This window comes from Inquilinus sp. CAU 1745 (assembly GCF_039839375.1).
In the GTDB taxonomy this organism is placed as follows: domain Bacteria; phylum Pseudomonadota; class Alphaproteobacteria; order DSM-16000; family Inquilinaceae; genus JBDOQU01.
Map to the genome: position 1 here is coordinate 57,310 of NZ_JBDOQU010000004.1, position 55,184 is coordinate 112,493.

Consider the following 55,184-nt stretch of genomic DNA (forward strand, 5'->3'; position numbering starts at 1 on the left):
GCGCCCAATTGCCGCCGATCGCCATTCGCTGTTTCATTCCTGAAGGTCGTCCCGCCAGCAGGCCTTGAAATGCCCGGGAGCGACCTCCTCCAACGGAGGCACGCCTTCCGCGCAGCGGAGCAGCGCGTGAGGGCATCGGGTGCGGAAGACGCATCCTGACGGCGGGTTGGCCGGGCTCGGTATGTCGCCGGCCAGAATCTCGCGATGGCGCGGCGCATCGGGATCGGGCGACGGAATGGCCGAAAGAAGCGCCCGCGTATAGGGGTGACGGGGCTCGGCGTAGAGCTGCTCGCTCGGCGCGATCTCCATGATGCGGCCGAGATAGAGCACGATCACCCGGTCGCACATGAATTCCACGACCGCCAGATCGTGGGAAATGAACAGCATGGTGAGACCCATGCGCGCCTGAAGGTCGCGCAGCAGGTTGACGATCTGCGCCTGGACGGAGACGTCGAGCGCGGAAACCGGCTCGTCCGCCACCAGAAAGTCGGGCTCCAGCATCAAGGCCCGCGCGATGCCGATCCGCTGGCGCTGGCCGCCGGAGAATTCATGGGCGTAGCGGTCCAGCGCATCGGCCGGAAGTTCGACGGCCTCCAGCATCCTCGCGGCCTGGGCGAGACGGTCCTGGCGGGTTCCGATCTTCTGGATTCTCAAGCCCTCCGTCAGGATCTCCCCGATGGTCATGCGTGGCGACAGGCTGGCGAACGGGTCCTGGAAGATGTACTGCATGCGCCGGCGTTGGCGTCGCATCTCGCGGCCGCTCAGGCTCGTCACGTCGGCGCCCTCGAAACGCACCTCGCCCGAGGTCGGTTCGACAAGGCGCAGGACGGAACGGCCGATCGTCGTCTTGCCGCTGCCGGATTCCCCGACCAGCCCGACAACCTCCCCATGGGCGATGTCGAAGGAGATGTCGTCTAGCGCGCGAACCACGGGGCCTCGTCGGAAGGCGCCCGCGCCGAAATGCTTCGCGAGGCTCCGGACGGAGAGGAGGGGGGTGTCGGTCACAGTTCGCTCCAGCGGATGCAGCGGCTGAGATGTCCGCCATCGGTATCGGCCAACGGCGGCATAGCGGTCCGACAGGCGTCGGTGACGTAGGGGCAGCGCCCGGCGAAGGCGCAGCCGGCCGGACGGTCCACGATGCTCGGCACCGTTCCCGGAATGGCGGCCAATCGTCCGCCCGAGCGTTTCAGCGCCGTCGCCCGGCCGAGCACGGGGACGGAGGCGAGCAGGCCGATCGTATAGGGATGGCGGGGATGGCGGAACACCTCCCTGACGGTCCCCGTCTCCACGATCCGGCCGGCATACATGACCGCGACGCGGTCGGCGATCTCCGCGACAACGCCCAGATTGTGCGTCACGAACAGCATGCCCATCCCTTCATCGTCCTGAAGCCGCTTCAGCAGGTCGAGGATCTGGGCCTGGATGGTGACGTCCAGCGCCGTCGTCGGCTCGTCGGCAATGAGCAGCGTCGGACCGCAGGCAAGCGCCATGGCGATGGTGACCCGCTGGCGCATGCCTCCCGATAGTTCATGGGGATACTGGCGGACACGGCGCGCCGGATCGGGGATACCGACGCGGGCGAGCAGGTCGACGGCCTGACGCATGGCTTCGCCTCGCCCCGCGCCGCGATGGATGCGGATCGGTTCGGCGATCTGATCCCCCACCGTGTAGACGGGGTTCAGGCTCGTCATCGGTTCCTGGAACACCATCGCGACGTCATTGCCGCGCACCCTGCGCAACGCCTCGTCGTCCAGCGTTGCCAGGTCACGGATCGCTCCGTCCTTGCCGCGAAAGGCGATGCTGCCGGACGAAACGCGGCCGCTGCGCCGCGGCAGCAGACGCATGATCGACAGGCTGGTCACCGATTTGCCGGATCCGGATTCTCCGACCAGCGCCAGCGTCCGGCCGGTATCGATCGAAAGATCGACACCCTCGATCGCGGCTATCTCGCCATGAGGAACCCGGAAGGCGGTGCTGAGGCCGCGGACGTCGAGGATGTTGGTCGCCGGCTGGGTCATCGCGTCCTTCAGTCGATCATTCCGGTGTCGCGCAGGATCGCCTCGACCTTCAGGGCTTCAACGTCGTTCAGCGTCCGCTGCGGGCGGGCCATGACATTGGTGTCGATGATTCCAAGACGCCGCATCGCGGTCTTGAAACCGCCGACCCCGGCCGCGCCGGCGCTGGCGCGCGGCAACCCGCACCGGACGATCTCGAACAGGCGGCAGAGGCGTTCCTGTTCCCGCCGCGCGGCGTCCTGGTCGCCACGTTGCGCCGCGTCGTAGAGACGGACATAGCCATGCGGGTCGACGTTGCCGAGACCCGGCACGACGCCATGGGCGCCCATGGCAAGCGCGGAATCGGCCACGATCTCCGAACCCGTCATCAGGAAGAAATCCTGCCGGTCGGCGAGGTCCATGAGCGCGAAGCGGAAGGCGCCGTCGTCGCCGCTGGAATCCTTGAGGCCGACAATGGCGCCTTCCCGCGCCAGGGTGACGACCGTCGACCGGTCCAGCTTCGAATTAACGCAGACCGGAATGTCATAGGCTATGACCGGCAGGTCGATCCCGTCGCGAACATAGCGGAAATGGTCGACAATCTCGGCCTGGCTGGTGCGGGTGTAGAAGGGCGCCGTGACGACGATTGCGTCGGCGCCGGCCTCCTTCGCGGCGCGGGCGTGGCCGATCACCCGGTCCGTCGTCGGATCTATGACGCCGGCCAGGATGGGTGCGCGGCCGTCGACGGTCCTGACGGCATGTTCGATGATCCGCCGCCGCGTCGCCTCGTCGAAGAACACCACCTCGCTGGTGGAGCCGAGGACGAACAGCCCGTGGACCCCGCCATCGATCAGATGTTCTATCGTCCGTGAGAAGGACGGGTAGTCAACCTCGAATCCCTCGGTCAACGGGGTCACCACGGGAGGAACGATGCCGCGGAAGGTGGAGGGGTCGAATGCCATGATGTCCTGTCTTGCGCTATGAATGTGGCTAGTTGAGATCGGAACGGGGGTCGAAGGCGTCGCGAAGCCCGTCGCCGACGAAATTGATGGCGAGGACCGTGACGACCAGCGCCGCGCCGGGAAACAGCCACTGCCAGGGATATCGCTCCAGCACCACGGTGCTGCGCGCGGCGTTGAGCATGTTGCCCCAACTCGCTTCCGGCGGCGGCACGCCAAGCCCCAGAAAGGAGAGTCCCGCCTCCAGAAGAATCGCGTTGGCGACCTGAAGCGTGGCGTAGACCACCAGGATGTCGACCGTGTTGGGCAGCCCGTGGCGCCATAGCAGGTGCCAGAGGCTGGCGCCCATCCCGCGCGAGGCCACGACGAAGTCCCGCTCCCTGAGTTCCAGCAGGCGGGCGCGGATCATGCGCGCCAGCACGGGCCAGGAGAGGAGGGAGATGACGAGGATCGTCGAGCCGATGCCGGCACCGGTTATGGAGGCGAGGACGAGCAGAAGGATGACCGGCGGCAGCGTCATCGCGAGATCCACCAACCGCATGATGCCGGTATCGACATAGCGGTTGGACAATCCCGCCACGGCGCCCACCGCGAAACCGATGACGATCGAAATGGCGACGGAGACGGACGCCACCAGCAGCGATATCCGGCCCCCTTGAAGAAGCCGGGCCAGAATGTCCCGGCCGACGCCGTCGGTGCCGAACCAGTGGGCGGTGCTGGGTCCCTGGTTCAGTGCCAGGAGATCGATCTCATTCGGCTGGTGCGGCACGATCCATGGGTAAAGGACGACCAGGAGCAGCATCGGAGCCAGGATCGCCAGACCGGCGATGGCGGCGTTGTTGCCGGCGAAGCGGCGCAGCGCGCGCGCCAGCGGTCCCTGGGCGGGGCGGGCGACGGCGGCGGTCATCCCGACACCTGGATGCGCGGATCGATCGTCGCGTAGGTGAGATCGGTCAGAAGATTGACCAGAATGACGCACGCGCCGATGAACAGCGTCGCGCCCATGATGACCGGATAATCGCGGGCATCCACGGCGTTGACCATCAGCAGCCCCATTCCGGGCCAGTTGAAGACGCTTTCGGTGAAGATCGCGCCGCCGATGGCGATGCCCATGGTCGACCCGATCAGCGTGACCACCGGCAGAAGCGCGTTGCGGAGCGCATGCTTGACGATGACCCAGCGTTCGCGAACGCCCTTGGCGCGCGCCGTGCGTACGTAATCCTGATGCAGCACCTCAAGAAGCGATGCGCGCATATAGCGCATGATGAGCGCCGTATGGCCGATGGAAAGCAGCAAGGCCGGCAGTATGAGGTGGTGGAGAAGGTCGAGCACGCTGAAGGGTTCGCCCGGCGTCAGCATGCCGCCCGAAGGAGCCCAGCGCAGCAATACGGAGAAGAGGTAGAGCCCGACCAGCGCGGACAGGAAAGCCGGGCTGGATATGCCGATGAAGGCGGTGACGGAAAGGGCGAAATCCGACGGGGAATTGCGCTTCACCGCGCTCAGGACGCCGGTCGGGATGCCGATGGCGATGGCGATCGCAATGCCCGTGCCCATCAGCAGGATCGTTGGCCCGATCCGCTGCAGGATCAGGTCCAGAACCTCCGCCCCGTTATACTGGATGGAGTAGCCGAGATCGCCGTGGAGCGCGGCCTTCGCCCAGGCGAGGTACTGGATCGGCCAGGGCTGATCCAGGCCCAGCCGGCTTCGGATCGCCGCCATCTGTTCCTGCGAAATCGCGACCGACGGGTTGATGTAGGCGTCCACCGGATCGCCGGGGGCGAGACGCAGCAGGATGAAGATCAGGATGCTGAGCGCGACCAGCATGACCAGACCCAGTGCAAGGCGTCGAAGGCAGTAGGAAATCATGTATCCGTCCGGAAGGAGACGGGCCGGCCCTCGTGGCCGGCCCGACAAGTTCGGGAGGTCTTATTCCGCGATCGCCCAATCTTCGGCGTTCGCGTCGTACGGGCCGCCGGCGGGGGCGGGCAGCCAGACGAAATTCTCCAGATCCTTGGAGGCGACGCCATAACGGCTGGCGACCCACATCGTCCCCCAAGGCAGGTTCTCGTTCATGGCCTGGCAGACATCCTGATACCGGGCGTCCAATTGGGATGTGTCGGTCTCATTCAAGGCCGCGTTCAGCGCATCGGTGACTTCCGGCATTCGGACGCGCAGGAAGTTGGCTCCGGCCGGCGGGATCTGGGCCTCGTTCAGGCCGATATTGATGGCGCTGGGGTCCGGGCCGTTCTGCAGGCCGGCATAGACCATCGGAAACTGCGACCAGTCCGGCTCCTGGGCGTAGATGGTGGCGTTGTAGGTCGGGACATCGACGGCCTTGGGCACGACATTGATGCCGACCTGCGCCAGCATCGCCTGCATGGCGGCCAGCACGTTGGTCGCCAGCGGGTTGGTGTAGTAGGTCAGAAGCGTGATCGGCTCGTCGCCGTTGATCTCCTCCCACCCGGCTTCCTCCAGCAATTGCTGCGCCTTTTCCGGATCGTAGGCATAGGGATCGATATCCGACGGAACCAGATGATCGGCGACGTAACCGCAATTGGCCGCTTCCGCCGCGCCGCCATAAAGGCTCTCGATGATCGCCTCACGGTTGATCGCGTGCATCACCGCCCGACGGACGCGCGTATCCTCCCAGAGCGGGACTTCATTGTTGAAGCCCAGATAGTTGACGACATAGGACTGGCCCGCGATGACGTTGAACGCCTCCTCGTCGAAGGTCGCCGCGTCGTCGGCCTCCACATAGCTGATCGAGATTTCGCCCGCCTTCAGCGCGGCGACTGCGGCGGCCGTATTCTCGAAGTACCGGTTGATGATCCGGTCCAGCTTGGGCGTGCCTTCCCGGTAGTCCGGATTGGCGACAAGTTCGACATACTGGTCGGTGACATATTCGGAGAAGGCGAAGGGGCCGGTGCCGATGGGCGACGTCGACCACCATTCGTTGCGGGCCAGATTGTCGGCGGGAATCTCCGACAACGCGTGCTGGGGCAGCATCATAAGCTGCGTCAGCGTATTCAGCAGGCCGGCATTGGGTTCCGACAGCGTCAGGATCGCGGTCCGGTCGTCCGGCGTCTCCACCGTTTCGATCGCGCCCAGGCGGGCGGCGAAGACGGTCCCCGTCTCTCCCTGCTGTGCCAGATCGATCGTGAACTTCACGTCTTCTGAGGTGAAGGCTTCGCCGTCATGCCATGTCGCGTCGGCGAGATGGAATGTATAGGTCAGCTTGTCCTCGCTGACCTCGTAGCTTTCAGCCAGCGCGCCCTGGATCGCGGCCAGGTCCTGGTCCCAGATCACCAGCGGTTCGAAATAGAGGCTGAGCCAGGTGAAGCCGGCCGTCGCCATCAGCGGATTGAAGTTCCCCTGGAATCCTCCGGGGCCCACGTCGAAGGCTCCGGTGAGGGTGCCGCCATCGGCTGCGAGTGATTCACCCGGCTGTGCGGCCATTCCGGCGACGATTGCGGTGGCCAGGGCCAGCGTTGACGCCATTGTCGTGAATTTCATGCAGAACTCCTCCCTTTACTGGTTAGGACCGCGTTGCTCCTACGGGTTCTTCTTTGCGGCCAGGACTGAGGCGATGCCGTCATAGTGCCGGTCGAGCCGGGCGCGTGCTTCGGCAGGATCACGCGCGGCGATGGCGTCGATGATCTGCTGGTGATCGCGCCAGGTCGCCATGGGGTTCGGGTTGTTCAGGTTGACGAAATCGGACGTCTTGTAGAAGGCGAGCCAGAACACCTCGATCAGCCGCGTCAGCATCCGGTTGTCCAGGCACCTGAACAGAAGGTGGTGGAACCGCTGATCTTCCTCGGCGAAGCTCTCATTGGACTCGGCTTTGACCTTCATCTGGTCGACCGTCTCCTGAAGCGCCGCCAGATCGGCCTCGCCGATTCGCTCGATCGTCTGTTCGACCAGCGCGACCTCGAGCACGCGGCGGATATCCAGCACCTCCTCCACATCCCGCAGCGTCCCGCCCAGCCCGAAGGCGAGATTGTCCAGCAGGGGTTCGAAGGAGAACTCCTTCACGAAGACGCCGACGCCGCGCCGGGTTTCCAGGATGCCAAGGGATTCCAGGCCTTTGATCGCCTCGCGCACGGAATTCCGGCTGACGCCCAGGCGCTGGGCCAGGAACCCTTCCGGGGGCAGCGGGTCGCCGGCCTTCAGGCGGTTCTCGGCGATATGGCTGCGAACGCTTTCCTGCACCGAAACGTGCAGGAGCGGCGGCCTCGACACCGGCTTGATCGATTTCAGCTCATCCATCGCGCGTTCCGCCATTCGCTCGAAACTTGGCCCTTGTTGTATGTCGACTTGTAGGATATCCGTCAAGTCGATATTGAGGGTGCTGGGAGATCGGCATGAGAATAGCGCTGGCGGGAGTGGCGCACTGGCATGCGGAAATGCATGCAAAAGCCGTGGCTGCGGCGGGCTCCACGCTCGGCTGCGTCTGGGATCCCGATATCGCCATGGCGCGGCGGTTCGCGGCCATGCACGGCGCGGCGGTCGCCGAAGAACTTGACGCGCTGGTCACGGCGCGGCCCGACCTTGTGGTGGCGATGGGCCAGGCCGACCGGATGCCGGAACTCACCGATCTGCTGATGGATGCCGGCCTGCCGATCGTCATGGAGAAGCCGGCCGCGCTTTCGGCCGCCCATCTGGCGCCGGTCGAGGAGCGGGCGCGGAAGGAGGGGCATTTCATCGCCGTCCCGCTGCCCAACCGGCTGAGCCCGATCTGGGCCGAGATGGCGGCGTTGCGCGCCGATGGGCGGCTGGGCGATCTCTCCCACGCCCAGTTCAGGATCATCAACGGGCCGCCGGAACGCTATCGTCGCGACGGCGCCGGCTGGGTGCTGGACCCGGCCCGGCATGGCGGCGGGGCCCTGCGGAATCTGGGCATTCACGGAATCGATGCGGCGCTTTCGCTCGCCGACGCAGCCGCCGATCAGGACATCGAGATCGTGGGCGTCTCGCTCGACGACCGGCTGTACGGCGAGGCTGTCGAGGAATATGCGGTCGTTATCCTGAGAATGCCCGGCGGCATGACCGTGTCGGTGGAAGCCGGCTACACCTACGCCTCGATGGAGGCGGGCGGCGACTTCGAATGGCGAATCTCGACACGGAACGCCTATCTCACCGACCGGGGAGCCGCCTGCGCGGTCGCCACATTGGATGATTGCGCGGAACGGACGCTTACGCCGCTCCTCCCGGCGGATCGGTACGACGCCTTCATGATCGATACGCTCGGCCGCATCGCCCGTGGCGAACCGCCGGCGGTCGGGATAGGAGACTATGCGCGGGCGATGAGGCTGATAGACCGGATTTACCAGAAAGAGGGCTGCCGATGATCGGAGTCGGGATACTGGGCGCGGGGCATTTCGGCGCCGTCCACGCCCGCGCCATAGCGGTGACGAAGGGCGTCCGCGTCACGGCTGTCTGCCGCGAAAACGGCCCGGCGGCTGCTGCCTTCGCCGCCGAGCATGGCGGCGTTCCCTATACCGACTGGCGTCGGATGCTGGAGGATGCCAGCGTGGACGTGGTGGTGATCGCGACGCCCCACCATCTGCACCGGGAGATGGCGGTCGCGGCCGCGGAGGCCGGAAAGCATATCCTGCTGGAAAAGCCGATGGCTCCCACGACGGCGGATTGCGACGTTATCAATGCGGCGGTCGCGAAGGCGGGCGTGGTCCTGATGATCGGCCACATAATGCATTTCGCCCTGCCATGCCTGAAAGCCCGCGATATCCTTGAGGCAGGCGATCTCGGCCGTCCGCTCGTGGGGTCGAGCTGGCTGATCAAGCTGTGGATGGAGGAAAACCGCCGGCCCTGGCACCTTTCTCCGGACACCGGAGGCGGCATGCTGATGACAGCCGGCATTCATGCGCTGGACAGGCTGATCTGGCTCATGGGGTCGATGCCGGAAGCCGTCTCCGCCGTCTCTGGCTCCTTGTTCCATGAGCAGGCCGCCGATGACACCGCCTTGATGATGTTGCGCTTCGCCGATGGCGGGCTGGGCCAGGTCGCCAGCATCGGCTATCGCAACGGCGCGCCGTCCTTCGCCATGGATCTGGTGTGCGAGGGCGGCGTGATCCGCGTCGATTTCGACAGCGGCGTCCATATCGGCCGGGGAACGAGCTGGACTCCCGTCCCGGAATCCATCGAGCCGGACTGGATGGATCGGGCCGTGGCCCGTGAATGGGTGACGATGGCCGCCGCGATAAGAGGGGAAGCCCCGGTAGCGGTCACGGGCGCTTATGGAAGGGGGGTCATCGCCTGCATCGAAGCCGCCCGTCGCGCGGCGGAAGAGCGATATGAAATTCCTCTGGGCGATGGAACGCCTGAGACGTGATCGATATGGCGAAACCGTCCCATGCCCTTCCGGAAACGCTCCGGCGTGCGCTTGTCGTCTCCTGCCAGCCGGTGCCCGGAGGGCCGTTCGACAACATTGAAGGCGTCGTCGCCTTCGCTCGGGCCGCAGAGACGGCGGGAGCGAAGGGCCTGCGCATCGAAGGGGAGAGGAATGTTGCGGCGGTCGTAAAGGTCAGCGCCCTTCCGGTGGTCGGTCTTGTGAAGCGCGACCTTGAGAAGAGTCCGGTGCGGATCACCCCGTTTCCGGAGGATGTGGAAGCGCTCGCGGACGCTGGAGCCGCGATCATCGCGGTGGACGCCACCGTTCGGTCTCGACCGGCGCCGGTTGCGGCGTTGATTGCGGCGATCCATCGTCGCGGGCTGCTGGCGATGGCCGACATCTCGACGGTGGAGGAGGCTTCGGCCGCCATCGCCGCCGGCGCGGACATCGTCGCGACCACCATGTCCGGATATACCGGCGATAATCTCCCTCCCGTCAGCCCGGACATCGATCTTGTCCGCGACTGCGTGCGTCTGGGACATCCGGTTTTCGCGGAAGGGAGATACAATTCCCCGGCCCTCGCCAGGGCGGCGATCGATGCCGGCGCGGCGGCGGTCGTGGTGGGATCGGCGATTACCCGACCGGAACACATTACCGGCTGGTTCCGTGACGCGGTCGATGCCGCGTCGGCCGCCGGCCGGACGGCGCTGGCCTTCGATATCGGCGGCACCAAGACTCTTGCCGCCCTGGTGCGCGGGCCCGAAATCCTCGACCGGCGGATGATCGCGACCCCGCGGAATCCGGCCGATCCGCAATGGCTGGATGAGATCGCGGGTCTGGCCGGCGACTGGGCAGGCGGCTTTGATGCCGCCATGGCCGTGGTCACCGGCCTGGCCATGGACGGGTGCTGGTCCGCGCTCAATCCCGACATTCTGGCTGTGCCCGACAACTACCCGCTCGCGCGGCTTCTCTCTGAGAGACTAGGCGTGGCGACCGACATGGTGAACGACGCCCAGGCGGCGGCCTGGGGCGAATACCGCTATGGGGCGGGCAGGGGGCGCGACATCGTCTTCATCACGGTGTCCAGCGGGGTCGGAGGCGGCGTCGTCGCCAATGGAACGCTGATGCGCGGCAGTCGCGGGCTGGCCGGCAGCCTTGGCCAGATCCGCCGGCTGGCCGGCGACGACGCGGTCAGGTTCGAGGCCTCGGCGTCGGGTTTCGGCATGGCCACCGCTGCGCGCGCCCTCGGACGGGAAATGGACGCCAGGGAGATATTCCAGGTGGCCCGCCACGGCGGGGAATGGGCGGAACGGATCATCGCCGACGCGGCGGATGAAATGGCGTCAGGGCTCGCGACGATCCAGGCGCTCATAGATCCGGATCTGATCGTCATCGGTGGAGGCGTCGGGTTGGTCGACGATTTCCGCGACCGGCTGCGCCGGGCCTTCGATGCTTACCCGCCGGTCCTCGTGCCCGAGATCGTCAAGGCCGAACTCGGACCCGACGCGGGCATCATCGGCGGCGCGGATCTGGCGACAGGGGATCGGATTGTCGATCAACCCGTTATCCTGATCAGGCCATAATCAGGAGGACCGCCATGACAGGCGCCAGCCGGATCAAAGAGCATATGGAGGTGATCGGTGCCGACGGGGTTCATGTCGGCACGGTCGACCGCGTCGAAAGTCACCGCATCAAACTGACCCGGCAGGACAGCGGGGAAGGGTCGCATAAGGGCCATCACCATTACGTCTCGCTGGGCCTGGTCGCCGACGTCGAGGGCGACAAGGTGCGCTTGGCCGCCAATGGCGATGTCGCGGTGACAATGGAGGAAGAGCGGTAAGGAACCCGCTGCTCTCAGGGAACGTCCGTCAGCGGAACAGGTTGGTGCGGGCCAGATCGACCACCGTGTCGCCACGCCCGCTCATCACCGCCTTCAGGACGTAGAGGCTGAAGCCCCTGGCTTGCTCCAGTGTGATCTTCGGCGGGATGGAAAGTTCCTGCCTGGCGACGACGACGTCGATCAACGCCGGGCCGGGATGGTGGAGGATCTCGCGTAAGCCGGCTTCCAGATCGCCGGGGTCCTCGATCCGCACGGCATGGATTCCGGCGGCGCGCGCCATGCCGGCGAAATCGGGGTTTTTCAGCGCCACGCCGGTCTCGACCAGACCGGCGGCCTTCATCTCCATCTCGACGAACCCCAGAGTGCCATTGGTGAAGACGACGGTCTTCACCGGCAGGGCAAGCTGCGCCAGCGTCAGGAAATCGCCCATGAGCATGGCAAAGCCGCCGTCACCCGAAAGGGAAACGACCTGCCGGCGGGGATAGGCGCTCTGTGCGCCGATGGCCTGCGGCAGGGCGTTCGCCATCGAACCATGGGCGAACGAGCCGATCAGTCGCCGCCGGCCGTTCATCTTCAGATAGCGCGCCGCCCAGATGGTCGGCGTGCCGACATCGACGGTGAAGATGGCGTCGTCGGCCGCGATTTCGCTCACCAGTCGCGCGACGTGCTGAGGGTGGATCGGCGGCTTGCCCGGCTTCCCCTGGGCCAGATCGTCCAGGTCCTTGCGGGTTGTCCGGTAATGGTCAAGCGCCTTGTCGAGCCACGTCCTGTCCGTCTTGACGTCAATTCTGGGAAGAAGGCCTTCGATCGTGTGGGCCACGTCGCCGACCAACCCCAATTCGATCCGCGTGCGACGGCCGAGATTCTCGGGCCGCAGGTCCACCTGAGCGACCTTCGCCGTCTCGGGATAGAACTGGCGATAGGGAAAATCGGTGCCGAGCATCAGCAGGGCATCGCATCCCATCAACGCGTGGTAGCCCGACGAGAAGCCAATCAGTCCGGTCATGCCGACATCGTAAGGATTGTCGTACTCGACGAACTCCTTGCCGCCGAGAGCATGCACGATCGGCGCTTTCAGCGCTTCAGCGAGCGCAAGCAGGGGTTGGTGAGCCCCCTGGCAGCCGCGGCCGCACAGCAGGGTCACCTTGCCTGCCCGGTTCAGGAGGTCGGCCAGGGCGTCGAGCTCTCGATCCGCCGGGCGGATAATCGCCGGCGCCGGCAAGAGACCCGCGGTGGGTGAAACGACGTCGGACGTCGCGGCCTGGGTCGCCACGTTGCCGGGAATGACGATGACGGCCACTCCCCGATGGCCGACCGCCGCCCGGATGGCCGTTTCGAGCGTGCGGGGCATCTGAGCGGGATCGGACACGGTCTCGCAATAGACGCTGCACTCGCGGAAGAGCGCTTCAGGGCGAGTCTCCTGGAAGTAGTTCGAGCCGATCTCGGCGCTCGGGATGTGAGCCGCGATGGCAAGAACTGGCGTGCGGCTCCGGTTGCAATCGTAAAGCCCGTTGATCAGGTGGAGATTCCCCGGGCCACAGGAGCCGGCGCAAACCGCGAGCTTGCCCGTCAACTGCGCTTCCGCGCCGGCGGCGAAGGCGGCGCTCTCTTCATGACGCACATGGGCCCAGTCGATCTTGCCGCGCTTTCTGAGCGCTTCGGTGATCGCGTTCAGGCTGTCGCCGACGATGCCGTAGATTCGCTCGACCCCCGCCGCTTGCAGCGTTTCGGCCATCAGGTCCGCCACAGTGTCGATCGGCATGTCCGTCTCCCTCGCTGATGCCCGACCCAAATTTCCAGTCGCAGGTTACCCTACAGCAGGATGCGGGGCATTGGCGCTCCGGAGCGGGATCAAATCCGCATGCTCGCCGGCGGCGTTCTCTCAGGAGTCGTTCAGGTGACAGGCTGACTGGTGGCCGCGCGCGATCTCGATCTTCTTCGGAACCTCGATGCGGCAACGATCCATCGCAAACGGGCAGCGCGGATGGAAATGACATCCCTTGGGCGGGTCGATCGGGCTCGGCAGTTCGCCCTGCACAGGTTTGAACCTGCGCTTGCTGCGCTCGATCCGCGGAATCTCCGACAGGAGCGCCTGCGTATAGGGATGGTTCGGCCGCCGAAAGATTTCATCTACCGGCGCTTCCTCGACGATTCGGCCGAGATACATGATCGCGACCCGGTCCGAGATATGCTCGACGACGCCCAGATCGTGGCTCACGAACAGATAGGTGAGGTCCAGTTGCTCGCGCAAATCCATGAAGAGATTTATGACCTGCGCCTGGATCGATACGTCGAGAGCGGCCACGCTCTCATCGCAGACGAGAAAGCGCGGTTGCACCGCCAATGCTCGCGCAATGTTCACACGCTGCCGCTGCCCGCCCGAGAATTGATGCGGGTAGCGCCGCTTCATCGTTGTGTCGAAACCGACCATCGTCAGATACCGGTCGACATAGGCGTCGTTCTCGCCCTTTGAGAGTCCATGTGTTCGCGGCGCTTCCGCGACGATTTTCTCGACCGTCATCCGGGGGTTGAGCGCCGCCATCGGATTCTGGAATATCATCTGGATCGCGAGATCCGCCGCCTTGCGTTCGGGGACTGGCAGCGCATTCATCGGCGCGCCTCGCCAGCGAACCTCGCCCTCCGATGGCGGGATGATCCCCGCGATCACCCGGCCCAACGTCGACTTCCCGCAACCGCTCTCGCCGACGAGGCCCACCACCTCGCCCTGCCGGACCTTCAGGCTGACCCGATCGAGTGCATGGACGACGGGCGCAGGTTTGGCCAGGCCCAGCCGAAGCGCAAGCTTCGCGGCAAGGTCGGGCTTCGATCCGAAGCGACGGGTCACGTCCCTCGCTTCGATCAGGGCATCCGTTTGAAGCTGCATCAGGACACTCCTTCCAGCACGGGATGGATGCAGCGGAATGCCCGTCCATTCTCCTCGATCAGAGGCGGCATCGCTTCGCAATCAGCGGTGGCGCGTGGACAGCGGGTGCGGAAGCTGCAACCTTGCGGAAGCCTCGCCAGGCTTGGCGTCATGCCGGGAATCTGAACCAGCCGGGTTCCGCGCCTGTTCTCGCTGGGGACAGAGGCGATGAGACCCTTGGTGTAGGGATGGCGCGGGTCCGACAGAACCTCGCCCACCGCACCCGTCTCGACCAGACGGCCCGCATACATGACAGCGATATCGTCCGCCAGCCTCGATACGATCGCGAGATCGTGGGTGATCCATATGACGGCCGTGTTGTTCATTTCCACGAGCCGCTGAAACTCGGCGATGATCTGCGACTGAATGGTCACGTCGAGAGCCGTCGTCGGCTCGTCCGCGATGATGATGTCGGGTTGGTGCAGAAGGGCGATCGCGATCGCCACGCGCTGCCGCATCCCGCCCGAGAATTGATGCGGATAGGCAGCGAGCCGCTCGTCCGCGCTCGGGATGCCGACGAGAGCCAGCGCGTCGCGCGACCTCTGACGGGCCGTTTCTTTCGACACCGGGTCGTGAGCCCGCACGGCCTCGATCATCTGCGTGCCGATCGTCAGCACCGGATCGAGGGTCATCATCGGGTCTTGAAAGACCATCGCGATCCTGCGGCCGCGGAGACGGCGCATCTCTTCGCCCGAGAGCCTTGCGAGATCGTCGCCGTCGAACAGGATCTGGCCGCTCGTGATGCGTCCGGGACGGTCCAGGAGGCCGATGATCGAGAAGCCCGTCACCGATTTGCCGGACCCGCTCTCCCCCACCAGGCCGAGGATCCTGCCGCGCTCGAGAGAGAAGGAGACGTCGTTGACCGCGCGCACTCGTGGCCCGTTCGGCGGGCCGAATTCGGTGACGAGATTCTTTACCTGCAGGATCGGCGACACTATGCGTTCCTCGGATTGAGGACATCGCGCAGCCGGTCGCCAACGAGGTTGATGGCGACGATCGTCACGAGCAGCGCGATGCCGGGATAGAAGCTGATCCAGTAAAGGCCGGTCAGCATGTACTGATATCCGTTCGCGATGAGCATTCCGAGCGAGGGCTCCGTCACCGACGCGCCGAGGCCGAGGAAGGACAGCGTCGCCTCAAGTCCGATCGCGCGTGCAACCTGCATCGTGGCGATCACGATAATCGGCGCCAGGCAGTTCGGCAGGAGGTGCCGGAACAGGATGCGCCAGCCGGGCACCCTCAAGGATCGGGCGGCCTCGATGTACTCCTTCTCGCGCTCCACCAACGCCGTGCCGCGTACCGTCCGGGCGTAGGTCGCCCACTCGGCGATGATGAGCGCGATCACGACATTCATGACGCCCTTGCCCAGCACGGCCAGCATCATCAAAGCCATCAGGATGGTCGGAAAAGAGAGCTGAAGGTCCACGAGTCGCATCGTCAGCGCCTCGATACGCCCGCCCATATAGGCGGCGAACAATCCGATCGACGTACCGATAAGCGATGCCGCGATGGCCGAAAGAACGCCTACGAGAAGCGATGTTCGCAGGCCGTAGAGAATGCCCGACAGGATGTCGCGCCCCTGACTGTCCGTGCCGAGATGGTAGGTCATTCCGTCGAAGGATTCGGACCCCGGCGGCAGCCGGCTGTCCAGGATGCTGAGTTGCCTCAGATCGTAAGGGTTCTGCGGGGATATCAGAGGCGCGAACACCGCAAGCAGGATCACGATAAGCAGCACAACCAGGCCCAGAACCGCGCCGGGCGACCGCAGGAACATCCGCATCTGCCTGCGGAACCCGCTTTCCTCTTCGAGGGGTATCGGCGGATCAGTGATTTCCGGGACCGCTGTCATGGCTCAAGCCTTCGAATCCAGCCGGACGCGCGGGTCCAGCAGCGTGTAGCAGATGTCGATGACGAAGTTCAGCGTCACGAACAGAAGCACCATCATCATCAGGTATGCGACGATGACCGGACGATCGAGAAGGTTGATCGAATCGATGATGAGCTTGCCCATTCCAGGCCAGGCGAAGATGCTTTCCGTCACCACCGAAAACGCGATCAGCGATCCGAATTCCAGCCCGATGATCGTGACGACCGGGATCATCAGGTTCTTCAATGCGTGGACGAAGATGACGCGCTGCTCGCGCACGCCCTTGGCGCGGGCGAACTTGATGAAATCCTGCGGCAACACTTCCTGCATCCCGGCCCGTGTAAGCCGCAGGACGAGCGATGTCTTGAAGAGGGCGAGATTGAATGCGGGGAGCAACAGATGCGACAGCCCGTCCATCGTTAGGAACGACCAGTGCACACCCAGAAACTCCACCGTCTCGCCACGCCCGTTCGTCGGTAGCCAGCCGAGTTCCACGGCGAAGACCATGATGAGCATCAGCCCGACCCAGAAAGTCGGCAGTGAGAAGCCGAGGATCGAACCGGACATGATGACCCGGGACGGCAGGCGCTCCGGATAGATCCCCGCGTAAAGCCCGAGCGGCAGACCGATGACCAGCGCGATCAGAAGGGCGCTGATCGCCAGTTCCAGCGTCGCGGGCAGCCGATCGAGGATAAGACCCAGAGCGGGGCGGTTGTAGACGAAGCTGTCGCCGAATTCCCCATGTATGAGCCCGCTCAGGAAGGCCAGATACTGTCGCCACAATGGCTGGTCGAGGCCGTAATGGGCGATCACCCGCGCGCGCTCGGCCTGGTTGGCGTCCGGGTTGATGAGGATGTCCACCGGATTGCCGATGACGTTCACGCCGACGAAGACGATGACCGTCATCGCGAAAATCACCAACAGCGCCTGCATCATGCGCCGGATAAGGGATGTGGCCACCCTTTACCTCCACCTACGTCACTGAAAGAGACAGCCCGTCGCGCTGCGGGTCTGCCGCGCCCTTTGAATAGCCGTCCTCCACCTGAATGGCGTGGAGCGCGGCGAAAGCGTATGTCAGGGGCGACCGTGCGACCTCATAGCCGGATCGCAGAAGATCGGCTTCAACCGATCGCCGGATGCGGTTGCAGATATCGATCTTGTTCGACACGCCGACCATGCGCGGGGCTGAAACCGCTTCGGTCACGCCCATGCCGAAGTCGATCATGTTCATGATGCCGTGGGCAACCGTCGGCGCGATATAGCTGCCTCCCGGGGCGCCGATGACGATGTACGGATCATCGCCGCGAAAGACGATCGTCGGCGCCGCGGAGCTCGACCGGCGCTTGCCCGGCGCGATCGAGCCGGGACGCCCGGGGAAGGGGCTGAAGCGGCTCATCGTGCCGTTGTACATGAAGCCAAGCCCTTCGGTGATCGCGCCCGACGGGCTGCCGAGCGTGTGCGTCATCGCGACCGCATTCCCGTCCCTGTCGATCACCGAGATATGCGTCGTGTCCCTCTGGCTATTGTCGGTCATCCGGTCGACGCAGGCCCGCTCGCCCGCGCGGATCGAAGCGGCGTGGCGCGCCGCGCGCTCCTTCGACACCAGATCGGCGACCGGCACGTCGACATAGAGAGGATCGCCCATATGCGCATCCTTATCGATCGTCATGCGCTTCATCGCCTCGAACAGAAGCGTGACATGCTCCGATCCGGCATGCTGCATCGCGCCGAGGTCAAAGTTCTCGAGGATGTGCAGCAATTCGAGCATGGCGAAGCCCGAGCCCGGCGGCGGAGAGGTGGCGATGCGATGACCACGATAATCGCCCCAGATGGGCTCAACCTTCGAGAGTTCGTAGGCGGCAAGATCCTCGGCGCTGAGCAGGCCTCCGTGCGTCGCGAAATCTTCCGCAATCTGCTGCGCGATCTCGCCGCTGTAGAAGATGTCGGATCCGCCGCTCCGGCCGATCCGTTCCAGCGTGTTGCCCATGTCGGGGTTCTTGAGGAGTTCCCCCACATCGCGCAGGCGTCCATCGGGATGGAAGTAGATGCGCCTGCCGGTTTCGGAGAATCCCAGCTTGTCGACCGTATTGGCGAATCCGTCCGCGCTCTGATCCTTGGTCCAGTACCAGTGCATATGATTGCGGATCATGAAGCCATTGCGGGCATACTCGACCGCGGGCGAGATCACATCGGTCCAGTCGAGGGTGCCGTAATCACGCAGCGCCGTCTCGTAGCCCTTCAATGATCCCGGCGTGCAGACCGCCAGGTAGCCGATGTCCGAGAGGTTCCCCTCCAGGATGAAGCCGAAACCGTCCCGGCTCTCGCCCACGATCTTGTCGGCCCACATGTCGGGGGTCGCCGCGAGGGGCGCGCGCGCGTAAAACTCCAGGATCTCATGCACGCCCTTGCGGGGCATGTAGACGTGCATGGACCCGAAGCCGCCGATCCCGGCCATCTGCGGATCGACGACGCCCTGAACGAAGGCGCAGGCCAGAGCCGCGTCGACCGCGTTGCCGCCACGCTCCAGAACGGCCGCGCCCGCCTCGACCGCTTCGGGCTGCGGCGCGACGATCGTCGCGTTCTTCATGCGGAGCGCCTGTCGGCCAGCGCCTGCGCCAGGAACGCCTTCACGTTGCCGAGGACCTTGATACGGTCGTGGGAGATACCGGGCACGATCTCCAGGGTCACATCGACGCCTGCTTTCCGGAATGAATCCGCCAGGGCGCGTAGACGGGCAGGGCGGGTTTCGCCAGCGTCGTTTGCGCCTTCCATGTAATATCGGCCGCCTGGCTTATGGGTGATCTCCCAGGTTTCGAGATCCGCGTCGCCGACCACCATGTGCACCGGCACCTTCGCCAGGGCTTCCGCATCGAACGGGCGGTCGAACCGCTCCGCCACATCCCGAATGCCGACCCACCAGTCGCGGCCGGGGTCGAGCAACGTCACCGAACCCGGCGCGCCGATAGAGGCCGCCCAGAGTTTCTCTGGATGCAGGAGGGCGAAACGGTGGGTGAAATGCCCGCCGCCGGAGAAGCCGAACATCGCGAAGGTCGACCAGTCCTGCCCGTACTTCTCGGCCATCTCGGCGACCATCGAGAGGACGACCTTATCGTAGCGGATGTCGCCTTCTTCCATGTATTTATAGCCCGACCGGGCCCCATCGCCGAGGACGTTCATCGGAAAGATCGGGCAGAGGATGGCGCAGTCGTGATAGAGGCCGAACTCGGCAAACCCGTCACGGAAGTCGATGGCTGACGTGCGACCGGTCCCGTGAACGGCCACCAACAGGTCCATCTTACGGCCTTCCGCGGCCGTCGGAGGCACATAGAGCAGCATGTGCAGCCGCGGGTCGGCCGTAGAGGCGAAAATCGCCGTGTGACCATAGTCGTAGATCGCCCGGGCGCGGGCGGCGGCGCTCGTACCGAGTTCCTGCACCTTCGTGTGCTCCTTGAGAGAAGGGGTGGGATGCGCGGGTGCATATCCCGCGCATCCGGGAGGCCGGCTCAGTCGGCCGAAGTGACTTCGTAGGCCAGCGTGTACTTGTCGCCGCGCGGCTCGTAGTTGATCGAGCTTTGCGCTCCCAGCACGACGTTCTCATAGTGCATAGGGAGGACCCAGAGCCGGTCGAAGGTCAGTTCGGAGACCTCTTGAAGAAGTTCGGCGCGCTTCTTCTCGTCGAGTGTCGAGGTCGCCTCGGCCAGAAGCGCGTCGATCTCCGGATCACTGATCTCGCCGCCATTGTAGCGGCCGGTGCCCCGCTCTTCGTTACGCGACGCGACGAATGCAACTGCGGGGTTTGAGACCTCGCCCGTGTTCACGCCCCAGGAAGCAAAATACATGCTGTAGGCGCCGCTCGAATATTTGTCGGAGTACATCGACCATGGCATCACCTCGACGCTGGCGTCGATGCCGATCCGAGCGAACATCTGCCCCACCGCCTGCAGGATCTCGCTATCCTTCACATAGCGCCCCGAGGGGCCGTGCAGTGTGAGTCTGAAGCCGTCGGGATAACCTGCCTCGGCCAGGAGTTGCATGGCTTGCTCGGGGTCGTACTCGACACGCTCGACCTGATCGGAATGACCGAAATAGCCTTCGGCGACGAACTGGTCGGCGACCGTGCCATTCTGCTGCATGACGCGATCGACGATTGCAGGGCGGTTGATCGCCATCAGGAGCGCGCGACGCACCCGCTCGTCCCTGAGCGGGTTCTCGGCCAGTTCCGACCCATCCTTGGCGGTCACATAAGGGGATGGCCCCTCCGACACGTCCATGCCGAGATAGACGAGGCGCGTCGACTGTCCGCGGATCACCTTCAGTTCGGGATCTTCCTCAACGCGAGGCAGGCCGTCGGCCGGCAGCGTCTCGATGATGTCCATCTCCTTCGACAGGAGTGCCGCAAGCCGTGCGCCGTGGTCCGGCAGGAAACGCAACGTCACGTCGGACCATTCCGAGGCGCCCTCGAAATACTCGTCGTTCCGAGTGAGTTCCAGCCGGCCGCCCGGCATGTAGGAGACATATTCGAACGGGCCGGTTCCGACCGCGCACTCGCCATTGTCGAATTGTTCGACAGAGGCATCAGCGCAATCGGCGCTGATGATCATGATCCGGCTCAAGGAATTGAGGATTAGCGGGTCCGGAACGGTGGTTTCGACCACGATCGTCAGCGGGTCGGGCGCCGTGATGCTCGCGATGTTGCGGGTATACGCGGCGAAACCCTGACTCGGTTTGTCCCGCGCCCGGAGCAGTGAGGCGATCACGTCCTCGGCATTGAATTCCGAGCCGTCATGGAAAGTGACGCCTTCGCGCAGTTTGAATTCCCAATGCGTCGGATCGATTGCCCGCCATTCGGTCGCCAGTTGCGGGAAGTTTTCAGCGGAACCGCCCCGGTTGATCAGGGCGTCCCAGATGTGCCGGGTAGTGGCGTTGTTCGGCGCCGAACTGTCCTCGTGCGGATCGAGCGTCGTCGGTGTCGTGGACATGCCGATCGAGAGATGCGTGTCTTGCGCCAGGGCGGCCGCAGGCATCGCCGCGCCGATCAAGAGCGCGAGCAACGTTTTCCGAATGCCTGGGCGAGTAGAAATCAGTACCACCTCGGTCTCCTTCCCTAGTTGATTTTCTGTGGAGCGGACGGCGCGCTGAGGCCGCGCTTCTTATGGCGTCTGACAGGCGCCGATTGCCCGTACAGTCCGCGAACGGTATCAAAACTGTCAAACACTATTGCTGCATGTTACGATGAGCGTACCAAAAAATTTTAGGCATTTTGATGGCCTGGACGCGTAATGATCTGGTGTTGAGGAGCAATCTAGATGCCCGAAAGATCCGATATAGTTCAATCGGTTGACCTCGCTATTGTAGTGCTGATGGAGGTCGCGAAGTTCGCCGACGTGAGGCTGAGTGAGATTGCCCGGAACCTTGGAGAAACGAAGCCAAGAATCTTGAGAATGTTACGTACACTGGAACGCCGCGCGTTGATCCAGAAGACGTCGGCGGGCGGTTATCGCCTCGGAAATGCAGTGCTGGTGCTGGGGACGGCGGCCACGACGCAGATTGACCTCGTGAAACTGGCCGATCCGATCATGGAATCACTGGGCTCAAAAGTGAACGAAACCATCCAGCTTCGGATCCGCGACAATGCCGAGTCCCTGTGCATAGCCAAGTTCGAGCCGTCACGCGATCTGCGGGTGCATACGGTGGTGGGACGGCGGCGGCCGCTTTATGCGGGATCCAGCAAGGTGCTTCTGGCCTTCCTGCCCTCAAGGCTCCAGGCCGAACTCATACCGGACGATTTGCTGCCGATAACCAAGCGCACCATCACCAACCGCAGCAGGTTGATGCGTGAACTGGATCTGATACGGAGACAAGGATACTGCATCAGTCGTGGGGAGGTCGGCGAACAGCTTTGTTCCGTTTCGGTCCCTGTGATGGCGGTCGGAGGCTCGGTAGTTGCGGCGCTGAACGTCGCTGCTCCGGCCTTTCGCACGCAAAAGCCGGATCTCGACCGTTTCGTGAACCTTCTCGGCGAAGCCGCTCTCAGGATATCCAAGGGCCTTGGCTGGAACGGCTGAGCCGGCCACCCGCGGATCGCCTAGCGAGGTATTCGGATGCCGGCGGTTGCACGCAACGCATCTCGATAAATTTCGGAGGCGATCGCGAGGTCGGCCGTGGCGTGGCCTCGAAAGATGAACATTCGGCGATCCTGTTGCCGGAGGTTTTCCGCAGCTTCCGACGCGACATCGCCAAGATCGGCATCGAAGCCGCGAAGGCGGGAAATCGTCGGGCTTTCCTGTTCCTGAACGTGATCGTCGGTTACCAGATATTCGATTTCGCTCAGCGTCTCGGGACACCATGAGCGGGCGAGATCGACGGCGGATACGAATGCTCCCGGCGCGACCCATTCCGGCTGGAGAAACGGCTCCAGCCCAGCGCTCATCGGCACGGTCGTAACAAGGATGGAGCTTTGTCGGACGAGATCTTCGGCGCTTTCCGGAATTTGGGTCCGGAGGCCATGGCCGTCTTGAGCCCAATTCGCGAAACGCTCCGATGATGCCTGCGTCCGGCTGAGGACCATGGCAAGTTCGAGCGATGGGAAGAGCGACAGGAACGCCGTCAGATGCGACCGCGCCTGGTAGCCGCTTCCTATGAAGCCGATCGATCGCGGTTCGGAAGTCACGATCATTTCGGCCATCGCCGCCGACATCGCGGCGGTACGCAATTCCGTGAGTACGTTCCCGTCCATGATGCATAGGGGCGCACCCGAGCCATAGTCGTTCAGCGTGACCAGGGCTTGTACGCTCCTGCCCGATACACTGGCCTCCAAGGGGGCGACGCCCAGCCATTTGTTCACGGCGAGACCGCTTTGGGCGGAGGCTGCGCAGAGCGACTGGAATTTATGGCCGGGCCCGAGGTCGAGGGAAAGCTTCGGCTTGGATGCTATGCGCCCGGCATGATGTTCGCGGAACGCGGACAGAATGGCGTTCCGGGATTTGGCCGGATCGATTTCCAGATCGCCGACATCGGCTTCGCTCAGATAGAGAATATCGTCCGTCATTGCGCAAACCGCCTCGCCGAATAAGGCTCAGGGTCGATGCTCGGACGGATATCCGAAGCGAGTTCCGCCAGAAGGCGGGCCGAAGCCGGGGCCATGCCGATGCCACTGTGACCATGGCCGAACCCGTAGATGATATTGCGCGAACGCGAGGAGAAACCCAGGCAGGGCAGCCCGTCCGGCGTCGATGGGCGATGCCCGATCCAGCGATCGAGTCGTCCAGGATCCGGTCTTCGCGGGATGGACGGGAATAGCCGATGGAGATGGTCGAGCAGGATATCGGCGCGCCGCCAATCCGGCGCCGCCCCGGCATTCGCGAGTTCCACCTGCCCGGCGACCCGCAGGCCGGCGCGCGTCATCGTAACGGCCATCTTGCCGTCGCTCGGCATGACGGGGTGCAGGGGCACGTATTCCGGGTCTTTCAGGACGATGTGATACCCGCGCTCGCTTTCGAGCGGTATTCGGTCGCCGGCTTTGGAAGCAAGCTCGCGGGACGCGATACCCGCGCAAACCAGCGCGCAGTCGCTTTCAACCTCCCCCATGTCGGTCATGACGGCGCGTAACCTGTCCCCCTCGAAGCGCCATGCGGTCGCTTGCGCTTTAACCAGCCTCGCGCCGGCGCTTTGCGCGAATGAAACCAATCCCCTAACCAGGCCTCCAGGATCGTTCAAATTGCGCCCGGCCGACATGAAAGCGGCGTGCCGGTAATCGCTTCCGAGACCGGGCTCCAGCCGGCGAAGATCCTCCGATTTCACCTCTTCCCAACTGTGACCGTACCGGCCGCGGAATTGCCAGGTAAGGCGGTCGTCGCGCCATGCTCCTTCGTCGGGGTAGACGAACAGATGCCCTGCCGCTTCGATATAGTCCGAAAGTCCCGCCTGCTCGCAGATTGTCTCGTATCTGGAAACAGCCTCTCGCAGGAGTTCGTGGCGAGCCCTGGCAGTCGCTTCGACCCGCTTCAGCGTCGCACCGGACAGCATGAAGCGCGCCAGCCAGGGCGCGAGCTCGGGCAGATTCCGCCATCGGATCGTCAGAGGGCCGCCGCGGTCCAGCAGCAGGCGCGGAACCTGCAACCACAGGCCGGGCATCGCGACAGGCAGCACGCTGGCTTCCATGATCCAGGCGCCATTGCCGTAGCTCGCGGCTTGCCGTCCGCCTGGGTCACCCGGATCGACGATGGTTACTTCATGACCCAGGCGAAGGCATTCGATAGCCGTCCACGCGCCGACAATTCCGGCCCCAATGATTGTCACTCTAGACATTGCGCATCTCTTGAGGCTTGGTTCGCGGCTTCAGCGTCCGACGGCCTCGGCATCGAACTCGCTATGGAACTTCTCACTGACGACGGTTGAGCCGGAGAATCGGGAAATGGCGAAAGGTTCGAGCGGTACCGGCGTTTCCCCATCCGCGATCATCTCACTGACGCAGAGACCGACACCAGGGCCGATCTGGAAACCGTGTCCGCAGAACCCGAAGGCGTGGATAAGCCCCGGCATCCTGGCGCTTTCGCCGATGACCGGGATCATGTCCGGGATGTATCCCTCGATTCCCGACCACACGCGGATGACGTGGGCGTGAGCCATGGCAGGGATGATTTGTTCAAGTCCCGCCATCGCCGACAAGGTCTTGTGAAGCGGTACCGGCGCCCGATTGTTGACCGGATCGGAGGCGGTGCGCGGATAGCCGGTCAGGATCAGGTTGCCGCGCGGTATCTGACGCGCGATGACCGAACCGTCTACCGTCTGGACGGTGGGGCGAACGATATAGGGTACCGGCTCGGTCACGAATTGCGGCGGTCCGGCCGGGAAAAGCGGGACTGTCTCGCCGAAGATCTCGGCGATCTTCACGCCCCATGCGCCGGCGCTGTTGACGACGTAGCCGCTTTCGACGCAGCCATAGCCGTCGGCCGTGACCTGGAAAGTCCCATCCCGGACACCGATGCCCGTGACGGAACTGTTTTCCACGATTTCGACGCCCTCGGCTTTCGCCGCCCGCGCCACCGCAGGGGTAACCAGTCTCGGATTGGCCGTCGCGTCGCGCGCCGAGTAGGTGGCGTGCACGATCCGGTCGCCGAGCCACGGGAACCGCCGCCGCAGGTCGGACCTGCCCAAATCCTCTATTTCCAGACCGTAGGAGCGCGAAACAGCGGCGTAATCCTGAAGTTTCGCCGATTCTTCACCGTCATGGGCGCAATAAAGGTGCCCCGCACGATCGTATTCGCAATTGTCTCCGATGAGGTCTTCCAGCCGCTCCCAAAGCTCCTGCGCACGGAGCGACAGCGGATATTGAGCCGGATAGCGTCCCTGAAGCCGAAGGCTGCCGAAGTTCGTGCCACTGGACTGAGCGCCGACCACGCCCTTTTCGATCAGCGTGACCTTCTTTCCGCGCCGCGCCAGGAAGAAGGCGCACCATGCGCCGATGAGTCCGCCTCCGACGATCGTCACATCTGCCGTGTGGCGCTTCATGACTGACGCCTCGCCGCGCTGACGGGAATCGGTTTGACAGGAGCCTGCCCCCTGAGACGTCCGACCTCGACGATCGGCAAGCCCGCATGAGCGGCAATCAACTCCTGCAGGGCCGGTCCGCAGACCCGGCCCTGACAACGCCCCATCCCGCACCGGGTGATCGCCTTCACGCGATTTATCTCGACCGGCCCGAGGTCCGTATCCATCGCCGATCGGATCTCGCCCGCCTTGACGTTCTCGCATCGGCAGATCGTGACATCGTCCCCAAGGCGACCGGCAAACCTCACGGGCCATGAAAAGGCTTTCGACAGCCCGTTCTGAAAGCGGCGGAGCCTTTTGACGCGCCCACGAAGACGCCGGTTCTCGCCTCTGTCGGAGGTTATCCCTAGATCATCGAGCAAGGCATGGGCGGCGAGACGGCCGCTGTCCTCCGCCGCGTCCGCGCCGCCGATCCTGGCGCCGTCGCCGGCGAGATAGAGGCCGGGAGCGGCGCGTCCATCCTCATCGGCCTTCGGGAGCCAGAGCCGAAATGAGGGATCGAATGCGAACGTCGCCCCAAGCAGTTCCGCAAGTTGGGTTTCCGGCTTCAACCCGTAGCCGAGGGCGACCGCATCGCAGGAAAACCGACGCTCCCGGCCCTGACGATCGCTGACCACCAGAGCCTCGACGGACTCTTCGCCGACGATTCGGACCGGGTCCGCGCCGAACAGGGTTTCAATGCCTTCGGCGCGTAGCTGCCTCAGATATGTCAGGCCTCTCACGAATGTTTTCGGCGAGGCGAGGAGCTTGGGCCCGGCGGAGATTTTGTCTCTCATCGAAGTCGTGTCGCAGATGGCCACCACCTCGGCCCCCAGCATCTTGTATTGCAACGCTGCGAGCGGGAGCAGGGGGGACGAGCCGCAAAAGACCACTCGCTTGCCGATGAGGCAGCCCTGGTCCTTCATCGCGACCTGGGCGCCTCCCAGCGTGAACACGCCCGGCAGGGTCCATCCCGGCAGGGGCATGATCCTGTCCATGGCCCCGGTCGCGACGATCACGGCATCGTAATCGATCAATTCGGCAACGCCGTCGCGAAGCGTGTGCAGCGTTCCCTTTCCCGCGCCCCAGACCAGCGTTTCCGGCCGATAATCGATCGAGGGGACCATTTGCGCGAAATCCTCATGCAGACGCCGGTATTTCCGCGCCTCGCTTCCCATGAGCTTCGCGATGTCGAGATCCAGCCCTTCCGACGGCTGTCGGTATCCCTGACCTCCGCTGCCGCGGCCTTCCTCAAGCAGTATGGGCCGAAGGCCGTTTCTCCAGAGCGTTTCGGCCGCCCGTATGCCGGCGGGGCCGGCCCCGACAACCACGATTCTATGCATTGTGGTCCACCAGCGCGGGAGTGGACGGCGGCTCTGTCAGCAGGGCCATCCTTTCCTCGACCAATGTGGAGCAGGCGCGCAGGCGTGAACCGTCCGCGGCCCATACCCAGCAATCCTGACAAGCGCCCATCAGGCAGAATCCGGCTCGCATCTCGCCGCCGAATTCGAGCCGCCGGACGAAATGTGAGGAAAGGAGTATCGCCGCCAGCACTGAATCGCCTTGCATGGCCGTGACCGGATGACCATCGACGGTCAGGCTGATCGGCTTCCCTCTTCGCTGTGCAACCCTTCGGAATTGCGGCATGAGAAACCCGTTCCCCGGCTAGCGCATAACAGTTATCAGTATGCAATAATCATTATTGAAACGTTCCACCCGCATATCGGTCATGTCAAGGTCCGTCTGAATCCGGCAGGTGGATGATCGCCGTCAGCGGCGTGAAATGGATCGGGCGGCGGCGACGATCAGTGCGGAGAAGCGGGAAGGGATTTCGTCCGGCCGATAGCGGGAACATGAGACGGCGACGTTCACCGCACCTTCCGGCCTGCCATGGCCATCGAGAACCGCCGCGGCTATCGACCCGTCGCCCCGGTAATATTCCTCGAAAGCCGTCGCATATCCCTGTTGCCGGGATATCCTCATCTTCTCGATCAGGGCTTCGCGTTTCCATGTGGTGAACTCGGTAAACGCCTTCAGATCCGATCGGTCGATGATGGCGATCGCCTCGTTTTCGGGTAGGCACGACAGCATTGCGATGCCTGGAGCCGTGCAGAAAGCGGGCATCCGCGAACCCACGACGACATCGATGTTCAACATATGACGGCTCATGAACCGTGAGACGAACAGGATGTCGGTGCCGTCCAGGATGGTCAGGTTGACCGTCTCCTCCGTCTCCTTGCTCAGATGCATGAGATAGGGCATCGCCCCGTCTATGAGGCGATTGCCGTGGAGAAAGTTGTACCCCAGATCGAGCACCTTCGCGGTCAACTCGTAACGGCGCGTCTCAACGTCCCTGCCCAGATACCCGAGCAACTTCAGCGTGTGCGTGAAGCGCTGGGCCGCACTGACGTCCATGCCCGTCTCCTCGGCGATCTGCGACAGGCTCATCGTGCGGCGTTGACTTGTGAAGGCCTCGAGGACTCGAAACGCCTTTTCCACGGATTGGACGGCGAGGGGGTCTCGCTTGCGTGCAGATCCGGGAAGCTCGGTCGCTACCATTCATGACTCCTAAAATTTCTAAATCTCATGACGGCTGATTTCCTTGTTGACAAGCGGCGCGGTCTGCCGGACCATTTTAATAAGAGTTATTATAATGCAATAACTGGAGCTAGGCGCAATGGGTGGTTTCATTCTCCGAGACGTTCGCGGCGCAGTCGGGGTGATCACATTGAACCGCCCCGAGGTGCTGAACGCCTGGAATTCGGAGATGCGCGAGCAGCTTGTCGCCGCGCTCGACGAGATGGAGGCCGACGGCAATGTCCGGGCCGTCATCCTCACCGGCGCCGGCGACCGTGCTTTTGGCGCGGGCCAGGACCTCAACGAAACGAAAAGCTTCGACGCGGCAAGGGCGGAGCTGTGGGTTGGCGAATGGGAGCGCCTCTATGACCGCCTGCGCTCGCTCTCCAAGCCGATCATCGCCGCATTGAACGGCGTCGCCGCGGGGTCGGCATTCCAGGTCGCCCTTCTCTGCGATATCCGGATCGGCCATGAGGGCGTGACCATGGGCCAGCCCGAAATCAATTCGGGTATCGCCAGCACGACCGGACCCTGGATCATGCGGGAGATCCTGGGTCTCGGACGAACCATCGATCTGACGTTGACCGGGCGGATGATGGATGCGGAGGAATGCTTCCGCGTGGGGGCCATGAGCCGGCTGGTCCCGCGCGAGGAGGTGATGGAAGCCGCCATGGAGCTTGCCCGCGAGTTGGCGGACAAGCCGCCCACCGCCATGCGCCTCGACCGGCAGCGGTTCCGTGAGGTGACCGAAGCCGGCTTGCGGGATGCCCTGGCCGCCGGAGTGCGAATTCAGAAGGAAGCCTACGCTTCGGGTGAGCCCGCTCGCATGATGGAGAAATTCCTGGCGGAGCGCGCGGCCCGGAAACACGCGCGCGCAAACGCCAATACATAATGAAGAAGAAGGCAAGAGAAGCCGTACAACAGGAGAGGAACGACCATGGAATTGCTACGCCCCACACGCCGTCACGTCCTGCAATTGACTGCCGGAGCCGCCGCCTCCGCCCTTGCGGCGCCCTACATCATCGGCCGCGCTTCAGCCGCGACGCAGCTGACCGTCGCTGATCCGGGCGGGCCGTTCGGTCCGGCCTTCCGGACTGCTTTCTACGATCCTTTCCAGGAAGCCACGGGCAATACGATCGTGAACGTGGCCCGCGACGCGGAGCCGACCGCCCAGTTCAAGGCGATCGTGGAAACGGAAAGCTATACCTGGGATGTCTGCACGCTCACCGTGTCCGCCCGCGACATTCTCGCCAAGGAGGACCTTCTGGAGCCGATCGGCTTCTCGCACGCGGATGTGCCGAGCCTGCTTCCCGAAGCGGTTTCAGAGCATTGGATGGGGACGGACGTCTATGCGACCGTGATGGCGTACCGAACCGACTGGTTCGATACCGGGCCGTCGAGCTGGGCCGACTTCTTCGATGTGGAGAAATTCCCGGGCCGGCGTTCGCTCCGCCGCAATCCGATCGACACGCTGGAACAGGCCCTCATGGCCGATGGCGTGCCGCTCAAGGAGCTCTACCCGCTTGATGTCGATCGCGCCTTCGCCAAGCTCGATCAGATAAAGCCGGAGATCGCCGTCTGGTGGACCAGCGGCGCCCAGAGCACCCAGCTTCTGCAGAGCGGCGAGGTCGACCTGATCAGCGGCTGGAACGCTCGTTTCCAGGCGGCCATCGATGGCGGCGCCCCGGCGGCGCTGTCCTGGAACCAGGGCCTGTATTCGATCGAAGGCTGGGGAATACCGAAGGGCTGCCCGCGGGCCGACGTCGCTCGCGAATTCATCCGCTTCTGCGCTGATCCCCAACGGCAGGCCGCCTTCACCGACGTGCTGGCCTATGGCCCCACAAATCTCGACGCCTACGAGACGATTCCGGCCGAGCGGGCGAGCATCCTGCCGACCTCACCGGAGAATATCGAGAAAATGGCCATGGCGGATGAAGATTGGTGGAGCGAGAACCGGGAGAGTGCGACCGAACGGTTCAACGCCTGGCTTCTGTCTTAAGGAAAAATAGTGGTGGCAGCGTCGAAGAGCGTGACTGAAGTTCAGCCAAAGCTTCTCATCGAAGGCTTGTCCAAGAAGTTCGGCAAGCTGACGGCGCTTGAGGCGAGCGACCTGAGCGTGGCCGGCAGTGAATTCCTGACCTTGCTGGGGCCCTCGGGTTCGGGGAAGTCGACGCTGTTGCAGCTCATCTGCGGTCTTCTCGAGCCAAGCAGCGGGCATGTCTACATTGATGGAAAAGAGCAGTCCGATATCCCGGTGCACCGCCGCGATATCGGGCTGGTCTTCCAGAACTACGCTCTTTTTCCTCATCTGACCGTCGCCGAGAATGTAGCCTTTCCCTTGAAGATGCGCGGACGCGCCTCCGCTGAGATCAAGTCCCGTGTAAAGGAGACGTTGGACCTGGTGCAGCTCGGACATCTTTCGGGGCGTCTGCCGAAGGAATTGTCCGGCGGACAACAGCAGCGTGTCGCGCTGGCGCGCTGCTTCGTCTACCAGCCATCCATCATTCTGATGGATGAGCCGCTTGGCGCGCTCGACAAGAAACTCCGCGACAACATGCAGATCGAGATCAAGAGGCTGCATCGCGAAAGCCGGGCCACGATCATCTATGTCACCCACGATCAGGAAGAGGCCCTGGCGCTTTCCGATCGGATCTGCCTCATGAACCACGCGCGGATCGAGCAGATCGACACGCCGCATAATATCTATATGCGCCCGCGCACCGCCTTCGCGGCCGATTTCATCGGTATATCCAACATCCTGCGTGGGGAGGTGACACGCAACGGAACGGCGCACCGTCTCAAGACGCCCTATGGCGAGTTCGTTCTGCCTGAAGGTTGCCAGGATGGGGCCGGCGCTCTGGTCATTCGTCCGGAGAATCTGACCCTTGGCGAGGGCGCGGCGAACCGTGTGTCCGGCACGGTCAAAGAGGTGGTGTATGCCGGTTCTGAAACACGGGTCATCGCCTCACTGTCGGACGACACGGATTTCATCATCCGGGTTCCGCCGGGTTTGAACATTCCGTCGCTAGGGGAAACGGTGACCGCGAGTTGGGATCCCAATACCGTGGCGGTCGTTCCGTGAGCATCGCCACCGCCAATACGCCCCCGGTGACTACCCGGGCGCGCCTGTTCCGTCGTCCATCGACGCTTTGGCTCGCCGTGCCGGGTATCCTCTTCCTGGCGTTCTTCTTCGCCTTTCCGGTCGCCAGGCTCCTGTTCCTCGCTTTCGAGGATCAGGAGACGGGCACGTGGACCCTTGCCGCGTTCAATCGCATTGTCGAATCAGACGTGTACCTTCACGTCCTCGGCATCACCTTCAAGATCGCCGGCTACACGGCTCTCGTTTCACTCCTGCTCGGATATCCGCTGGCCTACTGGTTGGCCACGAAGCCGGCATTCCTGCGTGGACGCCTGCTGCTGTTCGTCATGGTGCCGTTCTGGACGAGCTACCTCGTCAAGACCTTCGCCTGGATGATCATGCTCGGCCGAACGGGTGTGGTTAACAGTCTGCTCCTGGGCTCCCAGGTCACCGATCGCCCATTCTCACTTATGTACAACGAGTTCGGCGTGATGGTCGGCATGGTTCACGCCATGGTCCCGCTGGCCGCGATTACGATGTTGCCGGTGATGCTGAACATCGACCGACGTCTGGTGCAGGCCGCACAGACGCTGGGGGCGACCCCAATCCATGCCTTCTGGCTTGTCTATTTCAAGCTGTCGCTCCCCGGCGTTACTGCTGCGGGGCTTCTCGTCTTCATCTCGTCTCTCGGGTTTTTCATCGTCCCCGCGTTCCTGGGCGGACCACAGGAAACGATGCTCGCCCAGCTGATCATCGTCCAGATCCAGCAACTCCTGAACTGGTCGTTCGCCGGCGCGCTCGCGATGCTGATGCTGGTGACGGCTCTCGTCGCCTGCTGGCTCTATGATCTCCTCTTCGGCATCTCCACCGTGACCGGCGGAAGCGGAAAGGAATCGAGCGGCACGACGCGCCTCATCGGTCTCTTTGTCCTTGAGCGCGTGGCCTGGGCCACCGCCTGGATCGGCGCGGCGGCGCGCCGGCTGGTCGGGCCGAAGGTCACCGCCAGGACCCTCCCGTTCGTCACCTGGACGATCATCGCCTTCCTTGTCCTGCCGACGCTGCTGATCATTCCGCTCAGCTTCACAAGCTCGCAATTTCTGGAGTTCCCGCCTCCGGGCTGGTCGTTGCAATGGTATGAAACCTATCTGAATTCCCCGGTATGGATCGCCGCGACGGTGCGTTCGTTCGGAGTCGGCTTCGCGACGGCGATCTTCGCGACAATCATCGGCGGCTTCGCGGCGCTCGCCCTGTCGCGCAGCCGGTCGAAATGGGGAACGGCGATCTTCGCTTTCTTCCTGGCGCCGATGATCGTGCCGCGGATCGTGATCGCTGTCGGGATCTTCTATCTCTTCGCTCAGCTGGGCCTTGTGGCGACCAATACCGGTCTGGTGATCGGCCATACGGTGCTGGCCGTTCCGTTCGCCATGATCGCGGTTTCGGCGATTCTGAAAACCTATGATGTCCAGCTCGATCACGCGGCCGCCACGCTTGGGGCGAACCGGGTGAAGACGCTGTTCTTTGTCACCATCCCCCTTATCCGGGGCGGATTGGTTGCGGCGTTCCTCTTTGCGTTCATCACATCGTTCGACGAACTGACCATCGCGATCTTCGTCAGCGGCGGGATCAACACGACGCTTCCGAAGAAGATGTGGGACGACATGATCCTCCAGCTCAATCCGACTCTGGCCGCGGTTTCGGTCGTGGTGTTCCTCCTGGTCACGGCGATTCTCCTTCTAGCCGAACGGTTCCGCCGTTCCGACTAATCACGAGTTCTTCCATGACAATAGCGAACGACGGTCTCGTCGATCTCCTGCATATGCGGGCGGAAACTGATCCAGGCGGCCTCTATGCGCGGTTCGATGGAACGCCGCTGACCTTCGGGGAGCTGGACTTTAAATCTTCGGCCTTCGCCGCCTACCTTCGGGAACAAGGCATCGGACCCGGCGATCGCGTCGCCGTGATGATGCGGAACAGCATCCGGACGATCTGCGTCATTTTCGGGCTCGCGAAGGCCGGAATCGTATGGGTGCCCATCAACGCGCAACAGCGCGGCGACGGGCTGAGATATCTTCTCTCGGATGCCCGGCCACGCCTTCTGATCCATGATTCCGACCTTCGGCCGGTTATCGACGAGGCGACGGAGACGCTGGAACTTCCTCGTCTGGTGAATGATCCCGAACGCAACGACGGGCTCGCCGAGGCGATCGCTTTTGACGGGCTTGTTGGAACGGTCTCACTCGGACCCGACTGGCCTTTCGCGATCATGTACACATCGGGCACGACAGGCCGCCCGAAGGGCGTCGTCGTCACCCACCGCATGCTGAAACTGGCAAGCGAAGCCGCCGCGACCACGACGGAAGCCGGGCCCGATGATGTCCTGTTCGTCTGGGAACCTCTCTACCATGTAGGAGGGGCCCAACTCCTGTCATTGCCCCTGATGCGCGGTGTCGTCCTGGGGATGGTGGATCGTTTCAGCGCAAGCCGGTTCTGGGACCAGGTGCGCCGTGAGCATGCCACGCATATCCACTATCTCGGCGGCATATTGCAGATACTCCTCAAGCAGCCGCCGGACGGGCGGGATCGGGATCATGGGGTGCGGATAGCCTGGGGGGGAGGCTGTCCTCCCAATACATGGCGCGCCTTTCAGGAGCGCTTCGGCGTCGAGATCCGCGAATGCTATGGGATGACCGAGTCGTCCAGCATCACCACTGTCAATATCGGCGGTCCCGTCGGTTCGGTTGGGCGTCCTCTGCCTTGGTTCGACGTGAAAATCCTCGATGAGCACGGCCGTACCGTCGCGGCAGGCGAGAGGGGCGAGATCGTCGTATCGACCGATCTGGCCGGCGCCCTTTTCCCGGGCTATTTCGACAATCCCGAAGCCACGGCCGCCGTCCTTCGCGGCCAGACACTGCACACGGGCGATTGCGGATCGATCGACCAGGAAGGGAACGTGTTCTTCCACGGCCGAACGACGGACAGCGTGCGGGTCAGGGGAGAAAACGTTTCCGCCTACGAGGTCGAGCAGGTGGTCGGGACGTATCCCGACGTGGAGGATTGCGCCATCATCGGCGTCCCCGCCGAAATCGGCGAGCAGGACATCAAGCTGTTCGTCAGCCCGAAAAAGGGACGCTCGATAAGCGCCGCCTTGCTCTGCGACTGGCTTCAGCAGCGCCTGCCCCCTTATCAGATCCCGCGCTACATCGCCGTCGTCGATGACTTCGAGCGCACGGCAAGTCATCGCATCGTAAAGCATCGATTGCTGTCCAGGCGCGATGATTGCTGGGATCGCTTTGAACTGAAGGATCGTTCCGCATGACCGATTACCGCGATATCCTCGTAACCGGCACAGGCAGCTTCGCCGCACGGATTGTTTTCGACATCGCCGCGACGGCGTCCGATCCGGTCCGGGTCGTGGTGGCGGGCCGCAATCAGGACCGGCTGAGATGGCTCGTCACGGCCGGGAACGCCCGTGCATCGCTGTTCGGCAAGCCTGCCTCCTTTGCCCCCTACGAAGTCGATCTTCTGGCTCCGGACGCCGCGGGGCGGATGATCGCGGATAACGAACCGGGGATCATCGCCCAGGCCGCCTCGGTTCAGACCTCCCAGGTCATAGCGAACCGCAACAGCCGGTGGGCCAGGCTTGTCGCGGAAGGCGGCCTGAGCGTGACAGCCGTCTCTCAGGCCCTGCTGTCGGTTCGGGTGGCGGAGGCCATCACGAAAAGCGGCCGCGACATCGCGTTCTTCAACTGCGGGTTCCCCGATGTCGTCAACGGCATCATCAAGGCGCTCGGCCATCGGATCGTTTCGGGCTTCGGCAATATAGCGATCCTCTCCACGGCCTTCAGCGGCGCGAAGCATTTTGAAGACCCGTCGCGGCTGAAGATGCTGGCTCATTACCAGAACCTGGCGGCCTTCAGGATGCCACCGGCCGAGCGGACGGAGACGCCGCCTCGCGTCTGGATAGACGGACATGAGGTTCCAGACGTCTATCGGCATTTCGAAGACGTTCGGTTGACCCGGGAACCCGCGATCGAAATCTCAGGCGCCAGCGGGGTCCCGCTGCTGCTCGCCCTGGCGGCAGGGCGGGAATGGAAGGGACACGTGCCCGGACCCGATGGTCGGCCGGGCGGTTATCCGGTGGAATTGCGAGATGGCAAGCTCGCCCTCGACCTCCCGCCCGGCATGGACGAAGCCGAAGCCATCCGGTGGAACCGCGCCTTTGAAGAACGGGGCGGGATGGTCGTCGAGGAAGGCGGGAACGTTCTGTTCACGGGATGCCTGAGCGACTCACTCGAAGAATACAATTCCTCGCTGGCCAAGGGCTTCAACGTCCGCGACATCGAGCAGGTCTTCCAGTCGTTCGAGGATCTCAGGAGACATCTTGAAGCGAGCTGAATGCGAAGCCTGGCCTATGCGTCACCCCATAAACCCGTTTTCCCTGTCGCCGGAAGTTTCCTGAAGCATCAGGTTCAGCGTTCGCCAATCCTCCGCCGTCTGAACGGCGTAGGTTTCGGCCGCCGCGATCAACTCATCCCCGCATTCCTTCAGCGTCTTCGCGATCGACGTCTCGAAACGGACGGAGCGGCGGTCGCCCCGCGAATGCACCAGGGCCAGGACCTCGCCGCAGGCCTGGGCGTATTGCTTCAGCCTCCGCCCGCTCTTGCCGTCGGACAGGCAGATTTCCTCCGGGTCCATGTCGACGCGGGCATGATGCCGCGACCGGACGATCCAGTGGGCGCCCTTCCAGTCGACCTCGTCGAGGAGGAGGTCGGGCTCGCGCTGGACGAGCCGCTGTATGTCGATCGTCAGATGGGCCGGGTTGAGCGTGTTCTGCGGATCGATATCGGGGAAGGCGTGCAGGGGCGCGGCCTCGCGCTGCTGCTTGACCTCGACCAGATGGCAGAGCGCCAGATCATCGACGGTCGCCGAATCCTCCGGGCCGACCAGCAGATAGTACCGGTTGATGTTGACCGAACCGGTGCCGGCCCCCAGCCGCGCGACGATATCCAGGATGGCGTCGTCCACATAAGGGCGGAAGGCGGACTTGATGCTCCGGACGGTGGCCGCGTTGAGACGTTTGAACCGATCCGGCCGTCTCCGGAACCGGGGACCCTTCGGCCCGATCTCCACGGCCTTGCCCAGCGTGCTCTTCTCCTCGAAATCCTTGCCGCCGATCGATCGCCGCCTTGCCTTCTTCAGCGCCCCGTAAAGGACATGCCCCTTGCGGAAGTCCCCCACCACCTTCGTCCTGTTGAGCGGATCCTTGACGATCGACTCGCAGGCTTTCCGGTATCGCTTGAGGAATGCCCGCGCCGCCTCCCGGGCCTCTTCGTCGGTGGGGGCGGACAGGCCCGCCGGATCGTCGATCTCGTCGCTCCGATAGCGGCCTTCCAGAATTCCGCGCGAGAAATCGGCGGCGAGGAAGATGCTGGTCGCGAAGCGGGTCAGGTCCCAGGCGGCGTGGCCGATGCAGGCATCGTCGAAATCGTTCGGCGTGAAGATGATGTTGCCGCCATGGGAACCCTTCTCGGTCACGAAGCCGAAATTCGCCATGTGGCAGTCGCCCAGTATGGCGGTCGTCCTGACGGATTCGCACAGGCCGGCAGGCAGGCTGAGCACCCCGCTCTTCAGGTCCGCGTAGTAGATCTGCGCCGCACCGCGCAGGAAGCGGAACGGGTTCGCCGCCATCTTGCGGTGCTTGGATAGCGGTTTCCCTTGTCCGGGACATGCACCATCGACCCTGGAAAGTTCCCGTTCGATGAGCGTCCTGCGCGGCGAAGCGATCTGATCCATGGTTTTGTCCGGCGATGTCGTGATCTCGGCCGGATATCCTTAACCCGTCGCCGCCTTGCGAACTACCGGCGAATCAACCGGGATGGCGTCGGCGTCCCCGCCTGAGGTGCACTGGACGCCGGGAGCGCGTCAATGACGTCTGGCCTGGTCTTCCTCTTTCATCCGCCGGCGAATTCCGCCCCCGACGCCACTGCCTTCCTGCATGGGTTCGTAGATGCTGCCGGTCGTCGGCGGCAGCGAGCCTGCCTTCTTCACCTCCCTGTCGGCGATAGTCGCGGACATGCGCTCGGTGAGATCAGGGAAAACATGGTGCGATATATTGGAGGAGTGGGCTTTCGCGCCCACCGGCATTTCCTCCTTCGGGTCCGTGCATGCCTTCACGATGGCGTCGACCACGATTTCCGGATCGTCCATGGCCGCCATGCGGGGCTGATGGCCGGTATAGTTCGCGGCATGGCTCCACCATGGAGTATCGACTGCCCAGGGCATGATCGTCGCGACCTTGATGGAATCGTTCTCGCCGCCAAGCCGCAACTCCTCGTTCAGGGAACGGCTCATGCTCAGAACGGCTGCCTTCGTCGCGGCATAGGTCGTCTGGTAAGCGAGCGGTACCTCGCTATCGATCGAGCCGGTGTTTACAAGAACGCCATGGCCCTGCTTGCGGAACTGAAGAAGCGCCGCATGCGCGCCGAACATCAGTCCCTTGAAATTGACGTCGATCACGCGGGCCTGATCCTCCACCGGAATGTCCCAGAAGAGCCCAAGCGCGCCGACGCCGACATTGTTGATCCAGACATCGATGCGGCCGTACCTTTCAACCGCCGTCCGGGCGACGGCATTCACCTCTTTCGCATCGCTGATATCGCAGTGAGCGGCCACCGCTTCGCCGCCCGCGGCCCTGATGTCATTCTCGATCTCCGACAACAGATTGTCCCTGCGGGCGGCCAGGACGACCTTCGCGCCCGCTCGCCCCAGCTTCAATGCGGCGCCGCGACCGAAGCCACTCGATGCGCCCAGCACGACGATGACGGAGTCTTTCAGGTCTTCGCGGAATTTCGTCATGCCGCTCCAATGCCCGCCCGGAAGCAAAAGTTCCGATCCGCGCGCGGCTGCATTCCACGCTCTTGCGCGTGCCCCTCGCGCTGACCTGGCGCGCATCGGGTAAGGCAGAGGTAGGGCTGACGCATAAGCTAAGGCTGGCGGTCGCCGACCTTGAAAGGTCGGCCGCGACATCATCTCCAAGGATAATCTTCCAGGGCGCGTGCCGCTAGGGATCATGCGCTTCAGTGACGGCACGGGCGAAGTCCTTCAGACCCTCTAGCCATCTCGCTACCGACAGACCTTTCGGTTGAGAAAATTGACAGCATTTCGTGCAGTGGTTACAGTTCATGATATGTTCTTACGGCCATCAAACATATAGAAGATTGTCCACAGGAAACCGCACGATGTTGCGGGTCGATCGTTGAGAACTTAGAGCCGATTTGGAAAGATGGCCTCGGCCAGCGGGGGAGCGTCCGAATGCGAAGCGTTGAATTGTTCACTGGTTGCGGAGGCCTCGCATTGGGGCTTTCCAGAGCCGGGTTCAGACATGAGGCCCTGATCGAGAGAGACGGGAATTCGGTCCGGAATATCACGCATAACAAGGTATGCGGGCTCCAGCATGTGGCGCACTGGCCGATTCTGCGGGAGGATGTCCGATATGTTGATTGGAGGCCACTCGCGCGAGTTGACGTTGTCGCTGGCGGTCCTCCTTGTCAGCCTTTCAGCATAGGCGGCAAACACAGGGGGCATGAAGACAAGCGGGACATGTGGCCGGAAGCGGTTCGCGCGGTGCGGGAAATTGGCCCGCGGGCCTTCCTGTTCGAGAACGTGCGCGGCCTCGCGCGTCCCGCGTTCGCGGATTATCTCCGTTGGATCGAACTGTCGCTCGCCGCGCCCCAGATCAGGATCGATGAGAACGAGAGCCGCGACGCGCATCTGAGGCGATTAGAGCACCGCCGTCGCGAGGCGCTCTATGACATTCGGATTCTCAAGGTCAACGCCGCCGACTATGGAGCGCCGCAAAAGCGGCATCGGATCGTGTTTCTTGGCGTGCGAAAAGATCTGGATATCGAAATTGAAACGCCCATTCCGACACATTCCCACGAACGGTTGCTTTGGGACCAATGGATCACCGGCCGGTACTGGGAGAGGCATGGTTTGAGCCGCCCTTCCGAGGAGCCTGCGGGCGCGAACGACGCGAGGGTGGCGCGGCGACTTCGTCAGCATATGATCCCGCCGACGGGCAAGCCATGGATCACATGCCGTGACGCCTTCAGCGGCCTCGGAGAACCCGGTTCTCGCGATGACCTTGCGAATCATATCTTTCAGCCGGGCGCGCGATCCTACGCGGGGCACACCGGAAGCCCGCTGGACGAACCGGCCAAGGCGCTCAAAGCAGGCGATCATGGCGTGCCGGGAGGCGAGAACATGATCGCCTTCGCGGATGGCTCAGTTCGCTATTTCACTGTCCGGGAGGCGGCGCGCCTCCAGGGATTGCCCGACGACTACGAGTTTATTGGCTCATGGACGGAGAACATGCGTCAATTGGGCAACGCCGTGCCGTCAATGCTTGCTGAAGTGATCGCGCGGCGGCTGGCTGGTCTCCTGTCGCGGGAGAGGACGGATAAACGGAAGGCTGCGGCGTGACCGCGGAGCCGCCGATACCATCCCCCGGATATGGCGAATTCGAGATCGACATTCCGGCCGTTTTCAGGCGGCAGCTTCCGGAGATCCTCGAGAAAATTCCCGCCGCCCCGCTGGTTCTGGAGAACGTGACCGCCCTCCCGGAGAAGGCGCAGGGCGGCTACGTCCTCATGATGGACGGCAAGCGAGTGTATGTCGGCAAGACGGACGCGGCGGCCGGATTTCAGTCGAGGTTGAGGAGACACTGGAAAAATATCCAGCACCGCGTTGGCCTGAATCCTGAAAGGGTGACCTTTAAGGCGGTGCGCATCATGGTCTTCCACAACTTCGACGTGGAGGACATTCTCATCAAGAGATTCGCTGAGATCGATGGGAAGCCGCTCATCTGGAATAACTCCGGGTTCGGCTCCAATGATCCTGGACACAATAGAGAAGGGCAGGAGCCAGCCGCTTTTGACATGCAGTATCCTATCGACATTGACAGGCCGATCGACATTGGTCCTGGCGAACGATCGATTCTGGCGCTCTTGCTTCAGCTCAAGGGTGGACTGCCTTACCTGTTTAGATACGAAACAGATCTCGCGCCGACGCCGTCAAAGCCCCACAAGACGGCGCACTTTCGAACGGGGCACGCCAACCAACGCGATACACGGATCACGCTTCCCAAGAACGTGATGACGATGCGGGAGATCATGACCGAGATGATCAACACTCTGCCCGATGGATGGCTATGCACTGTGTTTCCCGACAGGGTGATCCTTTATAAGGAGCCGACGCGGTACAATTATGCGAGGGGCACAATCCCCTGATCATGGTGTCTGATCCAAATGAGCCGCCGACGAGCCCGGAAAGGTCGGCTCAAATGGCGCTGGTCAAGGGCAAAGACACGAAGCCGGAGATGGTGGTCCGGCGGCTCGCGCATCAGCTCGGCTATCGCTTCCGCCTCCACCGCCGCGATCTCCCTGGACAGCCAGACCTGACGCTCGCCAGCCGACGCAAGGTCATCTTTGTCCATGGGTGCTTCTGGCATCGGCATGAGGGATGCCGGTCGACCCGCACCCCAAAGAGCCGAATCGATTTTTGGAAACAGAAGTTTGAGGATAACGTCCGCCGTGACGCTGCGGCGCGAGAAGCGCTGGTCGCCGCAGGTTGGCGGGTGCTTGTGATCTGGGAGTGCGAAGTACGGAATATTGCCGGGCTGGAGCATCGCCTGCGGGAGTTTCTGGGGCCTCCAGGGCCAACCGCCAATGCTCGCCACCATTAATGCGACTAGGCTTTCGATGCACGAAATTCGTCATTCAGGCAATTCCGCTCGGCCCGCCCCGCCCCGCCCCGAAAGTCACGCCGCCCGGTCGAGCGCGTCCGTTGGGAACAATGCCCGCACCAGCGCGCGGCCCTTGGAGTTGCAGAAGCGGCATCGCGACCGTTCCCCGATCTCCCGAAGGTTCCGGTCGCCATGCAGGCGGGCCAGCATAGCGGCGGAGAGCCGGGCGGTATGGCCGCAGGCGTCGCATTCCGCCAGCAGGGGAAGCGACATCGAATGGATGGCCTTGACGCTGAGGTCGGCCTGAGGGCGATGCGTGTCCATGGCGTAAGAATGCCATTGGAACAAAAAGGGAACAAGGGGAATTTTCAGGGAGAATTTTCACGACAGCGCGCGAAGATTGTCGCGCAGGCGGCCGCCGTCGGAGTCGGGGAAAAGCCGGTCGACCTCCGCATGGGTCCGTTCCCAGACGGGGAGGGCGCTCGCCAGCAGCGTCCGGCCGTCCTCGGTCAGCGCCAGCCGCCGCCGACGCTTGTCGGCCGGGTCGGCGGCGGACCGGACGAGGCCGCGCCGCTCCAGCGGCTTCAGCGCCGCCGTCAGGGTCGTGCGGTCCATCGCCAGGACGGAGGCGACCGATCCCAGATCCGGCGGCTCCGGCCGGTTCAGCGACATCATCAGCGAGAACTGGCCGTTGGTCAGGTCGAACGGGCGCAGTGCCTCGTCGAACCGCCGCGCCAGCGCGCGGGCCGCCCGCTGGGCATGGAGGCAGAGGCAATGGTCTCGGACGAACAGGGTCGTCTCGTAAGGGATTGTCGAGGGCTTTGACATAAGCTGATTATGTTGATATCAACTTAAAAAAGCAAGCTGAAGCCGCATTCCCGAAAGCGACGACACCCATGCAACTCTATGCCCATCCCTTCTCCTCCTACTGCCAAAAGGCCCTGGTCGCGCTCTATGAGAACGGCACGCCGTTCGAGTTCCGCATGCTCGACCCCGACCATCCGGAAAATCTCGCGGAATGGGAAGGGCTGTGGCCGCTCAAGCGTTTCCCGGTGCTGGTGGATGAGGGCGAGACGGTCGTCGAGGCGACCATCATCATCGAGTATCTGGCGCTCCGTCATCCGGGGCCGGTGACGCTGATCCCGGAAGATCCGGCGGTGGCGCTGGAGGTCCGGATGATGGACCGCTTCTTCGACAATTACGTCTCCACGCCGCAGCAGAAGATCGTGTTCGACAGCCTGCGCCCGGCGGAAGCCCGCGACCGGCACGGCGTCGCAGACGCGCGGGCGGCGCTGGAGACGGCATATCGCTGGCTCGACCGCCGGATGGAGGACCGCCTATGGGCGGCCGGAGACGGCTTCAGCCTCGCCGACTGCGCCGCTGCCCCCTTTTTGTTCTACGCCGACTGGACCCATCGGATCGATGATGGGTTCTCCAACGTTCACGCCTATCGCCGAAGGCTGCTCGACCGGCCGTCCTTCGCCCGCGCGGTGGATGAGGCGCGGCCCTACCGCCCGCTCTTCCCGCTGGGCGCGCCCGACCGGGACTGATCTCGCGACGCCCCCCTCCCCACCACCTGGAAAGGAGATATGCAATGTCCAACACCGCAACAAAAGACCGGCCGGAAGCCATGCAGCCCCTCAAGGGCGGGGTGGTTCCCTATCTGACCCTCCCGGACGCGGCCGCCGCGATCGATTTCTACGGGAAGGCCCTGGGCGCAGAGGAAGTCGGATCACGGCACCACATGGATGACGGCCGGATCCTCAATTCCCGTATCGACGTCAATGGCGGTTCCATCATGCTGATGGACCCGATGCCGGAGCACGGCAAGCCGGCGGATTCCGATAGCGGGCTGATGCTGCATCTGCATGTCGACGATGCCGACCGCTGGTTCGATCGTGCGGTCGCCGCCGGCTGCACCGTGCTGATGCCGATGGACCTCCAGTTCTGGGGCGACCGCTACGGCATGGTGAAGGACCCGTACGGAATCTCGTGGAGCTTCGGGACCACGCCCGAGTAAGCGTCCCTCGAACGAAGGAGACCCGACCATGTCGATCGCCCATGACCTTGCCTCCGCCGCCGAACTGGCGGGGAAAAACGGTGTCCGCTATCCGAACGAAAGCGAGGAATACCGCCGGGCGCGCACCGCGCTACTGGCCGAGGAGATCGAGCTTCGCCGCCATATCGAGCGGGTGGCCGAACTGCGCCGCGCCCTGCCGCCCGGCGGCGAAGTCACGAAGGATTACCGCTTCGTGGGAGAGAACGGGCCGACCAGCTTTTCGGGGATGTTCGGGGACAAGCAGACGCTCGTCCTCTACAGCTACATGTTCGGGCCACAGCGCGAGCGGCCCTGCCCGATGTGCACCTCGCTCCTCTCCTCCTGGGACGGCGAGGCGCGGGATGTCGAGCAGCGGGTCGCCTTCGGCGTCGTCGCGCGATCGCCCATCGAACGGCTGGCCGCCTTCAAGAAGGAACGCGGCTGGCGCGGCCTCAGGCTCTATTCCGATATGGAGGGCGACTACACCCGCGACTATGTGAATGCCGAGGACGCGGACTATCCCGCCTTCAACGTCTTCACCCGCCGCGACGGGACGATCCGTCATTTCTGGAGCGGGGAGATGGGCTTCGAAACCGCCGACCCCGGCCAGGACCCGCGCGGCGCGCCGGACCTGATGCCGCTCTGGACCATCCTCGATTCCACCCCCGAAGGCCGCGGGACCGACTGGTACCCGTCGCTGGATTACGGGGGCAGGGGCTAGATAACACCCCTCACCCTCCCGGCTTCGCCGGGTCCCTCCCTCTCCCACAAGGGGCGAGGGTAAGAAAGGTAGCCCTCTCCCCTCGTGGGAGAGGGTTGGGTGAGGGGGCGGTTGGTTCCTATAACCTGACCTCTCCGCCGCTTCACAGAAAACGGCGCAACGCGGAAATTTCTATAACTCCCACGTTATCTATAAAGCCAAGCTTTTCATTTCTCCCTCATGAGCATCTTTGCCAGAATGGCACCGCTGACGGACATCGAAGCGGGTGGGGCCGGCGTCGTTGAATTCCGGAACGGTCCCGGACCAATAACCAAAGCCGTGCGGGCGGGGTGCCGGCGCGCCGTCATGAGGGAGGAAAGAATGAATAAGCTGATCCTCGCGGCCTCGGCCGCATCCATGCTGCTGGGCGGCGCGGCCGTGGCGGAGACGGTCAAAGTCGGCGTCGTCGGGCCGTTCTCCGGCCCGTTCGCGCTCCAGGGCCGGAACTTCCAGGCCGGCATCGAAGCCTATATGGCGCTGCATGGCGACACGGTCGGCGACGACACGGTGGAGATCATCTATCGCGACGTGCCGACGCCCGACCCCGCCCAGTCCGCCGCCCTGTCGCGGGAACTGGTGGTCAGCGAGGGCGTGCAGTATCTGGCGGGCTATTATTTCACGCCCGATGCCATGGCCGCCGCCCCGCTGCTGGAGCAGGCGAACGTGCCGATGGTGATCTTCAACGCCGCCACCTCCTCGATCGTGACGGAAAGTCCGTACATCGTCCGGACCTCCTTCACCCTGTGGCAGACCACCGCGCCGATGGCGCGGGTGGCGCACGACATGGGCTTCGAGAGCGCGATCACCGTGGTCAGCGACTATGGTCCCGGCCTGGATGCCGAAGCAGCCTTCACCGCGACCTTTGAGGAGGAAGGCGGCGATGTGGTCGATTCCATCCGCATGCCGATTTCCACCAATGATTTCAGCCCGATCATGCAGCGGGTGAAGGATTCCGGCGCGCAGGTGCTGTTCGCCTTCCTGCCGTCCGGCCCGCCGACGCTGGGTTTCGTCAAGGCCTATAACGACAATGGGCTGGAAGCGGCGGGGGTCACGATGCTCGCCACCGGCGACCTGACCCAGGAATCCGACCTGCCGGTGCTGGGCGAGGCCGCGCTGGGGCTGCGGACCACCTTCCATTATTCCGTCGCCCATGAGTCGCCGGAGAATGAGGAGTTCGTCGCGGCGGCCAGCGAGGCGCTGGGCGATCCGGCCCTGCTCTCCTTCCCGGCGGTCGGCGCGTTCGACGGCATGCATGTCATCTACAAGATGATCGAGGCGACGGGCGGGGAGCAGGACGCCGCCGCGGCGGTCGACGCCGTCCGGGGGCTTGCCTGGGAAAGCCCGCGCGGCCCCGTCGAAATCGACGCGGAGACCCGGCACATCACGCAGAACATCTATCTGCGGGAGGTCGCTCAGGCGGAGGACGGCACGTACTACAACAAGGAAATTCAGACCTTCGAGATGATGGGCGATCCCGGCCTGGCGGTCACCGAATAACCTTCGCGCGCAACCGGGCGGAGACGCCTTAGAGTAGGCAGGGGCGTCTCCGCCACGGGATTTCAGGGTTCATGCAGACAGTTCTCAGCATTGGCGCCGACGCGCTGGCCTACGGGATGGTGCTGTTCGTCATCTCCATCGGCCTGTCGGTGACGATGGGGCTGATGAAGGTGATCAATCTCGCCCACGGGGCCTTCGCCATGATCGGCGGCTACATCGCCTCCTACGCCATCGGCGATCTCGGCCTCGGCTACGGTTTCGGCCTCGTGCTGGCGGTCGCGGGCACCGTCATCGTCGCCGTTCCCCTGGAAATGCTGCTCTTTCGCCGGATCTACGGCGCGACGCAGCTCACCCAGGTGCTGATGACCATCGGCATCACCTTCGTCATCATCGGCGTCGCCAATTTCGTGCTGGGGCCGACCCTGAAGACGGTGCCGCTGCCGGCGCTGCTGGAAGGTCCCGTCGATATCGGTTTCCGCACCATCCCGGCGCACAAGCTGTTCGCCATCGCCTGCGGGATCGCGGTCGCGGCGGCGCTGTGGGCGCTGGTGGAGAAGACCGGTTTCGGCGTGAGGCTGAGGGCGTCGGTCGACGATGCGGCGATGGCCGGGGCGCTGGGCGTCCGCACGCAGATCGTCTACGCGGTCAGCTTCGCGCTGGCCATCGCGCTCGCCGCCTTCGGCGGGGTGGTGGGGGCGGAGCTTCTGCCGATCGAGCCCTATTACGCGCTCCGCTACATGGTCACCTTCCTTGTGGTCGTCTCGGTCGGCGGTGCCGGCTCCATCCCCGGCGCGCTGCTCGCCTGCCTGCTGCTCGGCGCGATAGAGACGACGGGGCGCTACCTGATGCCCAGCTTCGGCGAGTTCTTCTTCTATCTGGCGGTGATCGTCATCGTCTGCCTGTTCCCGCGCGGCCTCTTGGGGCGCGCCGAATGACCGCGCTGGATGACTCCGCGCCCGGCGTGAGCGCGTCCGGACGCGGCGGGCGGCTGGGCCGGGATCTCCTGGCGCTGGCGGTCATCGCCGCGATCGGCGTTGCGGGATATTTCCTCCTGCCCAACAATCTGGCGCTGCTCACCCGCATCATCACGCTGATGCTGCTGGCGCTGTCGCTGGACCTCGTCACCGGCTTCGCCGGCATCGCGACGCTGGGCCATGCGGCCCTGTTCGGGGCGGGGGCCTATGCCGCCGGCATCGCCGCCGCGCGGTTCGGCATCGCCGATCCGATCGCGATGCTGGCGATCGGCGCGGTCGCGGGGGCGGCGATGGGGCTGCTGTCCAGCACGGTCATCCTGCGCGGCCACGGGCTGGCGCAGCTTGTCCTCTCCATCGCCGTCGCCCAGCTCGCCCAGGAAGCAGCGAACAAGGCCTCCTGGCTGACCGGCGGCAGCGACGGCCTTGCCGGCATCGCCCCCGACCCGCTCTTCGGCCTCTTCCAGTTCGATCTCTGGGGCAAGACGGTCTACGGGTTGGCGCTGGGGCTGCTGCTGCTGGTCTTCCTCGCGCTGCGTCTCGTCGTGCGCTCGCCCTTCGGGATGCTGTGCCGCGGGATCATGGAGGATCCGGTGCGCGTCCGCGCCATGGGCGCGCCGATCTATTCGACGTTGATGAAGATGTATGTGGTCTCCGGCGCGGTCGCCGGGCTGGGCGGGGCTTTGAGCGCCATCTCCACCCGCGTCATCGGGCTGGACAGCCTGTCCTTCAACCTGTCGGCGGAGGTGCTGGTGATGCTGGTGCTGGGCGGCATCGGCAATCTGTTCGGCGCGCTGGTCGGCACGCTCGTTTTCGTCTGGTTCGAGGATCTGGTCTCTTCCATCAACCCGTTCCACTGGCTGACGCTGGTCGGCCTGCTGCTGATCGCCGTGGTGCTGTTCGCGCCGCGAGGGCTGACCGGCGGCGTGGTGGACATAAGGGACCGGCTGCGCCGGCGCGGGGGAGGGGGCGCATGAAGCCGCTGTTCAGGGTCGACGACCTCCAGAAGCATTTCGGCGGCCTGCACGTCACGCGGAACGTCTCGCTGGCGCTCAAACCCGGCGACCGCATCGCGCTGATCGGGCCCAACGGGGCGGGCAAGACGACGTTCGTCAACCTGGTCACGGGCCAGTTGCGGCCGGATGCCGGCACGGTGACGCTGGCCGGCGAGGATGTGACCCGAATCAGCGCCGGAAAGCGCGTCCGGAGAGGGCTGGTGCGCACCTTCCAGGTCACGCGGCTCTTCTCCGCCATGACGCCGGAGGAGCATGTCGCGCTCGTCCTGCTCCAGCGGGAAGGGCGCGGCGGCCGGATGCTCGGCAGCTATCGCGGCATGGACGACATCGTGGAGGAGGCGCGGCGGATCCTGGAGACGCTGGGGCTGACGGCCGTGGCCGGCGAGAAGGTCGGCCGGATCGCCTATGGCCAGCAGCGGCTTCTGGAGATCGCGCTGGCCATGGCGCTCCGCCCGAAGGTCCTGCTGCTGGACGAGCCGGCGGCCGGCGTACCCCACGGCGACATCGCCCTGATCGAGCGGGCGCTGGCCCAGCTGCCGCCCGATCTCGCCGTGCTGATGATCGAGCACGACATGGATTTCGTCTTCCGCTTCGCCCAGCGGGTCGCGGTCCTGGCGGCAGGGGAGATCATCTTCGACGGCACGCCGAAGGATGTCGCCGCCGACGGCCGCGTGCGCGAAGCCTATCTGGGGAGCTATGTCGATGCCCGCGGCGTCGCTTGAGATCGCCGGCCTCAGCGCCGGTTATGGGCCCACCCGTGTCCTGGAGGATGTCGGCTTCTCCGTCGCCGCCGGCGGCAGGCTGGCGATACTTGGGCGCAACGGCATGGGCAAGACGACCCTTCTGGCGACCATCGCCGGCCAGACCCGCCGCTATGGCGGGAGCGTAAAGCTGGACGGCGCCGATGTCAGCGGGATGAGCGGGTCGGCCCGCGCGCTGAAGGGGCTCGGCTACGTGCCGCAGGGCCGCTGCATCTTCAAGTCCCTGACGGTGGAGGAGAACCTTTTCGTCGGGCTGAAGGGCCGCCGGCGCGACGCCATGGAGGAAGCCTACGCCCTGTTCCCGCGCCTGGCGGAACGGCGGCGGAACCTCGGCTCCCAGCTTTCGGGCGGGGAACAGCAGATGCTGGCGACCGCGCGGACGATCCTCGGCAAGCCGACGGTCCTCCTGCTGGACGAACCGCTGGAAGGGCTGGCGCCGATCATCTGCGATGAGCTGATGGCCGCGTTCGACCGGCTGGCGGCGGCCGGCGACACCACGATCCTGCTGGTAGAACAGCGCATCCGGGCGGCGCTGGCCTTCGCCGACCGCGTCATGATCATGGAACGCGGCCGGATCGCCTGGATCGGAACGCCGGACGAGTTGGAGGCCGAGCCGGAGACGGTGGAGCGGCTGCTGGGGGTTGGCCACTGACCGCCCTGAATTCACCGTATCAGAGCGCCTTGTACATGATCGTGGTCGGGTCCAGCCGGTCCTCGTGCGTGTCGCGGCAATATCCGGGGATGATCCCGGCGATCTGGTAGCCGAGCGAGGCGTAGAGCGGTTCGGCCTTGTCGCCAGTGCGGGTGTCCAGCGTGATCAGGCTGCGCCCCATCCGGCCGGCCAGCCCCTCCAGTTCCGCCATCAGCGCCCTTGCGATGCTGCGGCGTCGGAAATCCGGATGGACCAACAGCTTGCGCGCCTCCGCCCGATGGGGCTGGTTGGGCATCGTGTCGTGGTCAAGCAGTACCGTTCCCGCGATCCGGCCTTCCGCCTCCGCGACCAGCAGCGTCGCCCCACCGCTCCGCACCGACGGAAGTACCTTGTTCAGCCAGAACGCCTCGCCCTCGGCGACGGCAAAGGGCAGGATGAAGCCGATGCTGGCCCCGTCCAGGACGCAGGCAGTCAGCAGCTCGCCCAGCTCCCCGGCGCGGTCTTCGATCTCCCGGGCCGTGAAGGCCGAAATGGCGACGGGCGGATTGGCGGTCATGTCTCTCACACCATGAAGAGGATATATCGGGCGGCGGAGTCGTCGGGCGTGACGAAGACGCTCGGTCCGAAAAGTTGGTAGCGCAGGCAGTCGCCGGGCCGCAGGGCATGGGTTCGCCCCTCCACCGTGACCTCCAGCCGGCCTTCAGTCAGGATCAGGTGATGCTCCAGCCCCGGCCTCGGCGGCCCGTCATAGGCAATGCGCGTTTCGGGACCGATCTCGCATTCCAGCGCCTCCCCCGCCAGCGGCCCGGCCGGCGGGGAGACGGAACGGCGATGGAAGCCGATGGAGGGGTCCGTCCAGACCAGCTGCGCCTCACGCCGGACAACCGGCGCGAAATCATCCTCCACCATGCGCATGAGGCGCGACATGGTCAGGTCGTAGACCGCGCACAGCCTGCCCAGCACGCTTGCCGTCGGGCTGACCTCCGCATTTTCCAGCCGCGACAGGGTCGCCCGGCTGACGCCGCTCCGCCCCGCCAGCGCCTCCAGCGACCATCCCCGCTCCGCCCGCAGGTCACGCAGGCGTCGCGCGATCTGCCGATCCATGGCGCTGTCATCCATTCGTTCCATATATGGATGATTATCCCATATTCGGGAACAATCAAGCGTCGCCGTCTTCGGCCCCGGATCGGCGTCCGGCGCCGCTAGTCCAGAATGACGATGGCTTCCACCTCGAAGAGCATGGCGTCGATTGCAAGCCTGGGAACGGGAATCAGGGTCTGCGCCGGCAGCGCCTCGCCGAACACCTCCTTGACCTGCTCGGTCAGCACCCCAAGCTTGGACTGATCGTGATCGACCACGAGGACCGTGAGCTTGGCGACCTGATCCGGCCTGGCGCCGAGCGCATCGAGGGCGGTGCGCAAATTCGCGTAGGCTTGTTCAACCTGGACCGCGAAGTCGGGCGACAAGGCTCCCGTGCTGTCCTGGCCGCCCTGTCCGGAGATGTAGGCCACCCGGGCATTGGGGGGCACGATCACCGCCGTGCTGTAGCCATTCGGCGTCGGGTCGTAGAGGTTTCGTGGATTGACGATGGTCAGCTCGTTGGCTGTTGTCGTCGTGGGAACTCCCATGGTCATGATGATTAGCCCTCCGATAAGCAGATGCCTGATTGCGCGTGACATGATTTTCTCTTGGCTCTGACGACTGCGAGCTACGTGCCCTCGCGGCCGGCATGATTGGACTTCAATCATCGCCCATGCGATTGACTCGTACGATGTACGGTTCAATCGCATCGTACGTCGTACGAGTCAATCGTCCAGGATCGACATTCGTCGCATTGCCGGCCTAAATCAGACGTTCTGAACAGCGAGGAAGACGGATGGCGGCCAAACGCGGCGAAGCCCGGAGCAAACGGCCTCAACGGATAAGTGTGTCACCCCGGCCCGTGCAGGAGCCGCGCGGTGAACCGCCTCTGTCTCTGGAACGTATCGTGGCGACCGCGGTGGAACTGCTGGACGCCCAGGGAGTCGACGGATTGACGATGCGTCGGCTGGCCGATCGCCTCGGCTCGGGCGCGATGAGCCTATATTGGCACGTCGACAACAAGGAGAAGGTCTTTGATCTGGCGCTCGATTCGGTGCTCGAATATCGCGGATCGCCGCAAGTAGTCGAGCCTCAAGACTGGCGCGGGGAAGTCGTTCATATGCTCGAAGACTGGCGCTCCAGCATGTTGCGCCATCCCTGGTCGGCATCGCTGTTGTCGCGCCGCGCGCTCGGCCCGAACATCCTCGGCCGCCTGGAACTGTTGAGCAAGACCTTGTCCAGAGCCGGCGTGGCGGATGCGGATCTGAACGTCGCGATATGGTCGCTCTGGAACCATGTGATGGGCGCCACCATCACCCGGGGGAACTTCAGCCTCTCGGACGACGACAGGGTCGCCGCGCAGCAGCGCCTTACAACTCTCAGCGAACGCTATCCGACAATCGAACGCTCTCGTCTGCTGTTGGATAACGATTGGGACGGCGCCTTCCGGAAAGGCCTTGACCTTTTGCTCGATGGCCTCTTCCCAAGGCAGTGAACACTAGATCGCCTCGCCGTCGTGGTGTCCGCCGCCTTCGGCCCGGATCGGTATCTGGCGCGCGGCGACGTGGCGGACCGACTGCATCAATATCTCCGCGGCCGGGGAGAGGGCGGTGTCGGTCCGTGTGGTGAGGCCGACGGGGCCCAGCGTGTCGCCGGTGTCGGTCGGCAGCAGGACCAGTTGCCCCTCCGCCACATCCTCCGCCACCACACCTTCGGAGATGATCCAGATGGCGTCCGACAGCCGGATGTAGCTGCGGCCGAAGGCGTTCGACACCGATTCCACCTCGTCGCGCGGAGCGGGGATGCCATGGGCGATCAGCAGCCGTTCGGCCAGTGGCCGGATCACCGATCCGGGCGGCGGCATCACCGTCTGGTAGCGGCCGATCATGGTGAGGTCGAAGCGGCTTTCCGCCAGCAGCGGATGGCCCGGCCGCACCGCCAGCACGACGCGTTCGGAATAGAGATATTCGAAGGAAAGGCCGCTCATCGCATCGGGCTCCGCCATCCGGCCGATGACCAGATCGACATCGCCCAGCCGCAGCAGCGATAGGAGATAGGCGTTCGGCCCGGTGACGATCCGCGTCCGCGCGCCCAGCTTCTGGTCGGCGAAATGCTCCACCGCCCGGGGCAGGATCCGCGCCGATACGGTCGGCAGCGCGCCGACCCTGACGACGGCGTCGGTCTGCGCCTGATGGATCGCGTCGACCCCCTGGCGCAGCGCCGATACGCCCGCGCCGGCATAGCGCTGGAAGATTTCCCCGAAGGCGGTGAGGAACAGGCTGCGCCGGCTGCGGTCGAACAGCGCGACGCCCAATATGTCCTCAAGCTCCTGGATGGTCTTCGATACCGCCGGCTGGCTGATGTTGAGGGAGGTGGCGGCGTTCACCACGCTCTTCTGGCGGCCGACCTCCAGAAAGCACATGACATGGCGAAGCTTGATGCGCGGGTCGAGAAGGCGCTGACTCATGATTCAATGCCCCCAGGTTATGGGATGTCGCGCGGGTTGCGGCAGAGAGTAGGCGCGAACGCTTCTGCGTCAGCGTCTTACGTATATGCTTCAGGTTATGAATGGAGCGGAACTAATCATTTTACAAGCCGTTCCGGCGACCGGTAACAAGAAGGCGTCCAATGTCGAGGTGACGGATGGATTTCGCGCGCGTAAACGGTCTGACGCTGCATTACCGGATGGCCGGCCGTCCCGGCAGTCCTGCCATCGTGCTGGCCAACTCCCTGGGCACCGACGCGCGCATCTGGGACGGCGTGATCGCGCATCTGGAGGATCGCTACAGCATCCTCTCCTACGACAAGCGCGGCCATGGCCTTTCCGATGCGCCGTCCGCCCCCTATTCGCTGGACGACCATGCGGCGGATATGGAAGGGCTGGTCGATCATCTGGGCATCGACGGTTTCGCGCTCGCCGGCATCTCCGTCGGCGGGATGATCGCCCAGCGCGTCGCGGTGCGGCGGCCGGGCTGGGTCAAGGCGCTGGCGCTCTGCGACACCGCCGCCAGGATCGGGACCGCCGAATCCTGGAACGAGCGGATCGAGGCGGTCCGGACGAGAGGGCTGGCGGCGATCGCCGATGCCGTGCTGGATCGCTGGTTCACGCAAGCCTTCCGCCGCGACCGGCAGGCCGAGCTGGCCGGCTGGCGCAACATGCTCATCCGCACCCCGGCGGAAGGCTATGCCGGAACGTGCGCCGCCTTGCGCGACGCCGACTTGACCGCCGAGGTTCCGACGATCCGCCTCAGGACGCTGGTGGTGGCGGGCGCGGAGGATCGCGCCACGCCGCCCGACGAGGTGCGGGCGCTGGCGGACCTATTGCCCGACGCCCGGTTCGAGATCATTCCGGACGCCGGGCACATCCCTTCGATCGAACAACCCGAAAAGCTGGCGGCGCTGATGGAAAGCTATTTTCGAGAGGTCGGCCATGTCTGAACCGAACGACAGATTCACCCGGGGCATGGAGACGCGCCGGGCGGTGCTGGGCGATCCGCATGTCGACGGCGCGGTGTCGCGCAAGACCGCATTCGACGACGATTTCCAGACCTTTATCACGGAGACGGCCTGGGGGTCGGTATGGTCGCGGCCGGGCCTGACCCGGCGGGAGCGGTCCATGCTGACCATCGCGCTGCTGGCCGCGCTGGGCCATGATGAGGAACTGGCGATGCATGTCCGCGCGACGGTCAACACCGGCGCGACGGCCGACGACATCAAGGAGGCCCTGCTGCACGTCGCGATCTATGCCGGCGTACCGGCCGCGAACCGCGCCTACAAGACGGCGAAGGAAGAACTGTCCCGGCGGGACGGCGCATCGGCGGAGGCAGGCTGACCCATGACGAAAGGCACGATCATGGCCGCCGACGGCCCCTTCTATCCGCGCGACCGCGCCTGGCAACCGCCGGCGCTGTCGCCGGGCTACAAGAGCACGACCCTCCGCGCGCCGCGGCAGGCGCTGCTGTCGCTGCCCCAGACGGCGTCGGAACTGACCGGCCCCGTCTTCGGCCATTCGATGCTGGGGCCGCTGGATAACGACCTTATCCGCAATTACAGCCAGGATGGCGGGGAGGCGATCGGCCAGCGCCTCATCGTCTACGGGCAGGTGCTGGACGAGAATGCCCGGCCGGTCCGCGGCACGCTGGTCGAATTCTGGCAGGCCAATGCCGGCGGTCGCTACCGCCATCGGCGCGAAACCTATGTGGCCGCGCTGGACCCCAATTTCGGCGGCTGCGGCCGGGCGATCACCGACGATGAGGGCTACTATTCCTTCCGCACCGTGCAGCCGGGAGCCTATCCGTGGCCCAATGGCGGGAACGATTGGCGACCGGCGCACATCCATTTCTCGATCTTCGGCCACGCCTTCGCGCAGCGCCTGATCACGCAGATGTATTTCGAGGGCGACCCGATGATCTGGCAGTGCCCGATCGTCGGCTGCGTTCCCGACAAACAGGCGATCGAACAGCTTGTCGCCCGGCTGGACCGGCACAATTCCGTGCCGATGGACGCGCTCGCCTACCGGTTCGACATCGTCCTGCGCGGCCGCCGTTCAACGCTGTTCGAGAACCGGATGGAGGGCAATTGATGCTGAACCGGCTGCCGCCGCTGAAGGAAACGCCGTCCCAGACCGGCGGTCCTTATGTGCATATCGGCCTGACCCCCTGTTTCGCGGAGATCGAGGGCGTCTACCCCGCCGATCCGGGCGCGGAGATGACGACGCCGGAGACGGTGGGCGACCCGATCCTCGTCACCGGGCGGATCTTCGACGGTTCCGGCGCGCCCGTGACCGATGCGGTGATCGAAATCTGGCAGGCCGATTCCGCCGGGGCCTATGACCGCGAGGGTTCCGCCGGCTGGGGACGGCAGGCGACGAACGGGGAGGGGCGGTTCCGCTTCGTCACCGTCAAGCCCGGCCGCGTTTCCGGCCCCGACGGCAGGCCGATGGCCCCGCATCTGTCACTGTGGATCACCGCGCGCGGCATCAATATCGGGCTCCACACGCGCCTCTATTTTGGCGACGAGGAGGCGGCGAACGAAGAGGATTCGGTGCTGGCGCGAATCCCCGATCCTCGGCGGCGGAAGACGCTGATTGCGGCGCGGAGCGAGGATGGCGGCCGGGCCGTCTACAGCCTCGACATTCGCCTCCAGGGCGAGGACGAAACCGTGTTCTTCGATATCTGAGCGGCCGGCCCATGAGCAAATTCGTCAGCCTGGCCGAAGCGGTCGGGAACAACCTCCATGACGGCGACACCGTCGCCTTCGAGGGCTTCACCCACCTCATTCCCCACGCCGCGGCGCATGAGGCGATCCGCCAGGGCTTCCGAGACCTGACGCTCATCCGCATGACGCCGGATGTCATCTACGACCAGATGATCGGGCTCGGCATGGCACGGAAGCTGATCTTCTCTTATGCCGGTAATCCGGGCGTCGGGCTGCTGCGCCGTCTCCGCGACGCGGTGGAGAATGGCTGGCCCCATCCGATCGAGATCGAGGAGCATTCCCACGCCGCCATGGCCTGCGCCTATGAGGCGGGGGCCAGCGGCCTGCCGCTCGC

At 64.3% G+C, this 55,184-nt stretch carries 58 protein-coding genes (2 of these 58 only partly in view); 28 read left to right on the forward strand and 30 right to left on the reverse strand.

The annotated features are described in order from the left end of the window. The 8 genes in view from AAFN89_RS06500 to AAFN89_RS06535 are tightly spaced (at most 60 nt apart) and all read right to left on the reverse strand, a layout consistent with a single transcriptional unit that may run on beyond the window. Positions 1–37, reverse strand: partial view of a dihydrodipicolinate synthase family protein gene (locus tag AAFN89_RS06500; RefSeq protein WP_347537146.1) — the 5' portion only. It extends 893 nt beyond the left edge of the window; the window shows 37 of its 930 coding nt (coding positions 1–37); its start codon is at positions 35–37; its stop codon lies off the left edge, out of view. Further along, positions 34–1,005, reverse strand: coding sequence for an ABC transporter ATP-binding protein (locus AAFN89_RS06505; protein WP_347537149.1), 972 nt, complete (start codon positions 1,003–1,005; stop codon positions 34–36). Before AAFN89_RS06505 ends, AAFN89_RS06500 begins: the two co-directional genes overlap by 4 nt. Continuing rightward, a complete protein-coding gene (locus tag AAFN89_RS06510) occupies positions 1,002–2,018 on the reverse strand; it encodes an ABC transporter ATP-binding protein (RefSeq protein WP_347537151.1) in 1,017 nt (338 codons plus the stop codon). The genes AAFN89_RS06505 and AAFN89_RS06510 overlap by 4 nt, the downstream gene beginning before the upstream one ends. Before the next feature lie 8 nt (positions 2,019–2,026). After that, the gene (locus AAFN89_RS06515) at positions 2,027–2,956 is read right to left on the reverse strand and encodes a dihydrodipicolinate synthase family protein (protein WP_347537153.1); all 930 of its coding nucleotides are present in this window, start codon (positions 2,954–2,956) and stop codon (positions 2,027–2,029) included. Between the two features lie 28 nt (positions 2,957–2,984). Then, positions 2,985–3,860: an ABC transporter permease gene (locus AAFN89_RS06520; RefSeq protein ID WP_347537155.1), complete on the reverse strand. Its 876-nt coding sequence runs from the start codon at positions 3,858–3,860 to the stop codon at positions 2,985–2,987. Further along, positions 3,857–4,819 (reverse strand): ABC transporter permease, encoded by a 963-nt coding sequence (locus tag AAFN89_RS06525; protein ID WP_347537157.1) that lies wholly within the window; start codon positions 4,817–4,819, stop codon positions 3,857–3,859. The genes AAFN89_RS06520 and AAFN89_RS06525 overlap by 4 nt, the downstream gene beginning before the upstream one ends. 60 nt (positions 4,820–4,879) lie before the next feature. Further along, positions 4,880–6,466, reverse strand: coding sequence for an ABC transporter substrate-binding protein (locus AAFN89_RS06530; protein ID WP_347537160.1), 1,587 nt, complete (start codon positions 6,464–6,466; stop codon positions 4,880–4,882). 39 nt (positions 6,467–6,505) lie between these two features. Continuing rightward, positions 6,506–7,219 carry a FadR/GntR family transcriptional regulator gene (locus tag AAFN89_RS06535; protein WP_347537162.1) on the reverse strand — a complete coding sequence of 238 codons (714 nt, stop codon included), beginning with the start codon at positions 7,217–7,219 and terminating at the stop codon, positions 6,506–6,508. A 95-nt stretch (positions 7,220–7,314) separates the two neighbouring features. Between AAFN89_RS06535 and AAFN89_RS06540 the strand changes: the two genes are divergently transcribed. From AAFN89_RS06540 to AAFN89_RS06555, 4 genes are read left to right on the forward strand one after another with little or no spacing between them, the layout of a single operon-like run. Then, positions 7,315–8,301 carry a Gfo/Idh/MocA family oxidoreductase gene (locus tag AAFN89_RS06540; RefSeq protein WP_347537164.1) on the forward strand — a complete coding sequence of 329 codons (987 nt, stop codon included), beginning with the start codon at positions 7,315–7,317 and terminating at the stop codon, positions 8,299–8,301. Beyond that, positions 8,298–9,302: a Gfo/Idh/MocA family oxidoreductase gene (locus tag AAFN89_RS06545; RefSeq protein WP_347537167.1), complete on the forward strand. Its 1,005-nt coding sequence runs from the start codon at positions 8,298–8,300 to the stop codon at positions 9,300–9,302. Before AAFN89_RS06540 ends, AAFN89_RS06545 begins: the two co-directional genes overlap by 4 nt. Before the next feature lie 5 nt (positions 9,303–9,307). Next, positions 9,308–10,885, forward strand: a complete 1,578-nt coding sequence (locus AAFN89_RS06550) for a putative N-acetylmannosamine-6-phosphate 2-epimerase (RefSeq protein WP_347537169.1) — start codon at positions 9,308–9,310, stop codon at positions 10,883–10,885. A gap of 14 nt (positions 10,886–10,899) precedes the next feature. After that, on the forward strand, positions 10,900–11,142 hold the full coding sequence (locus AAFN89_RS06555) for a DUF2171 domain-containing protein (protein WP_347537171.1): 243 nt from the start codon (positions 10,900–10,902) through the stop codon (positions 11,140–11,142). Between the two features lie 28 nt (positions 11,143–11,170). On the opposite strand, the gene poxB is transcribed toward AAFN89_RS06555, so the two are convergent. The 8 genes from poxB to AAFN89_RS06595 all read right to left on the reverse strand — a co-directional run bounded on the left by poxB (position 11,171) and on the right by AAFN89_RS06595 (position 20,983). Continuing rightward, positions 11,171–12,904, reverse strand: coding sequence for a ubiquinone-dependent pyruvate dehydrogenase (gene poxB, locus AAFN89_RS06560; protein ID WP_347537174.1), 1,734 nt, complete (start codon positions 12,902–12,904; stop codon positions 11,171–11,173). A 120-nt stretch (positions 12,905–13,024) separates the two neighbouring features. Then, positions 13,025–14,107 (reverse strand): ABC transporter ATP-binding protein, encoded by a 1,083-nt coding sequence (locus AAFN89_RS06565; RefSeq protein ID WP_347537176.1) that lies wholly within the window; start codon positions 14,105–14,107, stop codon positions 13,025–13,027. Beyond that, complete coding sequence (locus AAFN89_RS06570) at positions 14,026–15,000, reverse strand: ABC transporter ATP-binding protein (protein ID WP_347537179.1); 975 nt, start codon at positions 14,998–15,000, stop codon at positions 14,026–14,028. The genes AAFN89_RS06565 and AAFN89_RS06570 overlap by 82 nt, the downstream gene beginning before the upstream one ends. Then, complete coding sequence (locus tag AAFN89_RS06575; RefSeq protein WP_347537181.1) at positions 15,000–15,914, reverse strand: ABC transporter permease; 915 nt, start codon at positions 15,912–15,914, stop codon at positions 15,000–15,002. The genes AAFN89_RS06570 and AAFN89_RS06575 overlap by 1 nt, the downstream gene beginning before the upstream one ends. A 3-nt stretch (positions 15,915–15,917) precedes the next feature. Next, positions 15,918–16,892, reverse strand: coding sequence for an ABC transporter permease (locus AAFN89_RS06580; RefSeq protein WP_347537183.1), 975 nt, complete (start codon positions 16,890–16,892; stop codon positions 15,918–15,920). A gap of 13 nt (positions 16,893–16,905) precedes the next feature. Beyond that, positions 16,906–18,519, reverse strand: coding sequence for a gamma-glutamyltransferase (ggt, locus tag AAFN89_RS06585; RefSeq protein ID WP_347537185.1), 1,614 nt, complete (start codon positions 18,517–18,519; stop codon positions 16,906–16,908). Beyond that, positions 18,516–19,367 carry an alpha/beta hydrolase gene (locus AAFN89_RS06590; RefSeq protein ID WP_347537187.1) on the reverse strand — a complete coding sequence of 284 codons (852 nt, stop codon included), beginning with the start codon at positions 19,365–19,367 and terminating at the stop codon, positions 18,516–18,518. The genes ggt and AAFN89_RS06590 overlap by 4 nt, the downstream gene beginning before the upstream one ends. 68 nt (positions 19,368–19,435) lie before the next feature. Next, positions 19,436–20,983, reverse strand: a complete 1,548-nt coding sequence (locus AAFN89_RS06595; RefSeq protein ID WP_347537190.1) for an ABC transporter substrate-binding protein — start codon at positions 20,981–20,983, stop codon at positions 19,436–19,438. Between the two features lie 255 nt (positions 20,984–21,238). Between AAFN89_RS06595 and AAFN89_RS06600 the strand changes: the two genes are divergently transcribed. Next, entirely contained in the window at positions 21,239–21,997 is a 759-nt protein-coding gene (locus AAFN89_RS06600; RefSeq protein ID WP_347537192.1) for an IclR family transcriptional regulator, read from the forward strand. A 20-nt stretch (positions 21,998–22,017) separates the two neighbouring features. Here the strand turns inward: AAFN89_RS06600 and AAFN89_RS06605 are convergent, their stop codons facing one another. The 6 genes from AAFN89_RS06605 to AAFN89_RS06630 form a co-directional block, all read right to left on the reverse strand. After that, positions 22,018–22,980: a hypothetical protein gene (locus AAFN89_RS06605; protein WP_347537194.1), complete on the reverse strand. Its 963-nt coding sequence runs from the start codon at positions 22,978–22,980 to the stop codon at positions 22,018–22,020. Then, positions 22,977–24,239 (reverse strand): FAD-binding oxidoreductase, encoded by a 1,263-nt coding sequence (locus AAFN89_RS06610; protein WP_347537196.1) that lies wholly within the window; start codon positions 24,237–24,239, stop codon positions 22,977–22,979. Before AAFN89_RS06610 ends, AAFN89_RS06605 begins: the two co-directional genes overlap by 4 nt. 30 nt (positions 24,240–24,269) lie before the next feature. Further along, positions 24,270–25,442 carry an FAD-binding oxidoreductase gene (locus AAFN89_RS06615; RefSeq protein ID WP_347537198.1) on the reverse strand — a complete coding sequence of 391 codons (1,173 nt, stop codon included), beginning with the start codon at positions 25,440–25,442 and terminating at the stop codon, positions 24,270–24,272. Beyond that, positions 25,439–26,803, reverse strand: a complete 1,365-nt coding sequence (locus AAFN89_RS06620) for an FAD-dependent oxidoreductase (RefSeq protein WP_347537201.1) — start codon at positions 26,801–26,803, stop codon at positions 25,439–25,441. The genes AAFN89_RS06615 and AAFN89_RS06620 overlap by 4 nt, the downstream gene beginning before the upstream one ends. Beyond that, a complete protein-coding gene (locus tag AAFN89_RS06625) occupies positions 26,796–27,107 on the reverse strand; it encodes a (2Fe-2S)-binding protein (RefSeq protein ID WP_347537204.1) in 312 nt (103 codons plus the stop codon). The genes AAFN89_RS06620 and AAFN89_RS06625 overlap by 8 nt, the downstream gene beginning before the upstream one ends. A 123-nt stretch (positions 27,108–27,230) precedes the next feature. Further along, a complete protein-coding gene (locus AAFN89_RS06630; protein ID WP_347537206.1) occupies positions 27,231–28,019 on the reverse strand; it encodes an IclR family transcriptional regulator in 789 nt (262 codons plus the stop codon). A 160-nt stretch (positions 28,020–28,179) separates the two neighbouring features. On the opposite strand from AAFN89_RS06630, the gene AAFN89_RS06635 reads away from it, so the two are divergent. The 6 genes from AAFN89_RS06635 to AAFN89_RS06660 are packed head-to-tail and all read left to right on the forward strand — an operon-like array spanning position 28,180 to position 35,511. Continuing rightward, positions 28,180–28,929, forward strand: a complete 750-nt coding sequence (locus tag AAFN89_RS06635; RefSeq protein WP_347537208.1) for an enoyl-CoA hydratase/isomerase family protein — start codon at positions 28,180–28,182, stop codon at positions 28,927–28,929. 45 nt (positions 28,930–28,974) lie between these two features. After that, positions 28,975–30,036 (forward strand): ABC transporter substrate-binding protein, encoded by a 1,062-nt coding sequence (locus AAFN89_RS06640; protein ID WP_347537210.1) that lies wholly within the window; start codon positions 28,975–28,977, stop codon positions 30,034–30,036. Between the two features lie 12 nt (positions 30,037–30,048). After that, positions 30,049–31,119, forward strand: coding sequence for an ABC transporter ATP-binding protein (locus tag AAFN89_RS06645; RefSeq protein ID WP_347537212.1), 1,071 nt, complete (start codon positions 30,049–30,051; stop codon positions 31,117–31,119). Further along, a complete protein-coding gene (locus tag AAFN89_RS06650; RefSeq protein WP_347537214.1) occupies positions 31,116–32,879 on the forward strand; it encodes an ABC transporter permease subunit in 1,764 nt (587 codons plus the stop codon). Before AAFN89_RS06645 ends, AAFN89_RS06650 begins: the two co-directional genes overlap by 4 nt. A 53-nt stretch (positions 32,880–32,932) precedes the next feature. Further along, complete coding sequence (locus tag AAFN89_RS06655; RefSeq protein ID WP_347537596.1) at positions 32,933–34,432, forward strand: AMP-binding protein; 1,500 nt, start codon at positions 32,933–32,935, stop codon at positions 34,430–34,432. Further along, positions 34,429–35,511 carry a hypothetical protein gene (locus AAFN89_RS06660; protein WP_347537216.1) on the forward strand — a complete coding sequence of 361 codons (1,083 nt, stop codon included), beginning with the start codon at positions 34,429–34,431 and terminating at the stop codon, positions 35,509–35,511. The genes AAFN89_RS06655 and AAFN89_RS06660 overlap by 4 nt, the downstream gene beginning before the upstream one ends. A 21-nt stretch (positions 35,512–35,532) precedes the next feature. On the opposite strand, the gene AAFN89_RS06665 is transcribed toward AAFN89_RS06660, so the two are convergent. Next, positions 35,533–36,909 (reverse strand): DUF2252 family protein, encoded by a 1,377-nt coding sequence (locus AAFN89_RS06665; RefSeq protein WP_347537218.1) that lies wholly within the window; start codon positions 36,907–36,909, stop codon positions 35,533–35,535. A 129-nt stretch (positions 36,910–37,038) separates the two neighbouring features. Further along, positions 37,039–37,971 (reverse strand): SDR family NAD(P)-dependent oxidoreductase, encoded by a 933-nt coding sequence (locus AAFN89_RS06670; RefSeq protein WP_347537220.1) that lies wholly within the window; start codon positions 37,969–37,971, stop codon positions 37,039–37,041. 456 nt (positions 37,972–38,427) lie between these two features. Between AAFN89_RS06670 and dcm the strand changes: the two genes are divergently transcribed. From dcm to vsr, 3 genes are read left to right on the forward strand one after another with little or no spacing between them, the layout of a single operon-like run. Further along, positions 38,428–39,597: a DNA (cytosine-5-)-methyltransferase gene (dcm, locus tag AAFN89_RS06675; protein ID WP_347537222.1), complete on the forward strand. Its 1,170-nt coding sequence runs from the start codon at positions 38,428–38,430 to the stop codon at positions 39,595–39,597. Then, on the forward strand, positions 39,594–40,403 hold the full coding sequence (locus AAFN89_RS06680; protein ID WP_347537224.1) for a GIY-YIG nuclease family protein: 810 nt from the start codon (positions 39,594–39,596) through the stop codon (positions 40,401–40,403). Before dcm ends, AAFN89_RS06680 begins: the two co-directional genes overlap by 4 nt. Before the next feature lie 2 nt (positions 40,404–40,405). Continuing rightward, on the forward strand, positions 40,406–40,858 hold the full coding sequence (gene vsr / locus AAFN89_RS06685; RefSeq protein WP_347537227.1) for a DNA mismatch endonuclease Vsr: 453 nt from the start codon (positions 40,406–40,408) through the stop codon (positions 40,856–40,858). Positions 40,859–40,933: 75 nt separating this feature from the next. Here vsr and AAFN89_RS06690 read toward each other — a convergent pair whose 3' ends face one another. After that, on the reverse strand, positions 40,934–41,182 hold the full coding sequence (locus tag AAFN89_RS06690; RefSeq protein ID WP_347537230.1) for a hypothetical protein: 249 nt from the start codon (positions 41,180–41,182) through the stop codon (positions 40,934–40,936). Positions 41,183–41,239: 57 nt separating this feature from the next. Then, positions 41,240–41,686: a MarR family transcriptional regulator gene (locus AAFN89_RS06695; RefSeq protein WP_347537232.1), complete on the reverse strand. Its 447-nt coding sequence runs from the start codon at positions 41,684–41,686 to the stop codon at positions 41,240–41,242. Between the two features lie 68 nt (positions 41,687–41,754). Between AAFN89_RS06695 and AAFN89_RS06700 the strand changes: the two genes are divergently transcribed. From AAFN89_RS06700 to AAFN89_RS06735, 8 genes are all read left to right on the forward strand, one after another. Next, complete coding sequence (locus tag AAFN89_RS06700; RefSeq protein ID WP_347537234.1) at positions 41,755–42,408, forward strand: glutathione S-transferase family protein; 654 nt, start codon at positions 41,755–41,757, stop codon at positions 42,406–42,408. 44 nt (positions 42,409–42,452) lie between these two features. Then, a complete protein-coding gene (locus AAFN89_RS06705; RefSeq protein WP_347537237.1) occupies positions 42,453–42,878 on the forward strand; it encodes a VOC family protein in 426 nt (141 codons plus the stop codon). 28 nt (positions 42,879–42,906) lie between these two features. Beyond that, entirely contained in the window at positions 42,907–43,617 is a 711-nt protein-coding gene (locus AAFN89_RS06710) for a DUF899 family protein (RefSeq protein WP_347537239.1), read from the forward strand. Between the two features lie 360 nt (positions 43,618–43,977). Then, positions 43,978–45,153 carry an ABC transporter substrate-binding protein gene (locus AAFN89_RS06715; protein WP_347537241.1) on the forward strand — a complete coding sequence of 392 codons (1,176 nt, stop codon included), beginning with the start codon at positions 43,978–43,980 and terminating at the stop codon, positions 45,151–45,153. Positions 45,154–45,224: 71 nt separating this feature from the next. Continuing rightward, positions 45,225–46,088 (forward strand): branched-chain amino acid ABC transporter permease, encoded by an 864-nt coding sequence (locus AAFN89_RS06720; protein WP_347537243.1) that lies wholly within the window; start codon positions 45,225–45,227, stop codon positions 46,086–46,088. Beyond that, positions 46,085–47,101 (forward strand): branched-chain amino acid ABC transporter permease, encoded by a 1,017-nt coding sequence (locus tag AAFN89_RS06725; RefSeq protein WP_347537246.1) that lies wholly within the window; start codon positions 46,085–46,087, stop codon positions 47,099–47,101. The genes AAFN89_RS06720 and AAFN89_RS06725 overlap by 4 nt, the downstream gene beginning before the upstream one ends. Next, complete coding sequence (locus tag AAFN89_RS06730; protein ID WP_347537248.1) at positions 47,098–47,862, forward strand: ABC transporter ATP-binding protein; 765 nt, start codon at positions 47,098–47,100, stop codon at positions 47,860–47,862. Before AAFN89_RS06725 ends, AAFN89_RS06730 begins: the two co-directional genes overlap by 4 nt. Beyond that, positions 47,843–48,553 carry an ABC transporter ATP-binding protein gene (locus tag AAFN89_RS06735; protein ID WP_347537250.1) on the forward strand — a complete coding sequence of 237 codons (711 nt, stop codon included), beginning with the start codon at positions 47,843–47,845 and terminating at the stop codon, positions 48,551–48,553. The genes AAFN89_RS06730 and AAFN89_RS06735 overlap by 20 nt, the downstream gene beginning before the upstream one ends. 19 nt (positions 48,554–48,572) lie before the next feature. Here the strand turns inward: AAFN89_RS06735 and AAFN89_RS06740 are convergent, their stop codons facing one another. The 3 genes from AAFN89_RS06740 to AAFN89_RS06750 form a co-directional block, all read right to left on the reverse strand. After that, a complete protein-coding gene (locus tag AAFN89_RS06740; RefSeq protein ID WP_347537253.1) occupies positions 48,573–49,109 on the reverse strand; it encodes a GNAT family N-acetyltransferase in 537 nt (178 codons plus the stop codon). 5 nt (positions 49,110–49,114) lie between these two features. Next, positions 49,115–49,657: an XRE family transcriptional regulator gene (locus tag AAFN89_RS06745; protein WP_347537256.1), complete on the reverse strand. Its 543-nt coding sequence runs from the start codon at positions 49,655–49,657 to the stop codon at positions 49,115–49,117. Between the two features lie 98 nt (positions 49,658–49,755). Beyond that, positions 49,756–50,187: a RidA family protein gene (locus AAFN89_RS06750; protein ID WP_347537258.1), complete on the reverse strand. Its 432-nt coding sequence runs from the start codon at positions 50,185–50,187 to the stop codon at positions 49,756–49,758. A gap of 242 nt (positions 50,188–50,429) precedes the next feature. Between AAFN89_RS06750 and AAFN89_RS06755 the strand changes: the two genes are divergently transcribed. Beyond that, positions 50,430–51,128 carry a TetR/AcrR family transcriptional regulator C-terminal domain-containing protein gene (locus tag AAFN89_RS06755; RefSeq protein WP_347537260.1) on the forward strand — a complete coding sequence of 233 codons (699 nt, stop codon included), beginning with the start codon at positions 50,430–50,432 and terminating at the stop codon, positions 51,126–51,128. Between the two features lie 3 nt (positions 51,129–51,131). Here AAFN89_RS06755 and pcaQ read toward each other — a convergent pair whose 3' ends face one another. Then, a complete protein-coding gene (gene pcaQ / locus AAFN89_RS06760) occupies positions 51,132–52,100 on the reverse strand; it encodes a pca operon transcription factor PcaQ (RefSeq protein ID WP_347537263.1) in 969 nt (322 codons plus the stop codon). Between the two features lie 176 nt (positions 52,101–52,276). Here pcaQ and pcaD point away from each other — a divergent pair, with 176 nt between their 5' ends. The 5 genes in view from pcaD to AAFN89_RS06785 are tightly spaced (at most 11 nt apart) and all read left to right on the forward strand, a layout consistent with a single transcriptional unit that may run on beyond the window. After that, the gene (gene pcaD / locus AAFN89_RS06765; RefSeq protein WP_347537265.1) at positions 52,277–53,071 is read left to right on the forward strand and encodes a 3-oxoadipate enol-lactonase; all 795 of its coding nucleotides are present in this window, start codon (positions 52,277–52,279) and stop codon (positions 53,069–53,071) included. Next, positions 53,064–53,465, forward strand: coding sequence for a 4-carboxymuconolactone decarboxylase (gene pcaC, locus AAFN89_RS06770; protein WP_347537267.1), 402 nt, complete (start codon positions 53,064–53,066; stop codon positions 53,463–53,465). The genes pcaD and pcaC overlap by 8 nt, the downstream gene beginning before the upstream one ends. Positions 53,466–53,468: 3 nt before the next feature. Next, positions 53,469–54,215: a protocatechuate 3,4-dioxygenase subunit beta gene (gene pcaH, locus AAFN89_RS06775; RefSeq protein WP_347537269.1), complete on the forward strand. Its 747-nt coding sequence runs from the start codon at positions 53,469–53,471 to the stop codon at positions 54,213–54,215. After that, the gene (gene pcaG / locus AAFN89_RS06780; protein WP_347537271.1) at positions 54,215–54,811 is read left to right on the forward strand and encodes a protocatechuate 3,4-dioxygenase subunit alpha; all 597 of its coding nucleotides are present in this window, start codon (positions 54,215–54,217) and stop codon (positions 54,809–54,811) included. Before pcaH ends, pcaG begins: the two co-directional genes overlap by 1 nt. A gap of 11 nt (positions 54,812–54,822) precedes the next feature. Beyond that, positions 54,823–55,184: the 5' end (the start) of a CoA-transferase gene (locus tag AAFN89_RS06785; RefSeq protein ID WP_347537273.1), read on the forward strand. Its footprint extends 493 nt past the window's final position; only the first 362 of its 855 coding nucleotides appear in the window; its start codon is at positions 54,823–54,825; its stop codon lies off the right edge, out of view.

Coding starts and splice junctions, on each gene's coding strand:
- AAFN89_RS06510 (WP_347537151.1), bottom strand. CDS start 2,018: ATGACCCAGCCGGCGACCAACATCCTCGACGTCCGCGGCCTCAGCACC.
- AAFN89_RS06515 (WP_347537153.1), bottom strand. CDS start 2,956: ATGGCATTCGACCCCTCCACCTTCCGCGGCATCGTTCCTCCCGTGGTG.
- AAFN89_RS06520 (WP_347537155.1), bottom strand. CDS start 3,860: ATGACCGCCGCCGTCGCCCGCCCCGCCCAGGGACCGCTGGCGCGCGCG.
- AAFN89_RS06525 (WP_347537157.1), bottom strand. CDS start 4,819: ATGATTTCCTACTGCCTTCGACGCCTTGCACTGGGTCTGGTCATGCTG.
- AAFN89_RS06530 (WP_347537160.1), bottom strand. CDS start 6,466: ATGAAATTCACGACAATGGCGTCAACGCTGGCCCTGGCCACCGCAATC.
- AAFN89_RS06535 (WP_347537162.1), bottom strand. CDS start 7,219: ATGGATGAGCTGAAATCGATCAAGCCGGTGTCGAGGCCGCCGCTCCTG.
- AAFN89_RS06540 (WP_347537164.1), top strand. CDS start 7,315: ATGAGAATAGCGCTGGCGGGAGTGGCGCACTGGCATGCGGAAATGCAT.
- AAFN89_RS06545 (WP_347537167.1), top strand. CDS start 8,298: ATGATCGGAGTCGGGATACTGGGCGCGGGGCATTTCGGCGCCGTCCAC.
- AAFN89_RS06550 (WP_347537169.1), top strand. CDS start 9,308: ATGGCGAAACCGTCCCATGCCCTTCCGGAAACGCTCCGGCGTGCGCTT.
- AAFN89_RS06555 (WP_347537171.1), top strand. CDS start 10,900: ATGACAGGCGCCAGCCGGATCAAAGAGCATATGGAGGTGATCGGTGCC.
- poxB (WP_347537174.1), bottom strand. CDS start 12,904: ATGCCGATCGACACTGTGGCGGACCTGATGGCCGAAACGCTGCAAGCG.
- AAFN89_RS06575 (WP_347537181.1), bottom strand. CDS start 15,914: ATGACAGCGGTCCCGGAAATCACTGATCCGCCGATACCCCTCGAAGAG.
- ggt (WP_347537185.1), bottom strand. CDS start 18,519: ATGAAGAACGCGACGATCGTCGCGCCGCAGCCCGAAGCGGTCGAGGCG.
- AAFN89_RS06600 (WP_347537192.1), top strand. CDS start 21,239: ATGCCCGAAAGATCCGATATAGTTCAATCGGTTGACCTCGCTATTGTA.
- AAFN89_RS06605 (WP_347537194.1), bottom strand. CDS start 22,980: ATGACGGACGATATTCTCTATCTGAGCGAAGCCGATGTCGGCGATCTG.
- AAFN89_RS06610 (WP_347537196.1), bottom strand. CDS start 24,239: ATGTCTAGAGTGACAATCATTGGGGCCGGAATTGTCGGCGCGTGGACG.
- AAFN89_RS06615 (WP_347537198.1), bottom strand. CDS start 25,442: ATGAAGCGCCACACGGCAGATGTGACGATCGTCGGAGGCGGACTCATC.
- AAFN89_RS06620 (WP_347537201.1), bottom strand. CDS start 26,803: ATGCATAGAATCGTGGTTGTCGGGGCCGGCCCCGCCGGCATACGGGCG.
- AAFN89_RS06625 (WP_347537204.1), bottom strand. CDS start 27,107: ATGCCGCAATTCCGAAGGGTTGCACAGCGAAGAGGGAAGCCGATCAGC.
- AAFN89_RS06630 (WP_347537206.1), bottom strand. CDS start 28,019: ATGGTAGCGACCGAGCTTCCCGGATCTGCACGCAAGCGAGACCCCCTC.
- AAFN89_RS06640 (WP_347537210.1), top strand. CDS start 28,975: ATGGAATTGCTACGCCCCACACGCCGTCACGTCCTGCAATTGACTGCC.
- AAFN89_RS06655 (WP_347537596.1), top strand. CDS start 32,933: ATGCGGGCGGAAACTGATCCAGGCGGCCTCTATGCGCGGTTCGATGGA.
- AAFN89_RS06660 (WP_347537216.1), top strand. CDS start 34,429: ATGACCGATTACCGCGATATCCTCGTAACCGGCACAGGCAGCTTCGCC.
- AAFN89_RS06665 (WP_347537218.1), bottom strand. CDS start 36,909: ATGGATCAGATCGCTTCGCCGCGCAGGACGCTCATCGAACGGGAACTT.
- AAFN89_RS06670 (WP_347537220.1), bottom strand. CDS start 37,971: ATGACGAAATTCCGCGAAGACCTGAAAGACTCCGTCATCGTCGTGCTG.
- dcm (WP_347537222.1), top strand. CDS start 38,428: ATGCGAAGCGTTGAATTGTTCACTGGTTGCGGAGGCCTCGCATTGGGG.
- vsr (WP_347537227.1), top strand. CDS start 40,406: ATGGTGTCTGATCCAAATGAGCCGCCGACGAGCCCGGAAAGGTCGGCT.
- AAFN89_RS06690 (WP_347537230.1), bottom strand. CDS start 41,182: ATGGACACGCATCGCCCTCAGGCCGACCTCAGCGTCAAGGCCATCCAT.
- AAFN89_RS06695 (WP_347537232.1), bottom strand. CDS start 41,686: ATGTCAAAGCCCTCGACAATCCCTTACGAGACGACCCTGTTCGTCCGA.
- AAFN89_RS06700 (WP_347537234.1), top strand. CDS start 41,755: ATGCAACTCTATGCCCATCCCTTCTCCTCCTACTGCCAAAAGGCCCTG.
- AAFN89_RS06705 (WP_347537237.1), top strand. CDS start 42,453: ATGTCCAACACCGCAACAAAAGACCGGCCGGAAGCCATGCAGCCCCTC.
- AAFN89_RS06710 (WP_347537239.1), top strand. CDS start 42,907: ATGTCGATCGCCCATGACCTTGCCTCCGCCGCCGAACTGGCGGGGAAA.
- AAFN89_RS06715 (WP_347537241.1), top strand. CDS start 43,978: ATGAATAAGCTGATCCTCGCGGCCTCGGCCGCATCCATGCTGCTGGGC.
- AAFN89_RS06720 (WP_347537243.1), top strand. CDS start 45,225: ATGCAGACAGTTCTCAGCATTGGCGCCGACGCGCTGGCCTACGGGATG.
- AAFN89_RS06725 (WP_347537246.1), top strand. CDS start 46,085: ATGACCGCGCTGGATGACTCCGCGCCCGGCGTGAGCGCGTCCGGACGC.
- AAFN89_RS06730 (WP_347537248.1), top strand. CDS start 47,098: ATGAAGCCGCTGTTCAGGGTCGACGACCTCCAGAAGCATTTCGGCGGC.
- AAFN89_RS06735 (WP_347537250.1), top strand. CDS start 47,843: ATGCCCGCGGCGTCGCTTGAGATCGCCGGCCTCAGCGCCGGTTATGGG.
- AAFN89_RS06740 (WP_347537253.1), bottom strand. CDS start 49,109: ATGACCGCCAATCCGCCCGTCGCCATTTCGGCCTTCACGGCCCGGGAG.
- AAFN89_RS06745 (WP_347537256.1), bottom strand. CDS start 49,657: ATGGATCGGCAGATCGCGCGACGCCTGCGTGACCTGCGGGCGGAGCGG.
- AAFN89_RS06750 (WP_347537258.1), bottom strand. CDS start 50,187: ATGACCATGGGAGTTCCCACGACGACAACAGCCAACGAGCTGACCATC.
- AAFN89_RS06755 (WP_347537260.1), top strand. CDS start 50,430: ATGGCGGCCAAACGCGGCGAAGCCCGGAGCAAACGGCCTCAACGGATA.
- pcaQ (WP_347537263.1), bottom strand. CDS start 52,100: ATGAGTCAGCGCCTTCTCGACCCGCGCATCAAGCTTCGCCATGTCATG.
- pcaD (WP_347537265.1), top strand. CDS start 52,277: ATGGATTTCGCGCGCGTAAACGGTCTGACGCTGCATTACCGGATGGCC.
- pcaC (WP_347537267.1), top strand. CDS start 53,064: ATGTCTGAACCGAACGACAGATTCACCCGGGGCATGGAGACGCGCCGG.
- pcaH (WP_347537269.1), top strand. CDS start 53,469: ATGACGAAAGGCACGATCATGGCCGCCGACGGCCCCTTCTATCCGCGC.
- pcaG (WP_347537271.1), top strand. CDS start 54,215: ATGCTGAACCGGCTGCCGCCGCTGAAGGAAACGCCGTCCCAGACCGGC.